Below are 57,671 nucleotides of genomic sequence, written 5' to 3'. Positions count from 1 at the left end.
CGCCATCATAAAATCACGCCCATTGCCGGTTTCGGCCCAATCGGCGGTATAGACACCGGGGGCGCCATCCAGCGCATCAATGGTGATGCCGCTGTCGTCGGACAGGGCAGGGAGGCCGGTAGCCTGTGCTGCCGCATGTGCCTTGATCCGGGCATTGCCGACAAAGGTGTCTTCGGTTTCTTCCGGTTCCGGCAGGTTCATCTCGGCTGCGCCGATAACCTTGACGCCAAAGGGCGCAAGGATCTCGGTGATCTCCTGCAGCTTGCCTGCGTTGTGAGTGGCGACCAGAATTTGGTCGCCTTCAAACTTGCGGCTCATGCGCAGGCTGCCTTTTGCAGGGCTGCCAGCTCGGAGGTGCCTTTTTCGGCCAGATCCATCAGCTGGTTCATCTGATCGCGGGAAAAGATTGAGCCCTCGGCAGACATCTGCACTTCGATCAGTTTACCAGAACCAGTCATGATAAAGTTGCCGTCAACGCCGGCCTCAGAATCTTCTGGGTAGTCCAGATCAAGCACCGGCTGGCCGGCATAGATTCCGCAGGAAATTGCCGAGACAGGATCCATCAGCGGATCAATTTTTACGTCACCGGCTTTCATCAGCTTATTTACCGCCAGACGCAGGGCGACCCAGCCACCGGTGATCGCGGCGCAGCGGGTGCCACCGTCGGCCTGCAAGACGTCGCAGTCGATGGTGATCTGGCGCTCACCCAGGGCCACCCGGTCAACGCCGGCGCGCAGGGCGCGGCCAATCAGGCGCTGGATTTCAACGGTGCGGCCACCCTGTTTGCCTGACGCGGCTTCGCGACGCATGCGGGTATTGGTGGCGCGAGGCAGCATGCCGTATTCCGCAGTGACCCAGCCCAGACCGGAGCCTTTGATGAAGGGTGGCACCCGTGGTTCCAGGCTGGCGGTGCACAGCACATGCGTATCACCCATCTTGATCAGGCAGGATCCTTCGGCATGTTTGGTAAAGCCGGTCTCGATCGACACGGCGCGCATTTCATTTAGGTCTCTCTTTGAGGGGCGCATGGGCTATCCTTCTTTTTGCTGCCCATCCGATAGCCGCCGGGAGTGCGGGGATGCAAGCATGATTGACCTTTTCCCTGATCGCTCTTTAATGCAAATTGGCAAACAGGGTGTTCTCCAGCCAGAAATGATCGAAAAATTACAGATGACAGATGCCAAAGAGATACTGAGTGACATGAATGATCGCTCCCGGGAGGTATTCCGGGTGGTTGTTGAAAGCTATCTTGAAAGTGGCGAACCGGTTGGCAGCCGTACCTTGACGCGATCTCTCAATGAGAAGGTCAGCGCGGCGACGGTGCGCAACGTGATGCAGGATCTGGAGTATCTTGGATTGCTGGACAGCCCCCATGTCAGCGCCGGCCGCATTCCCACTCAACGCGGGCTGCGGATGTTTGTCGATGGCTTGCTGGAGGTCGAGGATCTGAAGGCCCATGACCGGGAAAAGATTGATGCCACTTTAGGCAAGAACGCCGGAGATGTTGGTGGCATGTTGGATCGGGTGGGCGCGGCCCTGTCCGGGGTGACTCAGGGTGCGTCCCTGGTGCTGACGCCGAAACAGGAAAGTGAAATCCGCCATATCGAATTTGTGTCGCTGGCACAGGATCGAGCGCTGGTGGTTTTGGTGTTCTCCGACGGTCATGTGGAAAACCGCCTGTTCACCCCACCACCGGGTCAAACCCCCAGTTCAATGCGCGAGGCGGCAAATTTTCTCAACGCGCTGATTGAAGGGCGCACCCTGAGCGGTGTGCGGCGCGACATGCAGAAAGAGATTGATGCGCGGCGGCAGGAAATTGATGTTCTGGCGCAGGACATGATCGAAAGCGGGCTGGCCGCCTGGGAAGACGACGGCAATGAACAGGCCCGTTTGATCGTGCGGGGACGGGCGAATCTATTGGGCGAGGGTGGTGGAGTGCCAAAGGAGCTCGATCTTATTCGCAGCCTGTTTGATGACCTGGAGCGCAAGCAAGATATTGCTGAATTTCTTGAACTGACCGAGGACGGTGAAGGTGTGCGCATTTTTATCGGTTCAGAGAACAAACTTTTTTCACTTTCGGGTTCCTCTTTGGTGGTCTCTCCCTATATGAACTCGGATCGAAAGATCATTGGCGCGGTTGGGGTGATTGGCCCGACTCGCCTGAATTACGGACGGATTGTGCCGATTGTGGATTACACGGCGCAACTGGTTGGGAAATTGCTTTCTGACCGGAGCTAGAGGTTGAAAAAATGGCAGAGCCCAGAAACGACGATTTTTTGGACGACATCGAAAATGTCGAAGCGGAAGAGCTGGCGGCGGAAATGGCTGAAATGGACGATGCTGCAATTGAGTTGGATGAGCTGCGGGCAGAACGGGACGAGTATAAAGACCGGTTTATGCGTGCGCTGGCGGATGCCGAAAACTCCCGCAAACGCGGTGACAAGGCCCGTCGCGAAGCGGAGCAATATGGCGGCTCAAAACTGTCGCGTGATATGCTGCCGGTGTTTGACAACCTGAAGCGCGCGGTTGAATCCGCCACGGATGAGCAGAAAGAAGTTTCTGCGGCGCTTATCGAGGGTGTTGAGCTGACCATGCGCGCGCTTGTTGGTGTGTTTGAAAAACACGGGGTGCGGGTTGTGTCACCCCAGGTTGGCGATCGTTTTGACCCGCAGGTGCATGAAGCGATGTTTGAGGCTCCGGTGCCTGGCACCAAGGCTGGCGATATCATTCAGGTCTCGGCTGAGGGCTTTATGCTGCATGACCGGTTGTTGCGGCCGGCCCAGGTTGGTGTGTCCTCCACTCCGGCCTGATGCTGGCAGCTGTAGCGGAACGGGTCCGTGGGGACCCGTGCCTGCGGCGCAGGTATTTTTGGTAAGATGAAAGAGCGGCGCCCAATCGGCAGCCGCTCTTTTCATTTTCTGGTTATTTGCTTGCTTCTTTTAGGCGGTAAAGCGCCTCGAGGGCTTCACGTGGGGAAAGCTCATCCGGGTGAATGTCGCTGAGCAGCTGGTCAACAGGGGAGGGACCAGCGGCAGGTTTTGGTTGTGGAGGCGGGGCAGCGGCAAAGAGGGGCAGATCATCGATCTTTATCTTTGCTCCTGCGCCTTCGCGGCTGCCTTGTTCCAACAGGTCCAGCACATCGCGGGCGCGGGCCACCACGCTGGGTGGCAGGCCGGCCAGTTGCGCCACCTGCACCCCGTAGGAGCGATCTGCGGCGCCCTTTTTGACCTCGTGCAGGAAGATTACCTCGCCTTCCCATTCCTTGACCGAGACCGTGGCATTTTCGACGCCGGACAGCGTGGTCGAGAGCTGGGTCAATTCGTGGTAATGGGTGGCAAAGAGGGCACGGGATTGGTTCACCGCGTGGAGGTGTTCCAGCGTCGCCCAGGCGATGGAGAGCCCGTCATAGGTGGCGGTGCCGCGGCCGATTTCGTCGAGGATGACCAGAGCACGGTCGTCCGCCTGGTTGAGGATGGCGGCGGTTTCTACCATTTCCACCATAAAGGTAGAGCGGCCCCGCGCCAGATCATCTGAGGCTCCAACCCGACTGAACAGCTGGCTGACCAGACCGATATGGGCGGTTTCCGCTGGTACGTAGCTGCCCATCTGAGCCAGGAGAGCAATCAGTGCGTTTTGCCGCAGGAAGGTCGATTTGCCCGCCATATTGGGACCGGTCAAAAGCCAGACAGCGGCGCCGTTGGAGGCCGAGAGATCACAATCATTGGCCACAAAGGTATCGCCGCCCTGTTGTCGCAGGGCGCGTTCCACAACCGGGTGACGCCCGCCGGTGATGGCAAAGGCACGGGAGGCGTCGACGCGGGGCCGCGCCCAGTTTTCGCCGCGCGCCAGATCCGCCAGAGCGGTCAGCAGATCGAGCTCTGCCAGGCCGCGCGCGGCACCGTTCAGGCGCGCAGCCTGGTCCATGATGGCAGTCGAAAGTGCGGAATAGAGCCGCTTTTCGATCTCTAACGCGCGGTTTCCTGAGTTCAGGATCCGGGTCTCAATCTCGCTGAGTTCAACCGTGGTGAACCGCACCTGATTGGCGGTGGTTTGGCGGTGGATGTATTTTTCCGACAGCGGCGCAGAGAGCATTTTTTCCGCATGGGTGGCTGTGGTTTCAATGAAATAGCCCAGCACATTGTTGTGTTTGATTTTCAGCGAGGTGATGCCGGTATGGGCGGCATATTCCTGCTGCATGCCAGCAATAATCGAGCGACCCTCGTCGCGCAGGGTGCGGGCCTCATCCAGGTCTTCATCATAGCCGGCGGCGATAAAGCCGCCGTCGCGGGCCAAAAGCGGTGGCTCAGCCACCAGGGCGGCCTCCAGCAGATCCAACAGAGCCTCAAATCCGGTGAGATCCGTCGTGGCGGCGCTGACCAGCGGTGGCAGGTCTTCGCTGGCGTTTCTGTCAGCGATGGCGTTGGCCTGGGCCAGGCCGTTGCGGATGGCAGCGAGATCCCGCGGGCCGCCACGTTCCAGGGCCAGCCGCGACAGGGCGCGGTCCAGGTCCGGGGTTTTGCGCAGGGCATCGCGCAGGTCTTCGCAAAGCTGATCGTGGTCTACCGCAAAGTCGAGCGCCGCAAGCCGGGCATTGATCACGTCCAGGTTTCGCGAGGGGCTGGAAAGGCGCTGTTCCAGCAGCCGGGCGCCGCCGGGGGTAACAGTGCGATCCACAACCGAGAGCAGAGAGCCGGCCCGGGCGCCAGAGAGCGACCGTGTCAGTTCCAGGCTGGCGCGGGTGGAGGCGTCAATCTGCACTACACGGTCTTCGGCTTCCTGCACCGGCTGTTGCAGCAGTGGCAGTTTGCCTTTTTGGGTGATCTCCAGATAGTCGATCAGGGCTCCCATGGCCGAGATTTCAGCGCGGTTGAAGCTACCAAACCCATCAAGCGCGCTGACGCCGAACAGGCTGCAGATCCTCTTTTCCGCTGCGGTGCTGTCAAAGCTTGCCTTTCCCAGCGGAGTCACGGGGATTTTGTATTCCTCGGCCAGGGGTGCGGTTGCTTCATAAGTGGGACCATCTGCCACAATCAGCTCTGAGGGCGCCAAACGGGCCAGTTCAGGCGAAAGGCGCACTTGGCTGATGGGCATGACGTGAAAGGCACCGGTTGAAATATCGGCCCAGGCCAGGGCGGATTCATCCCGCAGTTCGGAATAGGAGACGAGAAAGTTATGGCGGCGGGCCTCGAGCAGCGAGTCCTCTGTCAGGGTGCCGGGGGTGACAAGCCGCACCACGTCGCGTTTGACCACCGATTTGCCACCGCGTTTTTTGGCTTCGGCTGGTGTTTCCAGCTGTTCACCCACAGCAACGCGAAAGCCCTTGCGGATCAGGGTGAGCAGATACCCCTCGGCGGCGTGGAAAGGCACCCCACACATGGGGATGTCTTCGCCATCGTGCTTGCCCCGTTTGGTCAGCGCGATATCCAGGGCTTCAGCGGCGTTGACCGCATCGTCAAAGAACATCTCGTAGAAGTCGCCCATCCGGTAAAACAGCAGCGCATCTGGATACTGTGCCTTGATGTCGAGGTATTGTGCCATCATGGGCGTAACTGACATTCCTGCTCTCCCGGTGGTGAATGCAGGATGTCTACAGTGGGGGCCGGGGAAGGAAAACCAAAATCAGAACGAGATGTCCCGGCGGTGAGAAGAGACACGCCGGGACAAGGCCGCTGGAGGAGTTGTGCTAGGTCTGAAACGGATCAGGAGATCGCCAGCAGGGTCTGGGGCGAGGCATTGGCGATGGCAAGCGAGGTTTGGCCCAGCTGGACCGCGACGCTTGCAGATTTTAGCCTGGCGGCGGCATCTTCGATGTTTGCATCCCGAAGTGCACTGGTGCCGGCTCGCGTGGCATCCGCCAGTTTACCAATGAATTCATTCTGACTGGTTATACGACTGGTGGCGGCCCCCATCCTGGCAGCGCCTTCGCTGGCAAAGTTGAAGAACCCCTCGATCTCACCCAGAGCGGTCAGGGCCGAAGCACTGTCGGTGATCGCGGTACGGCTGTTGATATCGAAATCGGCGCTGCCTTCAAAATCGAGACTGTCGACAGAAAAGCTGGCCAACCCGGCGAGCGCTGAGGATCCGTCGCGTGACACGGCCTCTGGAACCGTCAAAGATGTATTGCCGGTGCCGTCAATATCCGTCTTCAGCAGATTGACGCCGTTGAACTGGGTGGAAGAGATCACATTGTTCAACTGTTCTGTCTTTTGGACCATTTGCTCTTCTAGTTTGGCAAAATCCACCAGACCAGAGGTTCCAAGGATCGCCAGTTCTTTCATTTCTGTCAGAATCTCGGTGGCTTGCTCCGCACCTAAGGCGGCAACAGATGTGGTCGCTTCGTTCAAGGACAGTGTGTCAGAGACTGCGGCATAGGCGCTTGTATCGCTTTCCATCACTTGAGTAATCGCCCAGAGCGCAGCCTGGTCCTTTGCTGAATTGATTTTCTTACCGGTAGAGACTTCTTCCTGGGCTTGCTCTTTTTCCTGAACCGCGCCGCCCAAAAGCTGCAGCGCCGTCGAGGAGCCAGAGTTAAACTGAATACTCGTCATATACTTTTCCTTTTACACTAAACGCTTAGCCAAGAAATTTGCCCCTGAAACCACGGGGGGCTATAGGTCATTCTGACGTGAGTTGCTTGGCGCAAACTGAGGAAGCCGCTTTAAGCTTGGGTTTACCTGTTAAGATCTTGGTTAGGAATTGGAGCGCTGAGCTGGCAAAAATGTGGCAGAAATGTGGCGAATACCTCCACATTTTATCGGCATTTTAGGTGAAACCGCCGCAGGAAAATATTGCTGCGGCGGATTGAGGGGGGCGAAAGGCTGAGCTATGACTGGGCGCGACTAGGAGAGGACGCTGAAACCCCATGCCCAAAGCAAAGATCACCGACGAAGAGGCTCTGGCCTTTCACTTGGATCCAACCCCCGGCAAATGGGAGATCAACGCCACCGTCCCGATGACGACACAGCGCGATCTGTCGCTTGCCTATTCACCCGGTGTTGCGGTCCCCTGCGAAGCCATCGCTGCCAACCCCGAAACCGCTTATGATTATACCAACAAGGGCAACCTTGTGGCGGTTATCTCTAACGGGACGGCGGTCCTGGGTCTGGGCAATCTTGGTGCATTAGGATCTAAACCGGTGATGGAAGGGAAATCCGTTCTCTTCAAACGCTTTGCCGATGTGAACTCGATTGATATCGAGCTGGACACCGAAGATCCGGACAAGTTCATCGAAGCAGTGCGTCTGATGGGGCCGACCTTTGGTGGCATCAACCTGGAGGACATCAAGGCGCCGGAGTGTTTCATCATTGAGCAAAAGCTCAAGGAAGAGATGGATATCCCGGTTTTCCACGATGACCAGCACGGCACCGCCGTGATCTGCGCCGCGGGTCTGATCAATGCCTTGCATATTTCGGGGAAAAAGATCGAAGACGTACGCATCGTGCTGAATGGCGCAGGGGCGGCGGGCATTGCCTGTATCGAACTGCTGAAACGCATGGGCGCGCGGCACGAAAACTGCATCGTCTGCGATACCAAAGGTGTGATCTATCAGGGCCGGACCGAAGGCATGAACCAGTGGAAATCGGCCCATGCCGTCACTACTGAACTGCGCTCGCTGGAACAGGCGATGGAGGGTGCAGATGTGTTCCTTGGTGTTTCGGTCAAGGGGGCTGTGACCCAGGACATGGTGAAATCCATGGCCGACAATCCGGTGATTTTTGCCATGGCAAACCCCGATCCGGAAATCACCCCGGAAGAGGCCCATGAGGTGCGCGTTGACGCAATCGTCGCGACGGGACGTTCGGATTACCCCAACCAGGTCAATAACGTGCTTGGCTTTCCTTATCTCTTCCGTGGCGCGCTGGACATCCATGCCCGCGCCATCAACGACGAGATGAAAATTGCCTGCGCCCATGCTCTGGCGGCCCTGGCGCGCGAAGACGTGCCGGACGAGGTGGCGCTGGCCTATGGCAAATCGCTGACCTTTGGTCGCGATTACATCATTCCCACCCCATTTGACCCGCGCTTGATTCACCGTATCCCCCCTGCCGTTGCCAAGGCCGGCATGGATACCGGTGCCGCGCGCCGTCCCATCATTGATATGGAAGCCTATGAGATTGGTCTCAAAGGTCGTATGGATCCAACCGCCTCGATCCTGCGCGGGTTGAATGCGCGGGCACGGTCAGCGCAAAGCCGGATGATCTTTGCCGAGGGCGATGACCCACGGGTCCTGCGCGCTGCTGTCAACTACCAGCGCTCTGGCTTTGGCAAGGCACTGGTCGTGGGGCGCTCGGAGGACGTGAAACAAAAGCTGGAAGTTGCAGGGCTCGCCGATGCCGTGCGTGAGCTTGAAATCGTCAATGCTGCCAATACCACGCATTTTGATGTCTATAAGGACTTTCTCTACAAACGCCTGCAGCGCAAAGGTTTTGACCGCAAGGACGTGCATCGCCTGGTGGGGCGTGATCGCCATGTCTTCTCGGCCCTGATGCTGGCCCATGGTCATGGCGATGGTTTGGTGACTGGGGCGACCCGCAAATCGGCGCATATTTTGGACCAGATCAACCATGTGTTTGATGCCGATAATGCCCATGGCGCCGCTGGCGTAACTGCGCTGTTGCACAAGGGGCGCATCGTGTTGATTGGCGATACCTTGGTGCATGAATGGCCGGATGAAAACGATCTCGCCAATATTGCCGAGCGCGCTGCTGGCGTTGCCCGCCACATGGGGCTTGATCCTCGGGTGGCCTTTGTCAGCTTCTCTACCTTTGGCTATCCGGTCTCGGAGCGGGCAGAGAAAATGCACCTCGCGCCGGCCGTACTGGACAAACGCGGCGTGGATTTTGAGTATGAAGGCGAAATGACCGTCGATGTGGCGCTTAATGCCGCCGCACAAGAGGCCTACCCCTTCCAGCGTCTGACTGGACCGGCGAATATTCTTATCGTACCAGCGCGGCACTCGGCTTCGATCTCGGTCAAGCTGATGCAGGAAATGGGGGGCGCAACGGTTGTGGGGCCAATCCTGTCTGGGGTCGATAAATCAATCCAGATCTGTTCCACCACCTCCACCGCCAATGACGTGCTGAACATGGCGGTCCTGGCTGCCTGCAACATCGGGTAAAGCCATGGCAATCTGGAATCTGGGCTCAATCAATGCGGATATGGTTTACACCATGTCGCATCTGCCAGTCGCCGGTGAAACCCTGGCGGCAAGTGGATTGGACCAGTTCCTGGGCGGCAAGGGGGCCAATATGTCGGTCGCTGCCGCCCGCGCCGGCTCAGTCGTGCATCACATCGGCGCTGTTGGCCCCGAAGGGGATTGGGCGGTGGCGCGTCTGATGGAATATGGCGTTGATACCCGCTCGATTGCGACGCTGGATTTGCCCACAGGCCACGCCATCATCGCGGTGGATCAGGCCGGTGAGAATCAGATCATTCTTTATCCCGGTGCCAATCGGGCCATTTCAGAAGATCAGATTGGTCAGGCACTTAGCACCGCCAATGCCGGCGATATCCTGGTGCTGCAAAACGAAACCAATATGCAGGCGGAAGCCGCAAAAATGGCCCGGGAATTGGGGCTCAGGGTGGCCTATGCCGCCGCGCCTTTTGACGCCCAGGCCGTGCGCCAGGTTCTGCCCTACCTGGATCTGTTGTTTCTGAACCAGGTTGAGGCCGAGCAATTGCAACAGGTGACGGGCCAGTCTGCGGATGCGTTGGGCGTTACTGACGTTATTGTCACCCTTGGCGCCCAGGGTGCGCGCCATTACAGTGCCAGTTCTGGTCAGGCTTTGGATGTGGCGGCTTTGCCGGTTACACCGGTCGATACTACAGGGGCCGGTGATACCTTTACGGGCTATGTGCTGTCGGCCTTGGACCGGGGCTTGCCGATGCCACAAGCAATGTCCCTTGCGGCGCGGGCAGCGGCGCTGATGGTCACACGGCACGGCACTGCAGATGTCATTCCTGATCTCAAAGAGGTGCAAAGCGCCCGCTTTTAATTATCTGCTGGGGTTCATTTGGGCAAAAATCTCCCAGGGGTGAATTACGTAAAGCGCAAGAGGGGGCTGCCCGCGTTCTGTGTCCCGAGTTTCGTTTCCTTAGTGATCTTGCGCAAAGGGCGCGGCGTTCCCCCACAGTTGCAGCACACGTGCGTCGCGGCCACAGGCCTGACGGTAGCGTTTATACGCTGCAGCCTGACGTTTGGGCCCAAACCGGGTAAAGATCAACTTGCTGCCCTTGTAGTAATCTTGGTGGTAGTCTTCGGCGCGGTAAAAGGTGTCGGCATTCAGAATTGGCGTGACAATCTTTTGTCCCAGCTCCGCCTCAGCCTTGGCCAGTGCTTTTTCAGCAAGGGCCTTTTCGCCTGGGTTAGAGACAAAAACAGCGGTACGGTAGGTCTCTCCACGATCACAAAACTGGCCGCCTGCATCGGTGGGATCAATGGAGCGGAAAAACATATCCAGAAGATCAGCACGGCTGACACGGCTGGGGTCAAACCGAATTTCAACCGCCTCAAAATGGCCCGTGTTTCCCTTACCAACCTCGCTGTAGGTCGGGTTCACTGTGTGCCCCCCGGTGTAGCCTGAAATGGCGTCAACCACCCCTGGCACTGATTCAAAATCGCTTTCCACACACCAGAAACACCCCCCAGCAAGGGTGAGCGTCTCTTGGGTTTGGGCCTCGGCCTCTTGGCCGCGCAACACGAGGGCGAGAAGCATAAATACAGTAAGGGCGACGGGTTTAAGGGTTTTGAAAATCTGCATGTTGACCTCCGTTTTGACCAAACTGCCGAGGCTTTGGGTTTGGCTCAACCCTGTGTCATCAAATGTCACGGGGAGGTGAGCGCAAGTTACCGCTTGGAAATTGGATCCAATCCTTCTAGCGTGCCGGAAAAGGAGCCCCCCAATGCAAGACATCCCGAACAAATCAGAGAAGATGAGCACTCATCAGGCGACAGAAGACCAGCGTAATGAAGAGATCCTGATCTATCTGAACGGCAAAATTGTGCCCAAGGCGCAGGCCACGGTGAGTGTCTATGACAGTGGCTTTATGCTGGGGGATGGCGTCTGGGAAGGGCTGCGCCTGTATAATGGAACCTGGGCCTTTATCGACGAACATCTCGATCGGTTGTTCGAGGCGGCAAAGGCAATTGATCTGGATATTGGTCTGGACCGAGATGGCGTCAAACAGGCCGTGTTAGACACGCAAAAGGCCAATGAAATGACCACGGATGCCCATGCGCGTCTGATGATCACCCGCGGGGTAAAAACCCGCCCCTTCCAGCATCCATCGCTGTCGCAGCAGGGGCCAACCATGGTGATCATTATGGAGCACTCCAAGCCCAATCTGCCGCGTCCCATTCGACTGGCCACGGTACCGCATCTGCGGGGGCTGCCGATGACCCAGGATCCAAAACTCAACTCTCATTCCAAACTGAACTGCATCCTCGCCTGTATCGCCGCCGAAAAGGCTGGCGCTGACGAGGGGTTGATGCTGGATGTGAATGGCTTTGTGAACACTACCAACGCCTGTAACTTTTTCATCGTGCGCAGGGGCGCGGTTTGGACTTCGACTGGCGATTACTGCATGAATGGCATCACCCGGCAAAAGGTCATCGACCTGTGCCGCGCCAATGACATCCCGGTGTTTGAGCGAAACTATTCCTTGGTGGATACCTATGGGGCCGATGAGGCCTTTCTAACGGGGACCTTTGGCGCTCAGACACCAGTTGGAGATATTGACGGGCGCCAGATTGGCAGTGGTGAAATGGGGCCGGTCACCGAACGTATTCGGGGGCTTTATAAAGCGATGATCGAAGCGGAGTGCGCCTGATGCGAATTGCCATGTGGTCTGGCCCGCGCAACCTGTCTACGGCAATGATGTATGCCTTTGGCAATCGCGGCGATTGTGCGGTGGTGGATGAACCCTTTTATGCGGCCTATCTGGCCCTGACGGGTTTGCAGCATCCCATGCGGGAAGAGATCCTGGAGAGCCAATCACAAGAGGCCATCGAGGTTGCACAGGCGCTGGTAGGGCCGGTGCCGGCCGCAAAGCCCTATTTTTATCAAAAACACATGACCCAGCACATGATTGACGGGGTGCCGCGTGACTGGATGCGGCAGGTGACCAATGTGTTCCTGATCCGTCATCCGGCGCGGGTGATTGCCTCATATGCGGCGAAACGGGAAAACCCGACGCTGGATGATATTGGTTTCCGCCAGCAGGCAGAGCTGTTTGAACTGTGCCGAAGCTGGGGCCAGGACCCGGTGGTCGTCGACAGCCACGATATCCGCGACGACCCAGAGACCAAGTTGGAACAGCTTTGCGACAGGCTTGGTCTGCCGTTTTCGTCCAAAATGCTGCGTTGGCCCCCGGGCGGACATCCCAACGATGGCGTATGGGCGCCGGTTTGGTATGGTGCGGTGTGGAACTCATCCGGGTTTGCCGGGCGGGAAGGCCCTTTGCCAGAGGTGCCGGAGCATTTACGTCCGGTGTTGGAGGCGGCCATGCCCTATTATGAGGCAATGAAAGCGCAAAAGATCTGACCAGGGCAGGAGTGGGGGGCTTTGCCCCCCGCGCCAAAGGCGCTCCCCCCAAGGTATTTAGGGTAAGATGAAAGCTCAGCCGATCAGCTTACCCAGCTTCATCGCCGTGGCCATATCGCCGGAGATTTTGAGCTTACCCATCATCACACCGGTCATTGGGTTTAATTTTCCGGTCAGCAGTTTTACCAGATTGTCCTGAGAGAGTTTAATGGTGCAATCCGTGTCACGGTCGGTGGTTGATGCGGTGCCATCTGCCAGAATAATCACGCCGTCGCTGCCACAATCAAACTTCAAGGAGCCTGCAAAACTTTTGCCCTGAAGCTCTTTGGATATACCTTGTGCAATGTCGTGTAGCGCCATCGGATTACCTCATGAGACTGTCACCAAAGGGCTAAGCGAGCGCAGCTTCGCCCGCAACCTTGACGATGGGGAAAGCAACCGGTGAAGTGGCAGGACGCGCAAATTAGAGCATGTTTAGGCGATCGCTTCGAGGGTCACGTCGCAGGGGGTGGCTGCAAAGAATGTGGCGAGGACCTCGGCGAAGACATCGGGTGCGCCAGGGGTGGCGGCAAAAAGCGTCATGCTGGAACGTAGTTTTTTGGCGTCTGTGGTGCCCAGAATTGCTGCAGGGTCCTGACCCTGATGTGTGAGCATCAGCTCGGAAACTTCGATCAGTCGGGCACGCAGGACGTCATGGCCTAGAAAAGCAGTGGCTTCTGACAGGTCTTCGATGCCGTAAAGTTGCGCCATATGGGACTGGCCAAGTTCCGCCAGCTGCGGAAAGACGAACCACATCCAATGGCCGGTTTTCTTGCCGGATTTCAGCTCTGCCAAGACATCTGCCCAGACAGTGTCCTGGGCTTCGACAAACATCTCCAGCTCTTCCGCGAAATCATCTTCAAAGAGGTCATCCTCTTGATCAGTCATCCCAAACTCCGTCTGCGCCGATATTTTCCAGACCCTAGCGGATGCAGAACTACTGCGCCAGACGCTCTTTGAAACTATCAATATTTCGGATGCGGTCGCGGCTTAGGGGGTGGGTGGACAGCCAATCACGGCTGCCATCATGGGCATTGCTGATCTTGCCATATAATTGTTGTAAGAAAGGGCCACACCAATTGGTGCGGCCCCTTCAAAAGCTCAGTGTGTAAAGCCACTTACTTTTTCAAGCGACGATCGCGGGCGGCCAGTAGTTTAAGACGTAGTGCATTGAGCTGGATAAAGCCCGCTGCATCGGTCTGATCATAGGCGCCGGCATCTTCTTCAAAGGTCACATGGGCTTCGGAGTAGAGCGTGTGGTCCGACCAGCGGCCAACGCAGGTGGCGGAGCCTTTGTAGAGTTTGAGACGCACAGTGCCGGTGACATGGGTCTGGCTGGCGTCGATGGCGGCTTGCAGCATCTCACGCTCGGGGCTGTACCAGAAGCCGTTGTAGATCAGCTCGGCGTATTTTGGCATCAGCTCGTCTTTGAGGTGCATGGCGCCACGGTCCATGGTGATGCTCTCGATGCCGCGGTGCGCCTCCAGCAGCAGGGTGCCGCCGGGGGTTTCATAGATGCCGCGCGACTTCATGCCAACAAAGCGACCCTCAACCAGGTCGAGACGGCCGCAGCCGTGCTTGCCGCCGTATTCATTCAGCTTGGTCAGGATGGTGGCGGGCGACATGGCCTCACCATTGATCGAGACAGCATCGCCCTTTTCAAAGCCGACTTCGATGAACTCGGGCTCATTTGGCGCATCTTCGGGGTGAACGGTGCGCTGGTAGACGTAGTCGGGCGCCATGACGGCGGGATCTTCCAGAACTTTGCCCTCAGAAGAGGTGTGCAGCAGGTTGGCGTCAACCGAGAAAGGCGCTTCACCGCGCTTGTCCTTGGCGACGGGGATCTGGTTTTGCTCAGCGAACTCCAGCAGGCGGGTGCGCGAGGTCAGATCCCATTCACGCCAGGGTGCTATCACCTTGATGTCGGGGTTCAGCGCATAGGCGGCCAGCTCAAAACGCACCTGGTCGTTGCCCTTGCCGGTGGCGCCATGGGCCACGGCATCAGCGCCGGTGGCTTCGGCGATCTCAACCAGACGTTTGGAGATCAGCGGACGCGCGATTGAGGTGCCCAGCAGATAGAGACCCTCATAGACGGCATTGGCGCGGAACATCGGGAAGACAAAATCGCGCACGAACTCTTCGCGGACGTCCTCAATGTAGATGTTTTCCGGCTTGATGCCGAGCAGCTCAGCCTTTTGGCGGGCGGGCTCCAGCTCTTCACCCTGGCCGAGATCGGCGGTGAAGGTAACAACTTCGCAGCCATATTCGGTCTGCAGCCATTTCAGGATGATTGAGGTATCAAGGCCACCGGAATAGGCCAGCACAACTTTCTTGGGCGCGGACATAGAATTTCCTCTCAGTCAGATCGACTGGGCGATAGCGGGTTTCGAACGTGAGGGCAAGGTTTACTGGCCTTTTCCTGTATTGCGCACTCGCATAGCGTGCGACATAAAGCGCAGTATTGTGATGGAGAGAATTTAGATGAAGTCTTGGTCGATTTTTGCCCATTCCTTTGGGATGGTGTTTCGCAACCTGAAACAAGCCCTGCAGATTGGGCTGGTGCCTGTGGTGATTGCTTTTGTCGGTGTCTTTGCCGCGCTTTCATATATCGGAGTGTCTGTTTCTGTCCTTCAGGATGAGCAGGCTTTGGGGCTGTTGATTGCCAATAGTTGGATGGTTTTCTTCGCCACCTGGGTGTTTGTGATGATCATGATGTTGTGGATCGTGACCTCCTGGCACCGCTTTGTGCTGCTGGAAGAATACCCGCAGGGATGGGTTCCGCCGTTTCGGTTTGATCGCATTCTCTCTTACATCGGGCATGCTCTAATGCTCGGGATCTTGATGATGATCGCGATGATACCTGCGGCGATTGTGATGTTTGGCTTAAGTGCGATGTCACCAGTTCTAGCAGGTGTCTTTGCCATTATTCTGGTGCTTTCTGCTGTGGTTGGGCTGTACCGCCTGTTGCCGGTGCTTCCTGCTGCGGCCATTGGTAAGTCCCTGAAGATCAAAGAAGCATGGGAGGCAACCACGGGCGAAACCTGGACCATTGTTGGGCTTATTCTTATTGGTTTATTGTTTCAACTGTTGCTGAACATCATGGCGGCTCTGTTTGTGTTGGTGCCAATCATTGGGCCGATTGTTCTCTATGCAGTGTTGTTGGTCATGTCTTTGGTCAATGTCAGCATCCTCACCACACTTTATGGTCACTACATCGAAGGCCGCCCGATCTGACAAAGCCCGGATTGGTATTCTTCGGTATGCTTTGATCCTGCCCCCTTGCCTTGGGGGCGGGGTTGCGCCAATCAAGAGATATGACCGATTTTATGACCCAGGCCCGTGCGGCCGAGGCGGCGATGCGCGATGTGTTTCCGCCCACGCCGCTGCAAAAGAATGTCCACCTGTCCGAGCGCTTCGGGGCGGAAATTTACCTCAAGCGTGAGGATCTGAGCCCGGTCCGGTCTTACAAAATCCGCGGTGCCTTTAATGCCATGCGCAAGCAACCTGGCAAGGAGCTGTTTGTCTGTGCTTCAGCCGGCAATCACGCACAGGGCGTCGCCTTCATGTGCAAACACATGGCCGTCAAAGGCGTGATCTTTATGCCGGTGACCACACCGCAGCAAAAGATCCAGAAAACCCGGATGTTTGGTGGTGACAATGTCGAGATCCATTTGGTCGGTGACTATTTTGACGACACCTTGACGGCAGCGCAGCAGTGGTGCGCCCGTGAAGGCGGGCATTTCTTGTCGCCCTTTGACGATCCAGATGTGATCGAAGGCCAAAGCTCCATCGCAGTAGAGATGGAGGCGCAGTTGGGCGGGGTGCCTGATCATGTGATTTTGCCGGTGGGCGGCGGCGGTATGTCCGCCGGGGTGACCAGCTGGTTTGGCGACCGGGTTCATAGTCTTTTTGTGGAACCTGCGGGCGGTGCCTGCCTGCGCGCGGCGCTGACAGCTGGACGGCCGGTGTCCTTGGACAAGGTGGATACCTTTGTTGATGGCGCAGCGGTGGGGCGGCTGGGCGAGCGCCCTTTTGAGGTGCTGAAACATGTGGCTTTGCCAGATGTGATCGCGCTGCCTGAAGACCGGGTTTGCACCACCATGGTCGAAATGCTGAACGTCGAGGGAATCGTCTTGGAACCAGCCGGAGCCTTGGCCATCGAAGCACTGGGCGATCTGCGGACCTGGATTCGGGGCAAGACGGTTGTTTGCGTTACCTCTGGCGGGAATTTTGATTTTGAGCGCCTGCCCGAGGTCAAAGAACGGGCGCAGCGTTACTCTGGCGTGAAAAAATACTTTTTACTGCGGTTGCCACAGCGACCCGGCGCATTAAAAGAGTTTCTGGGCATTCTGGGGCCTGAGGATGATATTGCCCGATTTGAATATTTGAAAAAGTCGGCCCGCAATTTTGGCTCGGTCCTGATTGGGATCGAAACCAAACGACCAGAAAACTTTACGGACTTTTTAGCACGGCTGGATGACGCGGGTATGTCCTACACAGATATCACCAATGATGAGACTCTGGCTCAGTTTCTGATTTGAAGGATGGCGCTGAGGGGGAGGCTTGGTGATGCCGGTCGACAGGGCGTCGTCTGGTCGCCACAACCGGGGCCGCCAGCAGGGCGGCAGGCTGGCCGCAAGAGGCCAACCCAAGTCACAGTCCGCAGATCAAAGAAAGGGCGTTAGATTTTTGTAAAATTTGATGAAATTAAAGTGACAAACGTCAAACACCGGAGTGATGTAAACTAGCCTTGATTGGGAAGTTCCGTGAGAAAGCTGTGTTTTGAAGCTTCAAACATATCAAGAATCGCCGGCAGATCGACTTCGCTGGCCTGACCTTCAGCAGCCTGACGTTCACCTTGCAGGCAGAGCTTTGAAAAGCTGTCAAACCCGAGATTTAGGGCGCAGCCCTTGAGAAAATGCAGGTCCTGTTCAAGCTGGCTGCGATCATCGTCACGAAGTTTTTTGATAATTTCTTCGACTTCTTCCAGAAAAAGTTCCACAACTTCGCCGAAATCATCTTGACCGATCTCGTCTTTCAGCTCGTTTACCCGAGGCCAATCTATCATTGCGTGTTCCTATTTGCCTTCAGTTTGAGAGAGACAGCTAGTTTGTATGTAGTAAATTTAAGGTGAAAAAGGGGGCGAGAGACAATTTTCAATATTCATATCCTATTAAAGGTCTGCCCTGATAGTGACAGCAGATAGAAGACCGCGATCATTTTGTAAGAGGTACCGAGGGTGCTGCCGGACAGTTCACTGGACAACGAGGAACACGCTATGAGCGGGTCTATCAACCGTGTGTTGGTGGTCGACGACAGCCGTTTGCAGCGCCGCATTCTGGTTGCCTCTTTGCAGAAATGGGGATTCGATGTTGTTGAGGCCGAAAGCGGAGCCGCAGCAATGGAGATTTGCCGACAAGATCCGCCTGATTTGATTCTCAGCGATTGGATGATGCCGGGGATGAATGGCCTAGAATTTTGCCAGGCCTTTCGCGAACAATCCAAAGACAACTATGCCTATTTCATTCTGCTGACCTCCAAAAGTGAAAAGAATGAGGTGGCCGAAGGTCTGGATGCCGGGGCAGATGATTTCCTGACCAAGCCGGTGAGCTCGGATGAGCTGCGGGCGCGGATTTCGGCAGGGGAACGTATCCTGAAAATGCAGCGAGAGCTGTCAGAAAAGAACCGAATCGTTTCTGACACTCTGGATGAGCTGCAGAGCGTCTACGATGCCATCGACCAAGATCTCATTCAGGCCCGCAAGATACAGGAATCTCTGGTGCCCGAACTCTCAAAGGAGTTTGGGTCTTCTACCGTGAGCCTTTTGCTCAAACCCTGTGGCCATATCGGTGGCGATTTGGTTGGCATGTTCTGCCCAGGGGTGAATCGGATCGGCTTCTATTCGATTGATGTGTCCGGCCACGGGATTACCTCGGCGATGATGACAGCCCGTCTGGGGGGCTATCTGTCTTCGACCTATTTTGATCAGAATGTCGGTATGGAGCAGCGGTTCAAACGGTTCTACGCGTTGCGTCAACCGGATGAGGTTGCCCGCTTGCTGAACGCACGCCTGATTGCGGATACCGGCATCGAAGAATACTTCACCATGGCCTATTGTATCGTAGATCTGCGCAGCGGTGTGCTGAAGATGGTGCAGGCGGGGCATCCGCATCCCTTGCTGTTACGACGGGATGGCAGCACCGAATTTTTGGGCAAAGGTGGCGTTCCAATCGGTTTGGTGCCGGATATCAGTTATAGCCAGGAAGAAGTGGTTCTGGAAAAGGGTGACCGGTTGTTGCTCTATTCTGATGGCTTTACCGAAGCGCGGCTGGAGAACGGCGAGATGCTCGAGGTTGAAGGCCTGCTGGACCTGATCAGCAAATGCGATTCGCGTCAGAGCGGCAAGGAATTCCTGGATGATCTGTACTGGAACCTCACTCAGATCCTGTCGCAGGAATACGGGCTAGAGGACGATGTGTCCGCAACCCTGTTTGAATATGAGGGCCCCTGAGGTCTTCAGATCAGCGGTATTCCTCTGTTCAAGCCCAGGGGGAGCTCCCGCCAATCGTCAGATTATCAAAGATAATCCGCTCTTGTTGGGCCCGGCAGACCGCTAAAGCGGTCTGCGGTGGCGCGTCGGTTTGAGCTTTTGAAGACAGGCAAACGTGAAAACAGGAAAATGTGTCTTGCTCCCCTGAGAAAAGCTCGCCAACCGCAGCACGCTAAGGCGTGCTGCCCGGCCCAACCCTGTTGATTGGCGTTAGCCCTTCAAAAAGGGGCGGGAGCATTTGGGCTGTGTTTTGGCTTGGCTGCGGTTGCGGAACAGAGTGGCAAAATGGCGATCACCGTCATTTCCCAGGCGTTGAATCGCCTCCTCTGGCGACATCCAAACCGCCTCATGCTGGGATTCTGTCGGCGGCCCCAGTTTGCGCAGAGGGCGCGCCAGGTAGATGTGGCACAGTTTTTCTGCCCAGAGATCGTATTCCGGCATGAAAGTGTAGCGCCGAAATGCTCCGAGCCTTTGAGGTGCAGCAATGGACCAGCCGGTTTCTTCATAGACTTCGCGGTGCAGAGCGGGCAGGGGTGACTCTCCAGGATCGATACCGCCGCCGGGCAGCTGGATGTCGGGATGCGGGTCCATCTGGCAGGTCAGCAAAAACCGCCCATTTCGCGGCAATATTGCATAGGCTCCGGGGCGCATCTGATACCGCTGATTATGCCGTGGCACCGCGCCAAACCGTCTGATCATCTGCGCCCCCTTCACTCTATCGTGGAAAACCCTATATAGGCTCGATATGCCAATCATCGGCTCCTAATGAAACCCCCATGACCGTTGGATCAAACATGACTCTTGGATCAAAAATCGCATGGGACGATACCGTCCTGCCTTTTCAGCTTGATGCATCTGATATGCGGGGCCGTGTGGTGCGGCTTGATTCCGCGCTTGATGGCATTTTGAAACAACATAACTATCCGCCCCAAGTCGAGGCCCTGGTGGCTGAAATGGCACTGCTGACCGCGATGATCGGGCAAACGATCAAGCTGCGCTGGAAACTGTCGCTGCAGATTCAGTCCAAGGGCCCGGTGCGGATGATCGCCACCGATTATTACGCCCCGGCGAGCGAAGGCGAACCGGCCCGCATTCGTGCCTATGCCAGCTTTGATGCAGAGCGTCTGACCGATTCCGCGCCGTTTGATCAGGTGGGAGAAGGCTATTTTGCCGTGATGATCAACCAGGGCGAAGATACCAAACCCTACCAGGGGATTGCCGCGCTGGATGGCGAATCGCTGGCTGCCTGTGCTGGAGCCTATTTTGCTCAGTCCGAGCAGCTGCCGACGACCTTTACCCTCACCTATGGGAAATCCTCCAGCCCCGGTGTTGCCGAACATTGGCGCGCCGGTGGCGTGATGATGCAGCATATGCCAAAGGCTTCGCCTTTTGTGGCCGCCGATGCAGAGGGCAGCGGAGCCACGCTCCGGGCTGCGGATCTGGTCGAAGGCGAGGCTGAGGAAAACTGGAATCGCGTCAACACCCTGCTGAACACCGTCGAAGAGCTGGAGCTGATTGGCCCCTCAGTGACCCCAACCGAGCTGCTTTTGCGCCTGTTCCACGAGGAAGAACCACGGGTCTATGATGCGCAGGCGGTCCATTTTGGCTGCACCTGTTCCGAGGATCGCGTCCGTCAAAGCCTGTCGATCTACTCGGCCAAGGATATTGCCACCATGACCACGGATGACGGCCGGGTAACAGCCGACTGTCAGTTCTGCAGTGCGCATTATGATCTGGACCCAAAAACGGTTGGCTTTGAAGCGGAAACTGCTACCGATGAGTGAGCTGCGGCGCAGTCTGAAAGCCGTGCTGGCGGATCAGGGGGCGGGATCTTCGGATTTTGATCTCAACCCTGATCTCGCCCTTCCACCAGAACGCAGGCTGCGCCCAGCCGGGGTTCTGGTGGCGATCTCGCTGGTGGAAGACGCGCCACGGGTTATCCTGACAAAACGATCCTCGGCGTTGAAACACCACCCTGGCCAGATCGCCTTTCCCGGTGGGAAGGTGGATGAGGGTGATGTCGATGTCACTGCCGCCGCCCTGCGCGAGGCCTGGGAGGAGATTGGTCTACCCAAAGACCTGCCGGAGGTCATCGGCCTTTTGCCCAGCCACGAGACCGTCACCAGCTTTCAGGTGACCCCCGTGGTGGCATTGCTGCATGAGCCCTTTGATATTCGCCCCGAAGCCGGGGAAGTGGCCGAGGTCTTTTCCGTGCCACTCAGCCATGTGCTGGACCCGCACAATTATATCGTGACCTCACGCAGTTGGCGGGGCACCCGACGGCATTATTACACGGTGCCCTTTGGCCCCTATTATATCTGGGGCGCCACAGCGCGGATGCTGCGTAATCTTGCCGGGGCATTGCAGCAATGACCCTATTGGGGGGGCAGCCTTGGCTGACGGATCCAGCAACCCAAGCTGTTTGTGCGGCTTTGACCGCAGAGGGGACCGAACGGGGGGCGGCAGCCCTATTTGTTGGTGGCTGTGTGCGCAATGCCCTGATGGGCGTGCCGGTTTCCGACATTGATATTGCCACTGATGCCACCCCAGATGAGGTCGTGGCCCTGGCCAAAGCCGCAGGAATCAAGGCGATTCCAACCGGGATTGACCATGGCACGGTGACGCTGGTGCAAAACCAGATCCCCCACGAGGTGACGACGTTTCGCAAAGATGTTGCAACGGATGGCCGTCGCGCTGTGGTGGCCTTTTCCAAAGAGATCGCCGAGGATGCCGCGCGCCGCGATTTCACCATGAATGCGATCTATGCGCGCCCCGATGGCACAGTTGTCGATCCGCTGGGGGGTATGGCAGATCTGAAAGCGCGCCGGGTGCGGTTTATTGGCACCGCTGAACACCGCATTCGCGAAGACTACCTGCGCACCCTGCGCTATTTCAGGTTTCACGCCTGGTATGGCGACACCCACGCCGGGTTTGACCCGGATGCTCTGGCCGCGATTGCTGCCAATCTTGAGGGGCTGTCGCAGCTATCGCTGGAACGTGTCACGGCTGAGCTGTTGAAACTTCTCGGTGCGCCCGACCCAGCCCCGGCGATTGCAGTGATGCGCCAGATCGGTGTGTTGGGGCAAATTCTGCCGGGCGCAGATGACCGGGCGCTGGCACCGCTCATTCATTTGGAGGCCGGTGCACAGGTTGATCCGGTGCGGCGCCTGGCAGCGCTGGGCGGCGCTGAGATGCAGGGGCATTTGCGATTGAGCAAGGCAGAGGCCCGCCAGCTGGTGCAGCTGCGCGATGCCGTCAGCGCCTCTGCCACGGCGACCGAGCTGAGCTACCGGCTGGGGCGGGATCTGGCCCACAGTGCCTGCCTGTTGCGGGCAGCACTGTTGGAACAGCCCATTTTGCCTGAATTAGAGACTGATTTGGCGCGTGGTGCCGAAGCGATCTTTCCGATTGTCGCAGCTGATCTGATGCCTGATCTTTCGGGTGCGGCGCTGGGCACAGCCCTGAAACAGCTCGAGCAAGCCTGGATCGCGTCGGGCTTTGCTTTGGACCGTGCAGAGCTGCTGCAACAGTTGAAATAACGCCACAGACACCGGGCTTTGCCATGCGGGCCAAAAATCTGAGGGTGACAGACGATGGAATTTATGACTATTTCTGCCTTAGCCAAAACAATCATGCCGGGAGGAATGCGAATGTACTACGGGATCTGGTTTAGCTAACGCCGTACCACCCGTTTGAAGGGGGGCACGGTCACGCCTCTTGTCTGCATTTTTGCATTCCCTATTTGCTCAAGTAACTGGAGCACACTGTCATGTTTCGTTTTTTTGAAAACCTTATCGACCCCTATTGCGACTATCCGGAAACGGATCAACCGCCGACCCGGCTTTGGCCCTTTCTGAAGGCCTATTCGCAGCCGTTCAAAGCTGTGTTTATCCTGACTGCCTGCATGTCGGTGGTGGTGGCCGCAATCGAAATTGGTCTGATCTACTACATGGGGCGGGTGGTTGATCTGCTGTCCAACCCACCAGAGCAGGTCTGGCAGAGCTATGGCAGCGAGCTCATCCTGGTGGCGCTGTTCATCCTGGTGTTGCGCCCGTTGCTGCAGCTGGCGGATGTCTTGCTGCTCAACAACGCCATTTTGCCGAACTTTGGCACCTTGATCCGTTGGCGGGCCCATAAACATGTGCTGCGCCAGTCGGTGTCCTGGTTTGAGAATGATTTTGCCGGCCGGATTGCCAACCGCATCATGCAAACGCCGCCTGCAGCGGGCGAGGTGGTGTTTCAGGTCTTTGACGCGATTACCTTTTCGCTGGCCTATCTGGTGGGCGCGGCAATCATGCTGACGGTGGCAGACCCGCGACTGATGCTGCCGTTGCTGATCTGGTTTGTGCTTTATGGGGTTCTGGTGCGCTGGACGATTCAGCGGGTGGGACCGGCCAGCCAGGCGGCCTCGGATGCGCGGTCCACCGTGACGGGCCGGGTGGTGGACAGCTATTCGAATATCCATTCGGTCAAGATGTTCGCCCATGATGACCGGGAACTTTCCTATGCCAAAGACGCGATTGAAAAGACCCGCGAGACCTTTCAGCAGGAAATGCGCATCTTCACCGTGATGGACGGGGTTCTGGTGGGCTTGAACGGGTTGCTGATTGTTGGGGTTGTCGGCTGGGCGCTGCATCTGTGGATGATCGGGTCTGCCTCTGCCGGGGTGGTGGCGGCTGCAACGGCGCTGACCCTGCGGCTGAACGCCATGACCGGCTGGATCATGTGGGCGCTGACTTCGTTCTTTCGGCAGCTTGGTGTGGTGGCCGAGGGCATGGAGACAATCGCCCAGCCCATTGATCTGGTGGATGTCGCCAATGCCGCACCCCTGCGTCTGAGCCAGGGCGAGGTGGCGCTAAAAGATCTGTCGCATCACTATGGCCGCGAGGCTGGCGGGTTGGATCAGTTGAACCTGACCATCAAGCCGGGTGAAAAAATTGGTCTGGTGGGGCGTTCGGGGGCCGGAAAATCGACCTTGGTCAAGCTGCTGTTGCGGTTTTACGATCCGGATGCAGGGCAGATCCTGATTGATGGTCAGGATATCGCCAGCATCACCCAGGACAGTCTGCGCAGCAATATCGGTATGGTGCAGCAAGACAGCGCCCTGCTGCATCGCTCGGTGCGCGATAACCTGCTCTATGGGCGCCCGGATGCCAGGGAGGAGCAGATCCTGTCAGCAGCCAAACAGGCGCAGGCACATGAGTTTATTCTGGATCTGGAGGACCCGCAGGGGCGGCGTGGCTATGAGGCCCATGTGGGCGAGCGCGGCGTCAAGCTTTCTGGTGGCCAGCGTCAACGGATCACTCTGGCGCGGGTGATCCTGAAGGATGCGCCGATCCTGCTGCTGGATGAGGCCACCTCGGCGCTGGATTCCGAGGTCGAAGCCGCCATCCAAGAGACTCTTTATGGGATGATGGAGGGCAAGACGGTGATTGCCATTGCACATCGGCTGTCCACCATCGCACAGATGGACCGCATTCTGGTACTGGATGACGGGAAGATCGCAGAGCAAGGTTGCCACGAGGAGCTGTTGCAGGCTCAAGGGCTTTATGCCCAGTTCTGGGCGCGTCAGTCCGGCGGATTTTTGAATATCGAGGCAGCTGAATGAAACTAGGCAATCTGATCGACGCCTTCCAACCGGCCAAGGGACCACCGCCACAACAACTGGGGGGGTTCCTGCGCTGGGTGCTGGCCGGAGCCTGGCCGATGCTTTTTCTGGCGGCGGCGATTTCTGCCTTTGCCGGCGCCATGGAGGCGGGAACCGCCTTTTTCCTGGGACTGGTGATCGACACCGCCCTGGCCAGCGGGCCGGATGCGTTTTTCAGCAGCGGCAATATCCTGGTGATCCTGGGGGCGCTGGGCTTTTTCATGCTGGTGCGGCCAGTGCTTTTTGGGCTTTCTGCGGCGTCTAATGCCATCATTGTACAGCCGAATGTGAACCCGTTGGTGTTGTCGCGGCTTAACCGCTGGACACTGGGCCAGTCGGTGCGGTTCTTTGACGATGATTTTGCGGGACGCATTGCGCAAAAGCAGATGCAAACGGCTTCGGCGGTGACCTCGGTTGCGACCGAGATGATCAATGTGGTGGCCTTTGCCCTGGCTTCATTGCTGGGCTCGCTGGCGCTGCTTGGGGCGATTGATAGCCGCATAACCCTGTTGTTTTTGCTCTGGCTGGTGGGATATTTTGCCCTGATCCGCTGGTTCCTGCCGCGGGTGCGCCAGCGGTCGGGCAAACGCGCAGGGGCGCGGGCGATGGTGTCTGGGCAGGTGGTAGACAGCATTACCAATATCAAGACGGTTAAGCTGTTCGCCCATGCCACCCATGAGGAACGCAGCGCCCAGGATGCGATGGCGAAATTCCGCGATACCGCACTGGACTTTGGCTATCTAGCCGCCAGTTTCCGGTTTTGCTTGATGACCCTTGCGGGGCTTTTGCCGGTGCTTTTGATCGGCGCCACCCTGCTGTTGTGGCGCAACGGTATGGCCAGCGAGGGCGATATTGTCGCCGCCGGAGCTGTCTCGATCCGTATCGCCCAGATGACCGGCTGGGTCAGTTTCACCCTGATGGCGATCTACTCGAATGTGGGGGAGATCGAAAACGGCATGAAGACCCTGTCCCGCCCTGATCGGGTCGAAGATATAGAAACTGCAGAGCCGTTGCTGGTCAGCGAAGGGGCGATCAGCTTTGATGATGTCGCCTTTGCCTATGGCCGCGATATGGGCGGCATCCGCAATATCTCGCTGGCCATCAAACCGGGTGAAAAACTGGGCATTGTTGGCGCCTCGGGGGCGGGGAAGTCTACCCTCGTGTCTCTGCTGTTGCGGCTCTATGACGGGGAAGGTGGCAAGATTCTGATCGACGGGCAGGATATTGCCGGGGTGACGCAGGATTCCCTGCGCGGTCAGATTGGCATGGTCACTCAGGAAACCGCGATGTTCAATCGGTCGGCGCGGGATAACATCCTGTATGGTCGGCCCGATGCCAGCGAGGCAGAACTGATCGCAGCGGCAAAACAGGCCGAGGCGCATGAGTTCATTCTCGATCTCGAAGACGGGCAGGGACGTCAGGGTTATGATGCCTTTCTTGGCGAACGGGGGGTCAAACTGTCAGGCGGGCAGCGGCAGCGGATTGCTCTGGCGCGGGCGATTCTGAAGGACGCTCCGATTCTGATCATGGATGAGGCCACCTCGGCGCTGGATTCCGAGGTAGAGGCGCTGATCCAGGCCGCATTGGAACGGGTGATGCAGGGCAAGACGGTGCTGGCCATCGCGCATCGCCTGTCAACATTGAGCGAAATGGACCGGATCATCGTGATGGAACAGGGGCAGATTGCCGAGATTGGCAGCCATAGGGAATTGCTGGATTTGGGCGGGCTCTATGCGCAGTTTTGGGCGCGCCAGTCGGGTGGCTTTATCTGCACCGATGCGGAGGACAGCGCCGCCGCCGAGTGATTTTGCCAAAACTGCGGCCTGCACACATAAAACCCGGCTTTCTCTGCGATTGTCGGGTTTTGTCCTTTTTTCATTAGGCCGCAGTCGCTATCTAGCCTGAATGACAGATGTAGCCAGAACCACAGCAACCATCCTTCGACTCGGCCACCAAGGTGACGGAGTCGCCCATGGCCCGCTTTTTGCCCCCCGCACCCTGCCAGACGAGCAGGTGAGCGGCGTGCAAGAGGGGTCACAATTGACCGATATCCGTATCGAGACCCCGTCCGAGCACCGTATTCAGGCGCCCTGCCGCCACTACAAATCCTGCGGTGGCTGCCAGCTGCAGCACGCCAGCGATGGGTTTGTTGCCGATTGGAAGCTGGGAATTGTGGAAAAAGCACTGGCGGCCCAGGGGGTGGAGACAACATTGCGCCCCATCCATACCTCGCCCGCGCAGACGCGACGCCGCGCTACTCTGGCGGTGCGGCGTACCAAAAAGGGGGCCATGGCCGGGTTTCACGGGCGGGCCTCTGGGGTGATCACGCCGATCCCGGATTGCCAGTTGCTGGACCCGGATTTGATCGCTGCCATCCCCCTGGCCGAGGCCCTGGCGATGACTGGCGCCAGCCGCAAGACACCGCTTTCTGTGACGCTCACCACTTCTGAAACCGGGCTGGACGTATTGGTGCGGGATGGCAAACCATTGGACAGCACCCTGCGCAGCGCGCTTGCTGAACTGGCCGGGCAGCACGGGGTTGCGCGTCTGACTTGGGAGGATGAGCAGGTGGCGATGGAACAACCGCCCTTGCAAGCCTTTGGCACCGCGCGGGTCTGTCCGCCGCCGGGCTCCTTTCTGCAGGCGACCCGTGACGGCGAAGCCGCGTTGCTGGCTGGCGTTCTGGAGATCACCAAAGGCGCCAAGCGCATCGTTGATTTCTTTGCGGGCTGCGGCACCTTTTCGCTGCCCCTGGCGGCCCATGCCGAAGTTTTGGCGCTGGAAAGCGAGCCCGCGATGATCGAGGCGCTGAATTTGGGCTGGCGTCAGGGCAAGGGGTTGAAAAAGCTCACCGCCGAAGTGCGGGATCTGTTCCGCAATCCGCTGCTGCCCGAAGACCTGAAACCCTTTGGCGCCTTTTTTGAGGCGGCAGTGATTGACCCGCCCCGCGCCGGGGCCGAGGCCCAGGTGGCGCAGTTGGCCGAATCGCGGATACCGGTGATCGCCTATGTTTCCTGCAACCCGGTGACCTTTGCCCGTGATGCCAAGACCCTGGTGGCAGCCGGCTATAAGCTCAACTGGGTGCAGGTTGTTGACCAGTTCAGATGGTCAGCCCATACCGAAGTTGTTGCCAGCTTTACGCTGGATGATTGATGCAATTTTACCCTGATGAGCAGAGCCGGATAGATTCTGATGACTGTGATTGATCGCCTGAACGGACTTTTGGAAGACACCCGATTTACCCGCTTCATCATGGCGGTGATCATGGTCAATGCGGTGACCCTGGGGTTGGAAACCTCGCAAGTGGCGATGGCGCGGGCCGGTGAACTGATCCATCTGATCGACAAGATTTGCCTGGGTGTCTTTATCGTCGAAATCCTGCTCAAGCTGATCGTGCGGCGCTTCAAATTTTTCCTGAGCGGCTGGAGCCTGTTTGATTTTGTGATTGTTGGTGTTGCCCTGGTTCCTGGTGCACAGGGGTTTTCAGTGCTGCGCGCCCTGCGAATCCTGCGGGTGTTGCGGGTGATTTCTGTCGCCCCCAGCCTGCGCCGGGTGGTTGAGGGGTTTGTCACCGCCCTACCGGGCATGGGCTCGGTTTTTCTGCTGATGGCGATCATCTTCTACATTGGCTCGGTTATGGCGACCAAACTGTTTGGCGCCAGCTTTCCGCAGTGGTTTGGTACCCTGGGGCAATCGGGATATTCGCTGTTTCAGATCATGACGCTGGAAAGCTGGTCCATGGGGATCGTGCGGCCGGTGATGGAGGTCTATCCCCATGCCTGGGCGTTCTTTGTGCCCTTTATCATGGTGACAACATTTGCGGTGGTGAACCTGCTGGTTGGTCTGATTGTGAACTCGATGCAGGATGCGCACTCAGCCGAAGAAGGGGAGCGGACAGATGCCTACCGTGACGAAGTCCTGGAACGCCTGAAGGCAATCGAGGGGCAGCTTGCGGCGGTGAAATCCGCCGAAACCGTGCCTGGCGAGCAACCAGACAGCAAGTTGTGATTTTGATATTTTGCCGATTCGGAGTATGGCGCTAAAAAGACGAGCAGGCGGTACAGGAAAAACACATGGACAGACGCGCATTTGGATTAAGTGCAGTTGCCAGCCTGGCAGTGGCGGGCTGCGGCAGAAGCAATTACGTGAGCCGTTTCAAGACCTATCACGGGCCAGAGGTGACCAGCGTTGTGGTCAACAAGGGCGCCCGCAAGGTCTATTTGTTGAACGGCGAAGGAATCCTGCGGGAATATAAGATGGACCTCGGGTTTGCGCCGCTTGGTCACAAGCAAGTCGAAGGCGATGGCAAAACCCCCGAAGGACTGTATCGCATTGACCGGCGCAACCCCAACAGCGCGTTCCATCTGTCGCTTGGTATCTCTTATCCAAACGCAGCCGATCGCGCCTATGCTCAGTCGCTGGGCAAACGCCCCGGTGGTGAGATCTTTATTCACGGTGAGCCCAACAGCGAAAAAGAGCGCAAGCGGGCCGCGCGGGTGTCTGACTGGACAGCAGGCTGTATCGCAGTGCGCAACCAAGAAATCGAAGAGATCTATGCCATGGTCCGAGACGGCACACCTATCGCGTTGCGGGCATAGTTCCGCGCAGAACACCTGTATTCATCCAAAAAAGAAGGGGCCCTGGTGGCCCCTTTTTGCTGTTCTGTTGTGGTGATTCCTGGCCTAGTTGGCCGTCACCAGCGTCCACCAGATCTTGCCATTGGATTCCTGGAACCAGGAAAAGCCCATCTGGGTTGCCTTGGGGTCCAAAATGACCGCGCGGGTGCTTGCCTCTTCCATCCAGGCGGTGAGCGTCTGAAGCTCATTTTCATAGGTTTCAGAGATGTTTTCACCCAGAACTGAGCCAGTATATCCAGTCCGCGCAACCCGGTCCAAGGGGGAGGATCCATCCGAGCCAAAGTGCCAGGGTCGGTTTTGCACCGACATGTCACGCGAATGGGTTGCAGCAGCAGCATTGAGCTGCGCGTTAAGCTGTATCGCTGGTGCGGCCGCAGCCTGGCGTAGCGCATTGACCGAATCCAGCATCCGCAGCTGAACCTTGTCGGCGTTTCGGATGCGGTAAGCCTTGCCGCCGCTTCCGTTTTCAGTCGTCGGCGTGCAGGCCGCTGCCAGCGCCAGAGTGGCGGCCATCAGAAATAAAAATACACGCTTCATCACAAGTCTCGCTCTATCATTCGTCCAAGCACTTAGCCTATCAAGCAGTCGCTGCGCAAACAGGCCTGCACCAATCTGCCCAGATATTTCATGGTTTGATTTGCGACTGCGGCTTTCAGGCCATACTATGGTGGGCAGCCTGGATTATAATGAGCAGGAAATTTCAGATGACACGATCCTTTTTCAATGGCGGTTCCCGTCGGCAGTTCCTTGCTGGAACTGCAGCCATGATAGCCTCACCTGCCTTGTCCCAAGTGGCGCCAGAACCTGAGGAAGAACAAGCCTTTGACCCATTGCGCCCGCCGCCCGAACCAGAACCGCCGGTAAAGCGAAATATCTCTGCTTTTCGGGCAAAACGCTGGCAGCCGTACTTTGATCATCTGCGCAAGGGAGCGATTCTTGTGGATATCGACAGCCGCGCTTTGCACTACTGGTCTGAAGATGGGAATAACTACAGACTTTTCCCCTCATCTGTCCCGCTGTCGAACGATCTGACCCGTCGGGGGCGAACGTCAATCACCCGTAAAGTAGACGGGCCCGGCTGGGCGCCGACACCGAATATGCGTAAGCGCAATCCGGAGTGGCCCGCCTACATTCCCCCCGGTCCTGATAACCCATTGGGAACACATGCTTTATACCTGGGTTGGAAGTACTATCGGATCCACGGAACCCACGACACGCGCAAGATTGGCCGCAGATCTTCCAATGGCTGTATCGGGCTCTATAACGAGCATATCGCCGAGCTGTTTGAGATGGCGAAAGTGGGTACGCAAGTGTTGCTTATTTGACGACATGCAGCGTTTCGAAAGCTGGAAAACACCAACAAGCAATTGCAATCTTGGGGCTTTACTGGTTAGAAAAAATCACGAGGTAAGTCTTGGGTGCGTAGGCCATTTTTGGGTCTGCGCTAATTCTGGAGGTTAACATGAACAAACTTGTACTCGCAGCCGCACTGACCGCCGCTGCATCCACCGCTTCTGCTGGCAACCTGGCTGAGCCAATCGTTGAGCCCGTAGTAATCGAAGAAGCTGCAACCAGCTCTTCCAGCGGCATCCTGCTGCCACTGCTGCTGCTCGTCCTGGTTGGCGCTGCTGTTGCAAGCAGCTAATTGCTGTGCATACGACTTTAAAAAGGCGGTGATTTATCACCGCCTTTTTTATTGTGCGCTTGCTGTCTGGGCGTGCTGAGGCTGCCCGTGCCGAACAGCACGGAAACAGCCCCAAGTCCGGTTTCTAGGACTGCGCGACCTCGGACAAAATGCTGTCCAAAGCGGCCAGAATCATCTCGACCCCTTCACTATCAATGGTCAAAGGCGGGCGGATCTTGAGGATGTTGTCCTTTGGCCCTTCGCTGCCGATCAGAATACGATGGTCCCGCATGCGGTTTTTCACATAGGAACAGATCTGCGTCGCCTCAGACCCATCCTCTGTGATCAGCTCTACCCCCAGAAACAGCCCCATGCCGCGCACATCACCAATGCTGGCGTGTTTGTCCTGCAATGCCGTGAGGCCCGTGATCAGTCCTGCGCCCATCATGCGGGCGTTCTGCTGCAGGGCTTCGTCATCCACGATGTCCAGAACCTCTTTGCCCATGCGACAGGACAGTGTTGAGCCGCCAAAGGTCGAAAAGAACTCAGGCCCCTTGGCAAAGCTGTCGGCGATGGCGCGGGTGGTGACCAGCACGCCAATGGGATGGCCATTGCCAATGGGTTTGCCCATGACCACGATATCAGGGCTGGCGCCCTGGTGTTCAAAGCCAAAATAATACTCTCCCAGACGGCCCAATCCGGTCTGAACCTCATCAGCGATACAAATGCCCCCCGCGGCGCGGATCTTGTCATAGACCGCTGGCAGGTAGCCCTTGGGGGGGATGATCTGGCCCCCAACCGAGGGAAAGGTCTCAGCGATAAAGCCGGCGATTCCATTGCCGCGCTGTTGCAACGCGGCAATGGCGGGATCTACCAGATCGGCAAACTTCTGCGCCCGGTTAGGATCATCGCGGCGATAGCTGCCACGATAGTCATCCGCAACTTCGACAAGCTCGACCCAATCAGATTTGCCAATGCCGCCCTTGGCGTTGAATTTATAGGCAGAGACGTCAATCGCCCCGGTGGTGTTGCCGTGATAGCCGTGATCTGGCGTGACCATGCCTTTGGCACCAGTATGGGCGCGGGCCAATCGCAGAGCCAGCTCGTTGGCTTCACTGCCGGAATTGACAAAAAAGCACACCTCCAAATGGTCCGGAAGCTTGGACAGGATCTTATCGGCAAAGGCGGTTTGCGCCGGGTGCAGGTAGCGGGTGTTGGAGTTCATCCGTTTCAGCTGGTCCGCCGCTATGGCCTGAATGCGGGGATGGGCGTGGCCGACGTGGGGTACGTTGTTATAGGCGTCCAGGTAGGGGCGCCCCCATTCATCAAAAAGATGGTGTTTCCAGCCGCGCACCAGCATCACCGGATCAGCATAGGTGAGGCTGAGATTGCCGCCAAAATGATCCTTGCGACCCTGTTGAATCGCCTCCTTGCTGGTGGGTTCATAGCGACACTTGTCATCTGGCAGGTTCAGTAGCGCCGCCGGATTGGGGCAGAGGGCCCGCCACAGATACATCTCGTCCGGGTCACCAACGCCGGGCCAGTCGGCCTCGATCCCTTGGGTGGTCAGCGCCAGCTGGAAATGCACATGTGGCGCCCAGCCACCATTCATGCTGGCATCGCCCAGGCGGCAGAACGCGGCGCCTTGCTCAATTTGGTCGCCAACCTTGAGCCGGGAGCAGCATTCGGGGTTGAGATGGCCGTAAAGCGTGTAAAACGGATCTCCCGCCGGGGTCACATGGCGCAGGATGATCACCCCGCCATAATCAAGATGCCCGGTGCGGTTTTCCACCACAAAGACCTCGCCGGCCAGGGGCGCAAACATAGGCGTGCCAGCCGGGGCAAAGGCGTCCACTGCCAGATGTACAGTGCGCCGGTTGCTGGCCTTGTAGGGCCCTTTGCGAAAGGCGGGTTCGGCGTAGATCAGCCGTGGCTCGTGGTAATACCCCAGCCAGATCTTGCCGCCATCTTCGAATTCTTCCCCAACCCGCGCGGCCTCTGTCAGGGGCATGTGGAATGGGTTCTGCGGCCAGGTGGAGTTTTCCACCGAGAGCGAGCCCATGGGGGCATCAGACAGGTCTTCGCCCATGATGTTGGCAAAATTGCCGCGCTCAGACTTGATCCATTGCATGACACGATCGGCACCATCCACGACTGGCATGTCGCAGGCGGCCCGCAGCCGCGCCGACAGCAATCCGGGGTGGATGCCCACCCCTTCGAGAAAGCGCCAGGCGGGGGCCTGGGAAATGGTCACATAGGGGTCATCGGGGTTTTCCGCCGCCATCAGGGTCGAATTCACCACGCTGACTGCCAGTCGCATCCGCAGCAACGGATAGACCAGATCAACTTCCTGCGGGGTCAGCGGATAGGCGCTGTGATAGCCTGCCACCAATGCGGCCAGCGCCGCCTCGGGATCTGCGTGATCCAGCACGATATAGGCGGCGGCAATCGCCAGGTCACAGACACGCGGCGCGGCGCATATATCGCCCAGATCAATCAGGCCTGAAACCTGGCGTGGCGCGGTCAGCTCACCGGTGACCATGATGTTGTAATCATTGGCATCATTGTGGATGGCCTGCTTGGGGAGGGTCGCCAAAACAGGCTCTAACTTGGCAAACTCAGTGTCGATCTCCCGAATAAGGCTCTGTCTGGCGGGCTCCGCAATGGAGTCGATTTCAGAGCCTACCCAGCCGGCGCGCATCAGGTCCCATTTGAAATCGCGCTGCAATCCGAGGTGCTGGAAATCGGCCAGAGCCTTGCCTGCGCCGCCCAGCACCGCGCCGACCTCATGGATCAACGACAGGGTTTTGGGGGCGGCATTGGCGTAGCATTTGCCGGGCAGGCATTCGAGCACCCAGCACAACCGCGCAGCGCCCTCTGCGTCCGGCAGCGACAACATGGCAGCACCGTCAGCGGCAGGGATAACCCGTGGGCAGGGCAGATCCGGGCTGCGGGTGGCGATATGTTGAAAGGCCTGCACCTGCATCTCGACCAGCCAGGCCTCGCAGCCGGGGCGCATGGCCTTGAGAATATAGCCGGTGCCCTCTGTGTCTGTAGCCATGAAGTTGAGATCATATTCGCCGTCCAAGCGGCGCAGATCTGCGGTGATGCCCCAATGGGAATTCAGGGCATCAGCCCAGTGCTGTAGGTTCATTATAATCGTCTCCCCGTCTGCCGAAAACTGGCAGTCCAATATTGGATCCTATTTGGACCAGGGAGGGGAGATTAGTCCAGCCAACCTTTGAGATTATTCTCGATGACGCCGGCGAGCGCCGCGATATGGTCGTCATCATCGTTGAGGCAGGGGATATAGAGGAAGTCCTCGCCGCCGGCCTCTTCAAAGCTCTCTTTGATCTCTTCGTTGATTTCTTCCAGGGTCTCGATGCAGTCGGCGGAAAAGGCCGGGGCCATTACCGCGATGTTTTTCTTGCCTTCTTTGGCCAGGGTAGCAACGTGATCGACGGTATAGGGTTTCAGCCATTCCTCTGGGCCAAAGACCGATTGAAACGTGGTGGTGATCTGCGTGTCGTCCCATCCGAGCCGCTCGCGCAGCAGTCGCGTGGTTTTCTGACACTGACAGTGGTAGGGATCCCCCTGCATCAGATAGCGTTTTGGCATGCCATGGTAGGAGACCACCAGAATGTCGGGACGTTTGTCGGCCTTACCATAGGCCTCTTCCACCGAGCGGGCCAGGGCCTCAATATAGGAGGGTTGGTCAAAATAGGGTTGAATCGTGCGCGCAGCCGGTTGCCAGGTTTCCTCCATCAGGGCGCGAAAGAACTGGTCATTGGCAGTGCCGGATGTGGCGCCGGCATAATGCGGGTAGAGCGGCACAAACAGGATCTTTTGGCAGCCGGCCTCAACCATGGCGCGGACTTTGGATTTCGTCGACGGGTTGCCATAGCGCATGCAGTAATCGACCATGACCTGATCGCCATACCGCTGGGACATCACCCCAGACATCTTGGCTGTCTGGTCTTTGGTGATGGTCATCAGCGGGCTTTCGCCCTTGTCGTGATTCCAGATCGATTTATAAGCCGCGCCCGAGGAAAATGGCCGTTTGGTCAGGATGATCAATTGCAACAGCGGCTGCCATTTCCAGGATGGGTAGTCGATCACACGCTTGTCTGACAGGAATTCGCCCAGATAGCGGCGCATCGGCCAATAGCTGTAATCATCCGGAGTGCCGAGGTTTGCCAGCAGGATGCCGACCTTTTCGCCTTTGATCTTTGGATGATCTGCTGGCGCGTGGGCGGGGCAGGTGGCGGGAGCGGAAGAATCCAACATAGGGGTGGTGGTCCTGTATTTGCGGCAAAGCGTTGCTTGTGGAAACCATGGCGTGGGTCACACTTGGCCATAATCTATGACGTTACGGTGCCAAAGGCCAATTGGATCATATTGGCGCAGTGATTTGTTTTTCTTATTGGCGCGGTTGCGGGCCTATTTGGGCAATTTTGTCTCTGGCACTTTCAGCGCCTCTGATAGGCGCATTTTGGCAGAGCCGGGGCGCAGGGGTTTCTGCTGGGTCTCAGACGGCGACCAGCCGGTAAGGCAGACCAGCTCGAATGTGGCGGGCAGCTTGCCGTTGTCCAGGGCGAAATGCTCCCGGTAGATCGCCTCGGTCTCGGCGAACAGAGCGCGGGGGCTGGGGTGTTTCAGGCGCTGGTTCAATGCATTGGCCTCACCCATGGCGCGCAGCTCTTGCATCAGGTGCAGACTGTCACGGTATTGCGCTGTCAGGGGAACGACATCTGCAACCGGCAAGGAAAATCCGGCCCGTTGCAGCAGGCCGCCGAGATCACGAACCTCCCCCATGGGGGCAATACGCGGCGACAGCCCGCCGGTCACACGGGTTTCAGCCTCGGCCAGGGCGCTACGCAGCTCGTGTAGGGTGCGCCCACCCAGCATCACAGCTAGCAGCAGCCCATCCTCGGCAAGGGCACGCCTACATTGAATCAGCTGCCCAACCGGATCATTGGCCCAATGCAGGCTCATCGCGTGAATCACCAGATCATGGGCGCCGGGAGTAAGGTCCAGCACCTCCTCATCGGGCACAATCCGGGCCTCTGGGAAGCTATTTCGCCAAATATTAGCAAAAGGTGAAACAATCGCAGGTTTTGTAAAGGTCCTGTTAACCAATGTTAAGCGATCTTCAACCTCATCCCGTGCCAGCTCGTGAAGGAACAATGCCTCAGGCTGGTGGCGGGTGCGATGGATTGCCAATGCTTGGCGGTCAAACAGCTCTGGCTGTGATTTGGGTGCTTGCGTCATGGGGGCTATTTAGATGTTGCGCGCGCAGTTTCAAACCGCTGTTTCGCTTGTTTATCCCCCAAAATGTCTGGGTTGTGATGAATTGGTTGAGCAGGACTTTGGCCTGTGTGGCACCTGTTGGGGGGAGGCTCACTTCATCAGTGGCACGGTCTGCGAGGGCTGCGGTGTGCCATTGCCGGGTGATGAGGACGGGCACCGCCTGGACTGCGATGAATGTATGTCGATGGCCCGCCCCTGGAGCCAGGGCCGGGCGGCGATGCTGTATAAGGACAAGGCGCGCAATCTGGTAATGGCCTTGAAACATGGCGATCGCACCGATCTTGCTGCGCCAGCCGCGAGCTGGATCGAACGGGCCGCGGCGCCCTTGCTACGCGACAATCCTTTGGTGTGTCCGGTGCCGCTGCATTGGTCACGGCTGTTGAAACGGCGGTATAATCAGTCTGCCCTTTTGGCTGAACACCTGTCGCGCCAGGCGCGGCTGGATCACTGGCCGGATATGTTAAAGCGGGTAAAAGTGACCCCCAGCCTGGAGGGCAAAACCCGGGCGCAGCGGTTTTCGGCGCTGAGCCAGGCCATTGTGGCGCATCCTCGGCATCGCACTTTGATGCAGGGGCGGGTGGTTTTACTGGTGGACGATGTCATGACCTCGGGCGCCACCCTGACGGCCTGCGCCGATGCCTGCCGTGCTGCCGGGGCGGCAGATGTGCGGGTTGCGGTGCTGGCGCGGGTCACACGGGCGTGATCCGGGCGTGCTGTGACTGGCAATGATTGCAATGCGGGCCCATATGGCTCAGAACCAAGACAACCTGACAAATGGAGACCCGCATGAAATCGGTCGAAATCTACACCTCGCCACTTTGTGGTTTTTGCCACGCGGCCAAACGCCTGCTGAACCAGAAAGGCGTGGAATTTTCCGAGGTCAACGTGTTGACCAACCCGAGCCGTAAGCAGGAGATGATCCAGCGCGCCAATGGCGGCTATACCGTGCCGCAGATCTTTATTGGCGATACCCATGTGGGCGGCTGTGATGAGCTCTATGCGCTGGAGCAAGCAGGCAAGCTGGATCCACTGCTCGCCGCCTGAACCCTAGATAATAGTACCGGAAGGGACCCCTGATGCGCGCCGCCCTGTTGCAGATCACATCGAGCGACTCTCCCAGTGAAAACCTTGACCTGCTTCAGCGTCTGATCGCTGAGGCGGTTGAAAACGGCGCCGGGTTTGTTCTCACCCCAGAGGTGAGCAATTGCGTTTCCCTAAGCCGGGCGCATCAGCAAGAGGTTCTGTGTCTTGAAGAAGACGACCCGACGCTTGCTGCCCTGTGTGCCAGTGCCGCTGACCATAACATCTGGCTGTCGCTGGGCTCATTTGGGGTCAAAACCCATGACGGCGATGGCCGCTTTGCCAATCGGCAGTTTTTGATTTCCCCACAGGGGGAGATCACCGCGCGCTATGACAAGATCCATATGTTTGATGTCGAGGTCACCCCGGAAGAGACCTTTCGGGAATCCGATGGCTACCGGCCAGGCAACCGCGCTGTTGTGGCCAAGACCCCCTTTGGTAGTTTGGGGCTGACCATCTGTTATGATCTGCGCTTTCCACATCTGCACCGGGCCCTGGCCCAGGCAGGAGCTGAAATTCTAATCGCCCCGGCGGCCTTTTCGCCGGTTACAGGTGCGGCCCATTGGCACGCATTGCTGCAGGCCCGCGCGATTGAGACCGGGTGTTACGTGCTGGCCGCAGCGCAGACGGGGACCCATAAAACCAGCAGGGGCGCAGTGCGAAAAACCTACGGCCATTCCTTAGTGGTTGCCCCCTGGGGTGAAATTCTGTCGGATGCGGGCAGGGCTGCGGGGATAAGTTACGTTGATCTTGATATGGGAAAAGTGGCAGAAGCACGCAGGCGTGTCCCTGCGCTGACCCATGATCGAGAGTTTAACGGACCCTGATGGAAGAATCCCATTCCCTGGCGGTCTCGCTGTTTAGCGAGATCTTGATGGCGGACCAGCTGGCGCGTTCGCGTCTTAGCAAAGCCTTACCCAAGGGAATGGAACTGTCGCATTTCTCTGTTCTCAATCACCTGACTCGCACCGGGGTCGAACGTTCTCCGGCGCAATTGGCCAAGGCCTTTCACGTCACGCGCGGCGCCATGACCAATACGCTGAACAAGCTGGAAGTGGCGGGCTATATCCATATCCGCCCGGATTGGGATGATGCCCGGCGCAAGATGGTGGCGATCAGCCCAGCAGGGCGACAGGCTCGTGACGCAGCCCTGGCCAGCATTGTGCCGCTGATTTCCGAGGTGGTGAATGATCTTGGTGGCGACCGTGTCCGCGCGACGCTGCCGATTCTGCGTGAGCTGCGGGCAAAACTGGAATCCACAGCCTAATTCTTTTCCGACAATTTGGACTGCAAATTGAAAAAGGGATGCCAGTGCCAAACTATGTCAGTTTGGGTCAGGCATCCCTTTGTGTCCAACTGAACCCACTGTCGAGATGTGAGTGGTGGCAGAACCAAAGCAATAATGCGCTTTGGCATATGGGTTCAACTGGGCGCTTCGGTCTGGTGGCCATATGCTGGCCAGACTGAGCGCTGTGAAACGGACTTTGAAACGGGCCATAAAAGAACAAGCCCTAAAAGGTAAGTCATAATTACCTTATTTGTTTTGAGCCGATTTCCAAAGGTGGCAAAAGATTACGACTCACCTATCCAAAAGGATAGGTGGGTCGCATCATCAAGGTGTCCCGGGGGAGGGGTTCTGCGCCTTAGCGCTCTTTTATGCTGGCGGTAACATAGTTGACCGACAGGTCCCGATCCGAGATCGACCATTTCCAGCTTATCGGATTAAACACAAATCCCTGCGGTCTACCGGTGTCAGCCCGGCCTTTTGCAGCAGCTCCACCAGCTCGTCCGGGGTGATGAATTTATGCCATTCATGGGTGCCACGCGGCAGCCAACGCATCACCACCTCAGCGCCAAAAATGGCCATGGCATAGCTTTTGGGATTGCGGTTGATGGTTGAACAGATCTCCAACCCGCCGGGTTTCAGCAGCTGACGGGTGGCGGTGAGATAGCTCAGAGGGTCTGCCACATGCTCGACCACCTCCATGTTCAAAACCACATCAAACTGTTCCCCTGCGGCGGCCATGTCTTCGGCGGTGGTATGGCGATAGTCGATGGTGAGGCCGGTCTGTTCCGCATGCAGTCGCGCCACCGGCAGATTGCCCGCTGCCGCATCGGCGCCGGTGACCTCGGCGCCAAGACGCGCCATGGGTTCACACAGCAGGCCGCCGCCGCAGCCAATATCCAGCAGGCGCAGCCCTTTGAACGGTTCTGGCTGAGTCAGATCGCGGTCAAATTCTCCGGCAATCTGGCTGGTGATATAGTCCAGACGGCAGGGGTTCAGCATGTGCAACGGCTTGAATTTGCCATTGGGATCCCACCATTCGGCTGCCATCGCCTCAAACTTTGCGATTTCTGCCGGGTCGACCGTGGATTGAGGCGCTTGCATTCCTGTCTCCGTATGTTCTTTTGTACGCTATGATGTCATCTAGGTCAGTAATGGACAAATTCTCGGATCAAAAGCGCGCAGTGCATTATCTTTATCCTCCGGTTGATACTTTTGACCAGCGGATGCTGGAGGTAGGACAGGGCCACAAAGTGTATGTGGAGCAATCGGGGAACCCGCGGGGGATCCCGGTGGTGGTCTGCCATGGCGGCCCTGGTGGTGGCAGCAGCCCAGCGATGCGGCGCTATTTTGATCCCATGGTCTACCGGATTATCCTGTTCGATCAGCGCGGCTGTGGACGGTCGCAGCCCCATGCCTCCTGCGAGGATAACACCACCTGGCATTTGGTTTCCGACATGGAGGAGATCCGCAGGCAGCTGCAGATTGAAACCTGGCTGGTCTTTGGCGGTAGCTGGGGTGCCACCTTGTCGCTGATCTATGCACAAACCCACCCGGAACGGGTGATGCAGATCATACTGCGCGGGGTGTTTTTGATGACCGCTGCCGAGCTGGACTGGTTTTACGGCGGCGGCGCTGGGCGGTTTTGGCCAGAGCCCTGGGCCAAATTTGTCGCCCCTATCCCCGAGGCTGAGCGCGGTGATTTGATCGCGGCCTATAACAAACGGCTGTTTTCAGGCAACCGCAGCGAAGAGGTCCGGCTTGGCCGCAGCTGGTCGGCCTGGGAAAATGCGCTGGCGTCGATCCATTCCAACGGCACCTCGATTGAGGGCCCCGGCGACTATGCCCGTGCCTTTGCCCGGCTGGAGAATCATTATTTCACCCATCGCGGTTTTCTCGATTTTGATGGGCAAATCCTGGCCAATATGGGCCGCATTTCACATATTCCCGGCACCATTGTGCAGGGGCGCTATGATATGATCTGCCCGCCTGTGTCGGCCTGGAAACTGAATGAGCTGTGGCCAAATGCGGAATTGATCATGGTGCGCAATGCAGGGCATGCTTTGTCAGAGCCGGGAATCAGCGCAGAGCTGGTGCTGGCCATGGACCGCATTGCCGAGGAACTGCTGCCTTGACCCGTATCGACCGCCGCGCCCTTTTTACCTCTGGTGCCGCTGCCGCTTTGCTGGCGGCGACTGGCACCTCGCTTGCGGCCTCACCGCGGGCAGGCGGCGCATTACGTCTGGCCTTGCCGCGGGAAAGCGGCCTGCTGGATCTGGTGGCCCGTGGGGCGGTGCTGGATTGTTTGACCGAGATTGCCCCGGATGGGCTGCTGCGGGCGGAACTGGCCTCCGCCTGGGAAAGCCGTGACGCCGCACAGGTCTGGCGGTTTGATCTGCGCCAGGATGTGTCGTTTCACGATGGCACGCCGCTGCAGGCTGCAGATGTTGTGGCTTCGCTGCAGGGGCGTTCTGTAGCGGGGGCTGACCAGATGGTTGACCAGATGTCGGTGACCGCGCTGGATCTGTACCGGGTTGAAATTCAACTGGCCCAGCCCAATCCGCATCTGCCCTATCTGTTGGCAGGCCCGGACCATGTGATCGCGCCACAGGGGGCGGTCGATGTGCCCCTGGCACAATTGGTGGGCAGCGGCTGTTACCAGGTTGAACGCGCCCAGGACGGGCGGCATTTTCGCGCCACCAAGGTGGCGGGGCACTACAAGGACGGTCAGGCCGGTTGGGTTGATAGCCTGGAGGTGATTGTCATTCCCGACGCCGCTGTCCGGGCTGAGGCCCTGCGCGATGGCTTTGTCGATGTGGCAGCCCTGCCGCAGCCAGCCGAATTGTTGAAACGCGGTGGCTTTCTCTATCACCCTTCGGCTGAGGACATGGCCTTGGCGACCCGATCAGATGTGGGCATTCCCCGCGTGGTGGGGCAGCAATCCGCGCTGGACGATGGCCGTATCGCCGAACGCTGGTGGCGGCTGTGACCTGAGCTGCCGTTGCGCTTGGCAGGGCCGCTGAAAGAGGCCTGGTTTTGGGCTGACCCGCTGCAACCCTGGCCTTGGCAACAGAAGGCTTGCAGATTCGTAACAAGGGGCGTATATGGCTTTTCAACAGCGGCGTGTTGAGCTCTGGTTCAAGACACCTCCGGATTAGTTCAACGGGCCGCGCGCCCGTTTTTTTGTGTCCTTCGGGATGCTGAATCCACCGCCCAACCTGATTGTGGCCAACCCGATTGTGGGAAGCTTAATGACCAACGACCTGATTGCCAAAGCCGCGATTGACCGCCGCCTGGCCGAAATCCTTGTCCCTGTGATCGAGGATCTCGGCTACGAGCTGGTGCGCATTCGCCTGATGTCCGGCAAAACCACGACGCTGCAAATCATGGCTGACAAGCCTGAAGGCGGCATCGAGGTGGATGACTGTGCTATCGTTTCCAGCGCGGTGAGCGCCACGCTGGATGTTGAGGATCCGATCCTTGATACCTATACGCTGGAGGTCTCCAGCCCCGGCATCGATCGGCCGCTGACCCGGCTGAAAGACTTTGATATGTTTGAAGGCTACGAGGCCAAGCTGGAAACCGATGAGCTGGTTGGTGGGCGCCGCCGCTTTAAGGGTGAGCTGGCGGGCACCGAAGGGGATGAGGTCCTGATCAACATCGAAGATCAGGGCAAGACTGTTACCATTGGTCTGAAATTTGATTGGCTCTCGGATGCCAAACTGGTTCTGACCGATGATCTGATCACGGAAATGCTGCGTCAGCGCAAAGCTGCCGGCACATTAAACGAAGACGCATTCGACGAGATCGAGGCCGAAGGGTCCGAAGAGGAGAACAAGTAATGGCTATCACCTCTGCAAACCAGCTAGAGCTGTTGCAAACTGCCGAAGCTGTGGCACGCGAAAAGATGATCGACCCCGGTTTGGTGGTTGACGCGATGGAAGAGAGCCTCGCCCGTGCCGCCAAGAGCCGCTACGGCAGCGAGATGGATATCCGCGTGTCGATCGACCGCAAGACCGGCAAGGCGACCTTTACCCGTGTGCGCTCGGTTGTTGAGGATGAGGCGCTGGAAAACTACCAGGCTGAATTCACCGTCGAGCAGGCCAAACAGTATATGGAAGATCCCAAAGTCGGGGATACCTTCGTAGAAGAAGTTCCCCCAGTGGAAATGGGCCGCATCGCGGCGCAATCGGCCAAGCAGGTTATTCTGCAGCGGGTGCGCGAAGCAGAGCGGGACCGCCAGTTCGAAGAATTCCAGGATCGTGCCGGCACCATTATCAATGCGCTGGTCAAACGCGAAGAATACGGCAATGTTATCGTCGATGTGGGCGCGGGCGAAGGCATCCTGCGTCGCAACGAGAAAATTGGCCGCGAGAGCTATCGCCCCAATGACCGTATCCGCTGCTACATTAAGGACGTGCGCCGCGAGCCCCGTGGCCCGCAGATCTTCCTGAGCCGGACCGCGCCAGAATTCATGGCCGAATTGTTTAAGATGGAAGTTCCGGAAATCTATGACGGCATTATCCAGATCAAAGCTGTAGCCCGGGATCCCGGTTCGCGCGCAAAAATCGCTGTGATCTCTAACGATGGTTCGATTGATCCGGTTGGTGCCTGTGTGGGTATGCGCGGCAGCCGGGTTCAGGCTGTTGTCAACGAACTGCAGGGTGAGAAGATCGACATCATTCCATGGAATGATGATCAGCCCACCTTCCTGGTGAACGCGCTGCAGCCTGCCGAGGTCTCCAAGGTTGTTCTGGACGAAGAAGCCGGCAAGATCGAAGTTGTGGTGCCCGAAGAGCAGCTGAGCCTGGCGATCGGTCGCCGGGGTCAGAACGTGCGTCTGGCTTCGCAGCTGACCGGGCTTGATATCGACATCATGACCGAAGAAGAAGAATCGGCCCGCCGCCAGAAGGAATTCGAAGCGCGCACTGGCCTGTTCATGGAAACGCTGGATCTGGACGAATTCTTTGCTCAGCTGCTGGTTTCCGAAGGGTTCACCAACCTGGAAGAAGTTGCCTATGTTGAGCTCGACGAGCTGACGGTTATTGACGGTGTTGACGAAGGCACCGCCGAGGAATTGCAGGCCCGTGCCCGCGACTACTTGGAAGCCAAGGCAAAAGCAGCAATTGATGCGGCCCGCGCGCTGGGCGCCGAGGACAGCCTGATCCAGTTTGATGGTCTGACCCCGGTCATGATCGAAGCCCTGGCCAAGGACGACATCAAGACGCTGGAAGATTTTGCAACCTGTGCCGATTGGGAACTTGCCGGTGGCTGGACCAACGACAACGGTGAGCGGATCAAGGATGACGGCATTCTGGAGCCCTTTGGCATGAGCCTGGAAGAGGCACAGGACCTGGTCATGACCGCGCGTGTCATGCTGGGCTGGGTGGATCCTGATGATCTGATCGGTGCCGAGGATGGTGCAGAAGATCTCGTCGAAGGTGACGAAGAGGAAGCCGAGGCGTAAGCCTCGGGTTTCCGGATAGGAGAGAGACAGCATGGGTCGCGCAGGCGCCAGTAAAAATCACGACGATGGTCCGGAACGCAAATGTATTGCGACCGGTGAGACTCAGCCAAAGCAGGGTCTGATTCGGTTTGTGATGGGGCCTGAGTCTCAGGTGGTGCCCGATGTCTTTGGCAAGCTGCCGGGACGTGGGGTTTATGTGACAGCCAGTCGCGAAGCGCTGGATCTGGCGGTAAAGAAGAAACTCTTTGCTCGTGGATTCAAGGCTCCGGTGACGCTGCCGGATAGTCTGGCAGATGAGGTGGAGCGCCAGACGCTACGCCGGTTGGTTGATCTGCTGAGCCTGGCGCGTAAATCTGGCCAGGCTGTTGGTGGATATGAAAAAGTCAAGGATTGGCTAGGTAAAGAGCATGCCACAGTTCTGATTCAGGCAAGTGATGGATCAGGGCGCGGCAAATCGAAATTGAGTACCCCGCATCGGGGAAGTTTCATTGGATGTCTCACTGCGGATGAGCTGGGGATGGCATTTGGGCGTCAAACTATGATACATGCGGCGCTCGCCTCTGGTGGACTCAGCAAACGTGTTGTAGACGAGGCGCAACGGTTGCAGGGTTTGCGTGAAATGGTGGGCGGCAGCGGCCGCACAGAAGGATAAAGAGCTTTATGAGCGATAGTGACGGCAAAAAGACCTTGGGTCTGCGTGGCGGCGGTTCCCGGCCTGGGAATGTAAAACAGAGCTTTAGCCACGGGCGGACCAAGAATGTCGTGGTGGAAACCAAACGCAAACGCGTTGTGGTGCCCAAGCCGGGTGGCAACAAGGGCGGCAATGCCGCGCCTGCAACCGACGGTTCGCGTCGGCCTGCCGGGATTACCGATGCAGAGATGAGCCGCCGCCTGAAGGCGTTGCAGGCTGCAAAGGCCCGCGAAGTTGAAGACGCGGCCAAGCGCGAAGCGGAAGAAAAAGCCCGCGAGGAAGAACGCGCCCGTCGCCGTGCCGAGGCTGAGGCCAAGGAACGCGAACAGCGCGAAGCGGAAGAAAAGGCCCGTCAAAAGGCCGAAGAAGAAGAGCGCAAAAAGCGCGAGGCTGCAGAAGCTGCAAAACGCTCTGCCGAGCCCGCAGCCAAGGCCGCAGCCCCTGCGGCTGGGGCTGGCGCCGCCGCGCCACGCAACAACCCTGCCTCAAAGCCAGCGCCTGCGCAGACACCGCGCAAATCTGATCGTGAACGTGAAGAGCGTGGACGCAGCGCCAAGGCGCGTACTGGCGACGACAACCGTCGTTCCGGCAAGCTGACACTGGGTCAGGCCACAGGGGGGGCGGGCAACCGTCACCGGTCCATGGCCTCGATGAAGCGTAAGCAAGAGCGCGCCCGTCAAAAAGCGATGGGTGGCACGGTCGAGCGCGAAAAGGTTTTGCGCGAAGTGCAGCTGCCCGAGGCGATCCTGGTTTCTGAGTTGGCAAACCGGATGTCAGAACGTGTTGGTGCGGTTGTGAAATCGCTGATGCAGATGGGTATGATGGTCACACAGAACCAGACCATCGACGCCGATACAGCGGAATTGATCATCGAAGAATTCGGCCACAAGGTTGTCCGCGTTTCGGCGTCTGACGTCGAAGATGTGATCAACGAAGTGAAAGATAAAGAAGAAGACCTGAAGTCGCGTCCTCCTGTGATCACCATCATGGGTCACGTTGACCACGGTAAAACCTCGATCCTAGACGCCATCCGCAACGCCCGCGTTGTGGCCGGTGAGGCCGGTGGCATCACCCAGCACATCGGTGCCTATCAGGTCACCACCGAAAGCGGCACCGTGCTGAGCTTCCTTGATACGCCGGGTCACGCTGCCTTTACCTCGATGCGGTCGCGCGGCGCGCAGGTTACGGATATCGTGGTTCTGGTTGTGGCTGCAGATGACGCGGTGATGCCGCAGACCATCGAAGCTATTGCGCATGCCAAGGCAGCCGAAGTACCGATGATTGTTGCGATCAACAAATGTGACAAGCCCGCTGCGGATCCGATGAAGGTGCGCACAGACTTGTTGCAGCACGAAGTCATCGTTGAAGCCATGTCCGGTGATGTTCAGGACGTTGAGGTGTCTGCCCATACGGGACAGGGCCTGGATCAACTTCTGGAAGCCATCGCGCTGCAGTCCGAAATTCTGGAACTGAAAGCCAACCCCGATCGTGCCGCCCAGGGTGCCGTGATCGAGGCTCAGCTGGACGTGGGCCGCGGCCCAGTCGCCACTGTTCTGGTTCAGAACGGTACTCTGCGCCAGGGTGATATCTTTGTTGTGGGTGAGCAATACGGTAAGGTCCGTGCTCTGATCAACGACAAGGGTGAGCGGGTGCAGGAAGCCGGTCCTTCGGTTCCTGTCGAGGTTCTGGGTCTCAATGGGACACCCGAAGCGGGTGACGTGTTGAACGTGACCGACACCGAGGCACAGGCCCGTGAGATCGCTGAATACCGCGCCCAGGCTGCCAAGGACCAGCGCGCTGCTGCTGGTGCTGCGACAACCCTGGAACAGTTGATGCAGAAGGCCAAGGACGACGAAACCGTCTCTGAGCTGCCCATTCTGGTCAAAGCTGACGTGCAGGGCTCTGCCGAAGCCATCGTTCAGGCGATGGACAAGATCGGCAACGAGGAAGTTCGCGTACGGGTTCTGCACTCTGGCGTTGGCGCCATCACCGAGACGGATATCGCCCTGGCCGAAGCCTCCGGCGCCCCTGTCATGGGCTTTAACGTTCGGGCCAATACCTCGGCGCGGAACACTGCCAACCAAAAAGGCGTTGAGATCCGCTATTATTCGGTGATCTACGATCTGGTCGACGACGTGAAAAAGGCCGCTTCTGGTCTGCTCAGCGCCGAGATCAAAGAGACCTTTATTGGTTACGCGCAGATCAAAGATGTCTTTAAGGTCTCCAACGTTGGCAAGGTCGCCGGCTGTCTGGTTACCGAAGGCGTTGCTCGCCGGTCTGCTGGTGTGCGTCTGCTGCGTGACAACGTGGTTATCCACGAAGGCACTCTGAAGACCCTGAAGCGTTTCAAGGACGAGGTTGCTGAAGTGCAGTCTGGTCAGGAATGCGGCATGGCCTTTGAGAACTACGAAGATATCCGCGCTGATGACGTTATCGAGATCTTTGAGCGTCAAGAAGTTGAGCGTAACCTCGACTAATCGCTTTGATTGATCCCTGATCAGTTAAGACACAGAAAGCCCTGGCAGTTCAGCCGGGGCTTTTTCTTTTGCAGACTGGTTTTTGTCTGCCTTCGTTTTTGTGGATGTCGGTGCGCCCGTGCAACCAGGTCAAAACGCAGATGGGGCAGCCAATGGCTGCCCCGGTTCTGTGAGTGAGTGGTGGTCTTTCGAGAGCAGCGCGATAAGTGATGATCCTTGAGGATCTTATAGCTGCACTGCACGATAGGTACTGCCTGTATGAACCTGCCGAGGATCTCTTGTTGGCGTCCTGGGGAGAACATAGAGCCGTTTTGAGATCCTCTGGTCGTCTGTGTTGACCTTGAATAAACGCTATTTTGAGTGGGTTTGTTAATGTTCTGCCCAATTTCTGACAAAATAGTTAACAAAAGGTTTCTGGTGATTCGCGGTGCGAATCATTTTTAGAAAACTTCAGGCATTTAACGGTTATTTTCTGGTCGCTTGGCATGAAGGCCCACATGATGGTCCTGTTTAGTGCAAAACAGGCTGCAGGGAGCGCATAAACAGGGCCGCACGCGATGATGCAGAGGCCCTGTTTGCTTTGGGTTCTAGCGCCAGTTTACAGCCAGTCGCGCAAAATGGGGATCAGCGGGATGTCTGCGGCAGGCATGGGGTAGCTGCGCAAATCCTGCGGACGGACCCATTTTAGGGTTTGCCCCTCGCGGGCCTGTGGAATGCCGTCCCACTTGCGACAGGCAAACAGCGGCATCAGCAGGTGAAAGGTCTCATAGCTGTGGCTGGCAAAGGTCAGCGGTGCCAGGCAGGAAGACCAGGTGTCGATGCCCAGTTCCTCCTGCAATTCGCGTATCAGGGCTGCTTCGGGTGTTTCGCCGGTTTCGATCTTGCCGCCGGGAAACTCCCACAGACCGGCCATGGATTTGCCCTCGGGGCGCTGTGCCAGCAGCACCCGCCCCTCAATATCAATCAGCGCGACAGCGGACACCAGAACGGTTTTCATGATCGGTAATCCGCATTGATGGTGATGTATTGATGGGTCAAATCGCAGGTCCAGACAGTGCAGGTTCCATCCCCCAGGCCCAGGTCCACCTTGATGGTGATCTCATCGCGGGTCATCTGGGCAGCGCCGTCTTCTTCGCGGTAATTGGGGGAAACCCAGCCCTTTTCGGCCACCAGAACATCACCAAAGGAGATCGACAGCAGGTCTCTGTCAGCTTCGGCCCCGGATTTGCCGATGGCCATCACCACCCGACCCCAATTGGGATCTTCGCCGGCAATTGCGGTTTTCACCAGCGGTGAGTTGGCAATGGAAAGCCCGTGGATCTTTGCTTCGGCATCCGACACCGCACCGGTGATCTGGATCTCGACAAATTTGGTCGCGCCTTCGCCGTCGCGCACCACCTGGTGCGACAGGTCCAGCATCACGGCTTCCAGCGCCTGGGAAAATTCAGCACTGTCAGAGACATCAACCCCGGAAGCACCGGTAGCACAGAGCATCAGACTGTCCGAGGTGGAGGTGTCACTGTCCACAGTGATGCAGTTGAAACTGCGGTCACAAAGACGGCTGAGCTCGGCCTGTAGGGTGGCTTGCGGCAGCTGTGCATCGGTGAAGATATAAACCAGCATGGTGGCCATATCCGGTGCGATCATACCGGAGCCTTTGGCGATACCGGCAATCGATACGGTTTCACCACCAATGGTCACCTCGGCCGAGGCCCCCTTTGCAAAGGTGTCGGTGGTCATGATCGCCTCTGCAGCGGCTTCCAGCGCCGTCGCGTCCAGGCCATCGTTCAGATCTTTGATCTGGGCGATGATGCGGTCATGGGGCAGGGGCTCGCCAATGACACCGGTGGAGGCGGTAAAGATACGCGCCTCGGGCAGGCCGGTGATGTCAGCCACTGCGGCACAGATCTCTGCCACCGAGGTTTGACCGTAATGGCCGGTAAAGGCGTTGGAATTGCCAGAATTTACCAGAATGGCAGCTCCGGCAGAACTGTCACCGCCAAGTTTTGCCTGACAATCGCGTACCGGCGCCGAACGGGTTTTGGAGCGGGTGAAGGTGCCGGCAACCGTGGTGCCGGGATCCATCACCGCCAGCATCACATCGTTGCGGCCCTGGTATTTCACCCCGGCGGCCCCAGCGCAAAGACGCAGGCCTTTAATCACGGGCAGTTGCGGAAAGGAAGAGGGCGCCAAAGGCGAACGGGGGAGGCTATCGCCCATAACTAGTTCCTTACCAGGCTCAGATCGCGCAAAATCGCGGGGTCGAGATCGTCAATTTCAGGACGTTCTATGATTGCTGCAGCGGTCAGATCGCTGACGCGGGCCTCGACAGCGGCACTCTGCAGTTCCTGTTGAAGCGCTTCGCGGACCTCTTCAAAGGCGGGGGCAGCGGTCTTGCGCCGCTCTTTGAGCAGGATCAGGTGCCAGCCAAACTGGGTCTCTACGGGATCAGAGATTTCCCCGGCCCGCAGCTCCAGCACGGCCTGTTCGAATTCGGGCACCATGCGTCCCTTGGTAAACCAGCCCAGATCGCCGCCATTGGGGCCGGAGGGTCCGGTCGAGCGTTCTTTCGCCATGATGGAAAAATCGGCTCCGGTATCCAGCTCGGATTTGATCTCTAGCGCGTCTTCCTGGGTTTCAACCAGAATATGCGCGGCGTTGAATTCGTCACCGCCGTCGCCATCCGAGTATCTATCCTCATAGGCCTGACGCAGAGCCTCTTCATTGCTCGCGGAGTTCATCACGGTTTCGATGACATTGGCGGCCAGCAGGGCGCGTTGTTCGTTTTCAACCGCCAGTTGTACATACTGGGGCACACCGCCGTGCAGCTCCTGCTTTAGCGCGGTTTGCTGCACCAGCTGATCAAGGATGGCATTATACAGCACATCATCCGGCAATTGCTTGTACTGCTCTGGCAGACTGTCGCGGGCCATGATCATGTGACCCAGCGTGATCTCTTCGCCGTTGACGGTTGCAATCACGGTATTGGCATGTGGCGCGGCCAATGCAGGCAGGGGCAGGGCCATAAATAGAGCCACTGCTGTACCTTGCAAAAAAGTGAGACCTTTACGCATTGAATTCTTCCTATTCCCGGGCCGCAAAGGGGCGCGGCGTTGACACTTATTTTCCTGCCCCTTACATCCCAAAAGAGGCCCGGGGCCGGACCGTCGTTTCCACTATTGTTTATGGGTTGCGACCACGACGGGCAAGCCTGCCTGACATCAGGGCCACCAAGAGGATCGTTGGAGAACACATGCTGGGTATCGGAACACTCGCCAAAAAGGTTTTCGGGACACCGAATGACCGTAAAATCAAGGCGACACGGCCATTGGTTGCTCAAATCAATGCGCTGGAAGACACGTTCGAGAAACTCAGCGACGAGGGTCTCAAAGACAAAACCGTTGAGCTGCGCAAGCGGGCTCTGGAGGGCGAGTCACTGGATGCGCTGTTGCCCGAGGCCTTTGCCAATGCGCGCGAAGGTGCACGCCGGGCCCTGGGCTTGCGGGCCTTTGATACCCAGCTGATGGGCGGGATCTTCCTGCATCAGGGGAACATCTCCGAGATGAAGACCGGCGAGGGGAAAACCCTTGTGGCGACCCTCCCGGCCTATCTGAATGCGCTGACCGGACGTGGCGTGCATGTGGTGACGGTGAACGAATATCTGGCCAAACGTGACTCCGAATGGATGAGCAAGGTCTTTGATGCGCTTGGCATGACAACAGGTGTGATCTGGTCGGGGCAGCCTGATGAAGAAAAGATGGCGGCCTATGGTTGCGATGTCACCTATGCCACCAATAACGAACTTGGCTTTGACTATCTGCGCGACAACATGAAGCCCAGCCTGGATCAAGTTTTCCAAAAGCAGCACAACTTTGCCATCGTGGATGAGGTCGACTCGATCCTGATCGACGAAGCGCGGACACCGCTGATTATCTCTGGCCCGGCAGAAGATCGTTCGGAGCTCTATATTACCATCGACAAGATGATCCCTCTTTTGTCGGAAGAACACTACGAAATTGATGAAAAAACCCGTGGTGTAACCTTCACCGAGGAAGGCAATGACTTTCTCGAACAGACCCTGCGCGAGCACGGCCTGCTGGAGGCAGAGGCCTCATTGTATGACCCTGAAAGCACCACCGTGGTGCACCATGTGAATTCGGCTCTGCGGGCACATAAGTTGTTCCAGCGGGACAAGGATTACATCGTGCGCGATGGCGAGGTGGTGCTGATTGATGAATTCACCGGACGGATGATGGCGGGGCGCCGTCTTTCTGAGGGGCTGCATCAGGCGATCGAGGCCAAGGAAGAGGTCAATATCCAGCCGGAGAACACCACGCTGGCCTCTGTCACCTTCCAGAACTACTTCCGCCTTTATGACAAGCTGTCCGGCATGACCGGCACAGCCCTGACCGAAGCCGAGGAATTTGCCGAAATCTACGGTCTGGGCGTGGTTGAAGTGCCGACAAACAAACCCATCGCACGGGTGGACGAGGACGACCGGGTCTACCGCACGGCGGCTGAAAAGTTCCAGGCCATGGTGGATGAGACAAAGACCGCCCATGCCAAAGGCCAGCCGGTGTTGTTGGGGACCACCTCAATCGAGAAGTCCGAACTGCTGAGCATGATGCTGCAGAAAGAGGGCATCAAACATAACGTGCTGAACGCCCGTCACCACGAGCAGGAAGCCCAGATCGTTGCGGATGCGGGTCGGCTCAACGCGGTGACCATCGCCACCAATATGGCGGGCCGGGGGACTGATATTCAGCTGGGCGGCAATGTCGATATGATCGTGATGGCGGCGCTTGAGGCCAACCCGGATGCGGATCCTGTCGCTCTGCGGGCTGAGGAAGAAGCTAAGCACGCCGAAGAAAAGAAAAAGGTTCTGGAGGCGGGTGGCCTTTGTGTGATGGCCTCTGAACGTCACGAAAGCCGCCGGATCGACAATCAGCTGCGCGGCCGTTCTGGTCGCCAGGGGGATCCAGGGCGCACCTGTTTCTATCTCAGTCTCGAAGACGATCTGATGCGGATCTTTGGCTCTGAGCGGCTGGATAAGGTTCTGTCGAGCCTTGGCATGAAGGAAGGTGAAGCGATCATTCACCCCTGGGTGAACAAATCGCTGGAACGCGCCCAGGCCAAGGTCGAGGGTCGTAACTTTGACATGCGTAAGAACGTGCTCAAATTTGACGATGTGATGAATGACCAGCGTAAGGTGATCTTTGGTCAGCGTCGTGAAATCATGGCAGCCGAAGACCTGTCTGAAATCGTCGGCGATATGCGCCATGAAGTGATCGAAGAGTTGATCGACACCTATATGCCGCCCAAAACCTATGCCGAGCAGTGGGACATTGAGGGCCTGCATGCTGCTGTTTTGGAAAAGCTGAGCATGGATGCGCCGGTAGCTGACTGGGCCGCCGAAGAGGGCGTCGACGATGAGCAGATGTCGGAACGCCTGGCCGAAGCCGCTGACCAGATGATGCAGGAAAAGACCACAGCCTTTGGTCCGGAAAGCATGCGCAACATCGAAAAACAGGTGCTGCTGCAGACCATTGATGCCAAATGGCGTGAACATCTGTTGACGCTGGAACATTTGCGCTCGGTCGTGAGCTTCCGCGGCTACGCACAGCGTGATCCGCTGAACGAGTATAAAAACGAGAGCTTCCAGCTGTTTGAAACCATGCTCGATTCCCTGCGCGAAGATGTGACCCAGCAGCTGAGCCGGGTGCGTCCAATGACCGATGAAGAGCAGCAGAAGATGTTGGCTGAAATGGCCGCACGTCAGGCTGCCATGCAGCAAATGGCGTTGGGTGGGGCTGCTGCAACGCCAGAAGCCAACCCAGAGGATGCGGCGCCCGGATTTGTTGAGGATGATCCCTCAACCTGGGGCAACCCGTCGCGCAATGACAAATGTCCCTGCGGATCGGGTAAAAAGTTCAAACATTGCCACGGACGTCTGACCTGACCCTGTCCTTATAAACGTGCCGCAGTACGGCCCGTTGTGATACATCATAAACTAATCATAAATAGCCCCGGCCTTTGGTCGGGGTTAATTCTTTTTGGCTAGCTCTAATCCCGAGTTCACCAAAACGGCGTGGCAGATCGCTGCGCCCTATTTGGTCAAACTGAGGGTAAATGCCCAAATCATATCAACGGGTGGCCATAAACCGGCCTCCTTTTGCGGGTCAGATCTAAAGGCCCGAATTAGGTTTATTGATCGGGCGTTGGAGAGTTGAAATGCTGAACAAACGCATACTTCTGATCAGCGCGGCCACGGCGGCCTGTGCCTTGGGGATTGGCTTCTTTATGCAGCCTTCCACCGTTGCGCCTGCGGGTTCGGGCGGCGATTCTGATCTGGCTGGACAGCAGTTGCCGCAGGAACCGGCGTTGGCCAAACCGATTTCCATCGAAAAAATTACCCTGACATCTGCGAACCCTGATCTTGCGGATGAAGATGAAACCACTGCTTCGGATCAACCCACTAGGGGCCGTCAGTTGCCGGTTGCAGCCTGCGGTGTGACGGCAGGTGCTACCGCTCTTCCTGGCGCCTTGGTGGCGCTGAAAATCGCCGCGCCTTGCCGGGGAAATGAACGGATTACCCTGCACCATCAGGGCATGATGGTCACAGAAACACTTGGACCGGACGGGCAGCTGGATCTGGTGATCCCAGCGCTGTCCAGCATGGCCACTTTTATTGTTGAGCCTGCCAGTCTTACGACGGATGCAGACCCGGCGACTGTGGGTGCGGTTGTGCAGGTGGCGGTGCCGGATATGGCAGAGGTCGACCGGGTTGTGGTGCAATGGAGCGGCAACAGCGGGTTCGAAATACATGCCCGCGAGTTCGGGGCGCAATACGGCGAAAACGGTCACGTCTGGCATGGGGCTGATCCAAATCAGGCCTCCGCTGGCAAGATGGTTCAGCTAGGCGATGCCGCTCAACTGGTGCCGCGCCTGGCAGAGATTTATAGCTTTCAAAGAGATACGGGCGCGCCCGCCGCACAAGCGGGTGTCATCGAAATCAGTATCGAGGCAGAGATCACCGAAATAAATTGTGGCCGCGAAATCGCAGCGCAGAGCCTGCGGGTTGTCGCCGGACGGGTTCAAACGCGGGATCTGGTTCTCAACATGCCAGATTGCACGGCAACTGGTGATTTTCTGGTGTTGAATAATCTGGTAGAAAACCTGAAAATCGCTGCAAGATAATCTGCAGCTAATTCAGGACTTCACATGGTCAATTTTCGTGCGGCGGTTTGCGCCGCACTTCTCCTTTTTGTCACTGCGCACAGTGGACGGGCGCAGGATGTCACCCTGTCGTCCCCCGATGGCGTGGTTGAGATCAGCGGCAATCTTTTGGGATTCGATGGAGAATTCTATCGGGTCGAAACCAAGTTTGGAGAGTTGACGCTTGATGGATCAGGGGTCAGTTGCGAAGGGCCAGGCTGTCCCAGCCTGTCGGATTTTGTCGCCGAGGTTACCCTGTCCGGTTCAGCGCAGATGGCAGAGGTTCTTTTGCCGGCCTTGATCGAAGGTTTTGCCCTGCGCAATGGCTATAAAACCCAACGCGAATCCCTGCCTGACGGCAATTTCGAATATCTTTTGGTCCAGCGTGCGGGGCGTCCTGTGGCGCGGTTTTCCTTTCTGGTCAGCACCACCGATGTGGGCTTTGCCGATTTGATCGCACAACAGGCCGATATCGTGATGGCCCTGCGTGAAATGCGCCCCACGGAACAAACACTGGCCCGTGCCGCTGGGCTGGGGGATATGACGGTGGCTCAACGCAGCCGGATTGTGGCGCTGGATGCCATGGTACCGGTGGTCTCGCCCGAGAACCCGGTCACGCGGATATCGATCCCGGATCTGGCGGCAGTGTTTTCCGGTGCAATTACCAATTGGCAGACGCTGGGTGGACCGGATGCGCCGATTTCCGTGCATATGCCCCTGGCGAACTCTGGATTGACCCAGGGCTTTGCAGATCGGGTTTTGGCCGCGTCAGGGGTGCAGCTGACGCAGGATCTGCGGTATCACGAGCGCGGCGCGGCCCTGGTGCGGAGGGTTGCGACCGATCCCTTTGCAATTGGCATCAGCAGTTTTTCCAACGTCGGCTCCACCCGGATGTTGACCCTGACAGGGGGCTGCGGGTTTTCGCTTCGGGCCAATCGGCGCGGGATCAAAACCGAAGACTACCCGCTGACGGCGCCGATGTTTTTATATCTGCCGCAACGCCGTCTGGCCAAGGTCGCGCGGGACTTTCTTGCCTATGTGCGTGGCCCAGGAGCGCAGATCGTGATCAGACGGGCCGGATTTGTCGATCAGGCGCCTGAGCATATTTCGATGAACGCCCAAGGGGATCGGTTGAGCAATGCGATCTTGGCGGCCGGACCCGAGGTAGAACTGGCAGAATTGCAACGGCTGGTGCGCAGATTGACCGGGTTTCGCCGTCTGACCACCTCTTTTCGCTTCGAAGCAGGCTCTGCCCGCCCGGATGCGCAGTCTCGCAGCAACGTGGAACAATTGGCCCGGGCGCTGGAAACCGGGCTTTACGACGGTAAGGTGCTTAATTTTGTAGGGTTCTCCGATGGGGACGGAGCGGCGGCCGGCAACCGGAGTATTGCGTTGAAGCGGGCGGAGAGCGTGCGTGATGCGGTGCTGGCCACGGCGGAGCCAGGCAGCGTCGCGCGGGTGTCGGTGCAGGTGGATGCCTTTGGTGAGGCGCTGCCCATGGCCTGCGATGACAGTGGCTGGGGCCGCCAGGTCAACCGCCGGGTCGAGGTCTGGGTGCAATAACCCAAGGCCCGCTTGCCCTGTTGCCAAGCCGCTGTGTTGCGCCGCCAAAGGGGGGCTCTCCCGCAGCTTTTGGCCTCATCACGATGAGACAAAGCGCTTTGGGCCCGGCGCCGCTGACGCGGCGCAGTTGGCGCCCCTGGCCACCGTGGCGGTTACAACAACAGACCTTCTGCACGGAAACTGAGTTCAGCATTACTGCCAATGATCAGATGGTCATGCAGGGTGATCCCCAGCGGAGTGAGCGCCTGATTGATTCGCTCGGTCATGTCGATGTCACTGGCAGAGGGCGTCGGATCGCCAGAAGGATGGTTGTGCACTAAAATGAGCGCGCTGGCGTTCAGGTCCAGCGCCCGCTTGGCCACCTCACGGGGGTAGACCGGCACATGATCAACGGTGCCGCGGGCCTGTTCCTCATCCGCGATCAGACAGTTTTTGCGATCCAGAAACAGCACTCGGAAATGTTCCGTACTGCGGTGAGCCATAGCGGTGTGGCAATAGTCCAGCAAAGCGTCCCAGCTGGAAATCACCTGCCGCTGCATCACCCGGGCGCGGGCCATACGCTGGGCAGCGGCCTCCAGCACCTTGAGGTCAGTGATCAGTGCCTCGCCGACACCTTTGACCTGGGCCAGCCGTTCCGGCCGGGCGCTGACAACGCGGGCAAAGTCGCCAAACTGTTTCAGCAGCTGATGCGCCATCGGTTTCACATCCTGGCGCGGCAGGGCGCGAAACAGAACCAGCTCCAGCAGCTCATAGTCCGGCATCGCAGCAGCCCCGCCTTCGCGGAACCGTTGCCGTAGGCGTATGCGGTGGTCCTTAATGTAAGAGGGCAGGCGCCCGGCCGTTAGTGGCGCTGGAGCCGGGGCCTCCTGCGTCGTCAGAGCCTCGTTTGCGAACAGCGGCAGGGTGCCAGTGCTGCCTGCCTTGCCATGTGCCATCTGGAGCCCTCTGCTGCTGGTCTGGAGCGGGTTCAAGGCTAGGCGGTGAAAGGCCGGCCGCAAAAGAAAAGCGCCCCCAAAGGAGCGCTTTTAATGGTGATGTTTTGGTTTTGAGGGGGTGAGCGAGGCTCACATCACCCTTTCATACCGTCCCAGAAGCCCTTGACCGAGGAAAAGAAGCTGCGGGATTCGGGGTTGGTGGTGTCTTCCGACAGGTCCTCGAATTCGCGCAGGATTTCCTTTTGGCGAGCGGTCAGGCTGACGGGTGTTTCCACCGCCAGTTCGATGAACATGTCGCCAACGCCGCCGCCACGCAGGGCGGGCATGCCCTTGCTGCGCAGACGCATCTGGCGGCCAGACTGGCTGCCCTCGGGGATCTGCACGCGGCCCCGGCCACCGTCGATGGTGGGCACCTCGATGGCGCCCCCAAGCGCGGCCTTGGCCATGGAGACGGGCACCCGGCAATAGAGATTGTTGCCGTCGCGCTCGAACAGATCATGGGCGGAGACCTCGACAAAGATGTAGAGATCACCCGGAGGACCACCACGCAAGCCAGCTTCGCCTTCGCCAGCCAGGCGAATGCGGGTGCCGGTTTCCACGCCTGCGGGG

Annotated in this window: 51 protein-coding genes and 1 pseudogene (2 of these 52 cut by a window edge); 32 read left to right on the top strand and 20 right to left on the bottom strand. The window is 58.0% G+C overall.

The genetic code is table 11. The annotated features are described in order from the left end of the window. Positions 1-318 carry the 5' portion of an RdgB/HAM1 family non-canonical purine NTP pyrophosphatase gene (rdgB, locus tag N1037_00825; protein UWS79591.1) on the bottom strand. Its footprint begins 297 nt before the window's first position, so the window shows 318 of its 615 coding nt (coding positions 1-318); it begins with the start codon at positions 316-318; its stop codon lies off the left edge, out of view. Next, positions 315-1,028, bottom strand: a complete 714-nt coding sequence (gene rph, locus N1037_00820; GenBank protein UWS79590.1) for a ribonuclease PH — start codon at positions 1,026-1,028, stop codon at positions 315-317. The genes rdgB and rph overlap by 4 nt, the downstream gene beginning before the upstream one ends. 142 nt (positions 1,029-1,170) lie before the next feature. Here rph and hrcA point away from each other — a divergent pair, with 142 nt between their 5' ends. Both hrcA and N1037_00810 read left to right on the top strand, forming a co-directional pair. Further along, positions 1,171-2,238 (top strand): heat-inducible transcriptional repressor HrcA, encoded by a 1,068-nt coding sequence (gene hrcA / locus N1037_00815; protein ID UWS81414.1) that lies wholly within the window; start codon positions 1,171-1,173, stop codon positions 2,236-2,238. A gap of 11 nt (positions 2,239-2,249) precedes the next feature. Continuing rightward, positions 2,250-2,810: a nucleotide exchange factor GrpE gene (locus N1037_00810; GenBank protein UWS79589.1), complete on the top strand. Its 561-nt coding sequence runs from the start codon at positions 2,250-2,252 to the stop codon at positions 2,808-2,810. A gap of 112 nt (positions 2,811-2,922) precedes the next feature. On the opposite strand, the gene mutS is transcribed toward N1037_00810, so the two are convergent. Then, positions 2,923-5,556: a DNA mismatch repair protein MutS gene (gene mutS / locus N1037_00805; GenBank protein ID UWS79588.1), complete on the bottom strand. Its 2,634-nt coding sequence runs from the start codon at positions 5,554-5,556 to the stop codon at positions 2,923-2,925. A gap of 143 nt (positions 5,557-5,699) precedes the next feature. Continuing rightward, on the bottom strand, positions 5,700-6,548 hold the full coding sequence (locus tag N1037_00800) for a flagellin (GenBank protein UWS79587.1): 849 nt from the start codon (positions 6,546-6,548) through the stop codon (positions 5,700-5,702). Positions 6,549-6,862: 314 nt separating this feature from the next. On the opposite strand from N1037_00800, the gene N1037_00795 reads away from it, so the two are divergent. Together N1037_00795 and N1037_00790 are read left to right on the top strand one after the other, a co-directional pair. Beyond that, positions 6,863-9,118, top strand: coding sequence for an NADP-dependent malic enzyme (locus N1037_00795; GenBank protein UWS79586.1), 2,256 nt, complete (start codon positions 6,863-6,865; stop codon positions 9,116-9,118). A gap of 4 nt (positions 9,119-9,122) precedes the next feature. Continuing rightward, positions 9,123-9,995, top strand: a complete 873-nt coding sequence (locus N1037_00790) for a ribokinase (protein UWS79585.1) — start codon at positions 9,123-9,125, stop codon at positions 9,993-9,995. A gap of 99 nt (positions 9,996-10,094) precedes the next feature. Here the strand turns inward: N1037_00790 and msrA are convergent, their stop codons facing one another. Then, the gene (gene msrA, locus N1037_00785) at positions 10,095-10,760 is read right to left on the bottom strand and encodes a peptide-methionine (S)-S-oxide reductase MsrA (protein UWS79584.1); all 666 of its coding nucleotides are present in this window, start codon (positions 10,758-10,760) and stop codon (positions 10,095-10,097) included. 142 nt (positions 10,761-10,902) lie between these two features. Between msrA and N1037_00780 the strand changes: the two genes are divergently transcribed. Both N1037_00780 and N1037_00775 read left to right on the top strand, forming a co-directional pair. Beyond that, positions 10,903-11,829, top strand: coding sequence for a D-amino acid aminotransferase (locus tag N1037_00780; protein ID UWS79583.1), 927 nt, complete (start codon positions 10,903-10,905; stop codon positions 11,827-11,829). Next, positions 11,829-12,542 carry a sulfotransferase gene (locus tag N1037_00775; GenBank protein ID UWS79582.1) on the top strand — a complete coding sequence of 238 codons (714 nt, stop codon included), beginning with the start codon at positions 11,829-11,831 and terminating at the stop codon, positions 12,540-12,542. The genes N1037_00780 and N1037_00775 overlap by 1 nt, the downstream gene beginning before the upstream one ends. A 75-nt stretch (positions 12,543-12,617) precedes the next feature. On the opposite strand, the gene N1037_00770 is transcribed toward N1037_00775, so the two are convergent. From N1037_00770 to N1037_00760, 3 genes are all read right to left on the bottom strand, one after another. Continuing rightward, positions 12,618-12,902: an SCP2 sterol-binding domain-containing protein gene (locus N1037_00770; GenBank protein UWS79581.1), complete on the bottom strand. Its 285-nt coding sequence runs from the start codon at positions 12,900-12,902 to the stop codon at positions 12,618-12,620. A 114-nt stretch (positions 12,903-13,016) separates the two neighbouring features. After that, positions 13,017-13,469 carry a DUF1810 domain-containing protein gene (locus tag N1037_00765; protein UWS79580.1) on the bottom strand — a complete coding sequence of 151 codons (453 nt, stop codon included), beginning with the start codon at positions 13,467-13,469 and terminating at the stop codon, positions 13,017-13,019. Between the two features lie 230 nt (positions 13,470-13,699). Next, positions 13,700-14,926 (bottom strand): argininosuccinate synthase, encoded by a 1,227-nt coding sequence (locus tag N1037_00760; GenBank protein ID UWS79579.1) that lies wholly within the window; start codon positions 14,924-14,926, stop codon positions 13,700-13,702. Between the two features lie 136 nt (positions 14,927-15,062). On the opposite strand from N1037_00760, the gene N1037_00755 reads away from it, so the two are divergent. Further along, a complete protein-coding gene (locus tag N1037_00755) occupies positions 15,063-15,815 on the top strand; it encodes a hypothetical protein (protein ID UWS79578.1) in 753 nt (250 codons plus the stop codon). Between the two features lie 80 nt (positions 15,816-15,895). Beyond that, entirely contained in the window at positions 15,896-17,122 is a 1,227-nt protein-coding gene (ilvA, locus tag N1037_00750) for a threonine ammonia-lyase IlvA (GenBank protein UWS79577.1), read from the top strand. A 203-nt stretch (positions 17,123-17,325) separates the two neighbouring features. Here the strand turns inward: ilvA and N1037_00745 are convergent, their stop codons facing one another. Continuing rightward, positions 17,326-17,649 (bottom strand): Hpt domain-containing protein, encoded by a 324-nt coding sequence (locus N1037_00745; GenBank protein ID UWS79576.1) that lies wholly within the window; start codon positions 17,647-17,649, stop codon positions 17,326-17,328. 171 nt (positions 17,650-17,820) lie between these two features. Between N1037_00745 and N1037_00740 the strand changes: the two genes are divergently transcribed. Beyond that, on the top strand, positions 17,821-19,092 hold the full coding sequence (locus tag N1037_00740; GenBank protein UWS79575.1) for a SpoIIE family protein phosphatase: 1,272 nt from the start codon (positions 17,821-17,823) through the stop codon (positions 19,090-19,092). 249 nt (positions 19,093-19,341) lie between these two features. Here N1037_00740 and N1037_00735 read toward each other — a convergent pair whose 3' ends face one another. After that, entirely contained in the window at positions 19,342-19,830 is a 489-nt protein-coding gene (locus tag N1037_00735) for an NUDIX hydrolase (protein UWS79574.1), read from the bottom strand. A gap of 95 nt (positions 19,831-19,925) precedes the next feature. On the opposite strand from N1037_00735, the gene N1037_00730 reads away from it, so the two are divergent. The 8 genes from N1037_00730 to N1037_00695 all read left to right on the top strand — a co-directional run bounded on the left by N1037_00730 (position 19,926) and on the right by N1037_00695 (position 29,376). Further along, positions 19,926-20,915: an Hsp33 family molecular chaperone HslO gene (locus N1037_00730; GenBank protein ID UWS81413.1), complete on the top strand. Its 990-nt coding sequence runs from the start codon at positions 19,926-19,928 to the stop codon at positions 20,913-20,915. Further along, complete coding sequence (locus N1037_00725; protein ID UWS79573.1) at positions 20,908-21,504, top strand: CoA pyrophosphatase; 597 nt, start codon at positions 20,908-20,910, stop codon at positions 21,502-21,504. Before N1037_00730 ends, N1037_00725 begins: the two co-directional genes overlap by 8 nt. Then, positions 21,501-22,670 carry a CCA tRNA nucleotidyltransferase gene (locus N1037_00720; GenBank protein ID UWS79572.1) on the top strand — a complete coding sequence of 390 codons (1,170 nt, stop codon included), beginning with the start codon at positions 21,501-21,503 and terminating at the stop codon, positions 22,668-22,670. Before N1037_00725 ends, N1037_00720 begins: the two co-directional genes overlap by 4 nt. Before the next feature lie 230 nt (positions 22,671-22,900). Further along, complete coding sequence (locus tag N1037_00715; protein UWS79571.1) at positions 22,901-24,739, top strand: ABC transporter ATP-binding protein/permease; 1,839 nt, start codon at positions 22,901-22,903, stop codon at positions 24,737-24,739. After that, positions 24,736-26,583, top strand: coding sequence for an ABC transporter ATP-binding protein/permease (locus N1037_00710; protein ID UWS79570.1), 1,848 nt, complete (start codon positions 24,736-24,738; stop codon positions 26,581-26,583). Before N1037_00715 ends, N1037_00710 begins: the two co-directional genes overlap by 4 nt. A 100-nt stretch (positions 26,584-26,683) precedes the next feature. Then, positions 26,684-27,931 carry a class I SAM-dependent RNA methyltransferase gene (locus N1037_00705; protein ID UWS79569.1) on the top strand — a complete coding sequence of 416 codons (1,248 nt, stop codon included), beginning with the start codon at positions 26,684-26,686 and terminating at the stop codon, positions 27,929-27,931. Between the two features lie 39 nt (positions 27,932-27,970). Further along, positions 27,971-28,786 (top strand): ion transporter, encoded by an 816-nt coding sequence (locus N1037_00700; GenBank protein UWS79568.1) that lies wholly within the window; start codon positions 27,971-27,973, stop codon positions 28,784-28,786. A gap of 65 nt (positions 28,787-28,851) precedes the next feature. After that, a complete protein-coding gene (locus tag N1037_00695; protein ID UWS79567.1) occupies positions 28,852-29,376 on the top strand; it encodes a L,D-transpeptidase family protein in 525 nt (174 codons plus the stop codon). Between the two features lie 84 nt (positions 29,377-29,460). Here the strand turns inward: N1037_00695 and N1037_00690 are convergent, their stop codons facing one another. Then, on the bottom strand, positions 29,461-29,952 hold the full coding sequence (locus N1037_00690) for a CAP domain-containing protein (protein ID UWS79566.1): 492 nt from the start codon (positions 29,950-29,952) through the stop codon (positions 29,461-29,463). Between the two features lie 167 nt (positions 29,953-30,119). Between N1037_00690 and N1037_00685 the strand changes: the two genes are divergently transcribed. Continuing rightward, positions 30,120-30,740, top strand: a complete 621-nt coding sequence (locus N1037_00685; GenBank protein ID UWS79565.1) for a L,D-transpeptidase family protein — start codon at positions 30,120-30,122, stop codon at positions 30,738-30,740. A gap of 137 nt (positions 30,741-30,877) precedes the next feature. Then, positions 30,878-31,060, top strand: coding sequence for a hypothetical protein (locus N1037_00680; GenBank protein ID UWS79564.1), 183 nt, complete (start codon positions 30,878-30,880; stop codon positions 31,058-31,060). Between the two features lie 124 nt (positions 31,061-31,184). On the opposite strand, the gene N1037_00675 is transcribed toward N1037_00680, so the two are convergent. The 3 genes from N1037_00675 to N1037_00665 all read right to left on the bottom strand — a co-directional run bounded on the left by N1037_00675 (position 31,185) and on the right by N1037_00665 (position 36,310). Beyond that, on the bottom strand, positions 31,185-34,193 hold the full coding sequence (locus N1037_00675; protein UWS79563.1) for an aminotransferase class III-fold pyridoxal phosphate-dependent enzyme: 3,009 nt from the start codon (positions 34,191-34,193) through the stop codon (positions 31,185-31,187). A gap of 71 nt (positions 34,194-34,264) precedes the next feature. Further along, positions 34,265-35,326 carry a ferrochelatase gene (hemH, locus tag N1037_00670; protein ID UWS79562.1) on the bottom strand — a complete coding sequence of 354 codons (1,062 nt, stop codon included), beginning with the start codon at positions 35,324-35,326 and terminating at the stop codon, positions 34,265-34,267. A 153-nt stretch (positions 35,327-35,479) separates the two neighbouring features. Further along, positions 35,480-36,310 carry an SAM-dependent methyltransferase gene (locus N1037_00665; GenBank protein UWS79561.1) on the bottom strand — a complete coding sequence of 277 codons (831 nt, stop codon included), beginning with the start codon at positions 36,308-36,310 and terminating at the stop codon, positions 35,480-35,482. Between the two features lie 13 nt (positions 36,311-36,323). On the opposite strand from N1037_00665, the gene N1037_00660 reads away from it, so the two are divergent. From N1037_00660 to N1037_00645, 4 genes are all read left to right on the top strand, one after another. Beyond that, complete coding sequence (locus N1037_00660) at positions 36,324-37,052, top strand: double zinc ribbon domain-containing protein (GenBank protein ID UWS79560.1); 729 nt, start codon at positions 36,324-36,326, stop codon at positions 37,050-37,052. Positions 37,053-37,135: 83 nt separating this feature from the next. After that, the gene (gene grxC, locus N1037_00655) at positions 37,136-37,393 is read left to right on the top strand and encodes a glutaredoxin 3 (protein UWS79559.1); all 258 of its coding nucleotides are present in this window, start codon (positions 37,136-37,138) and stop codon (positions 37,391-37,393) included. Positions 37,394-37,425: 32 nt separating this feature from the next. Next, complete coding sequence (locus N1037_00650) at positions 37,426-38,256, top strand: carbon-nitrogen hydrolase family protein (protein UWS79558.1); 831 nt, start codon at positions 37,426-37,428, stop codon at positions 38,254-38,256. Next, on the top strand, positions 38,256-38,696 hold the full coding sequence (locus N1037_00645; protein ID UWS79557.1) for a MarR family transcriptional regulator: 441 nt from the start codon (positions 38,256-38,258) through the stop codon (positions 38,694-38,696). The genes N1037_00650 and N1037_00645 overlap by 1 nt, the downstream gene beginning before the upstream one ends. A 376-nt stretch (positions 38,697-39,072) precedes the next feature. On the opposite strand, the pseudogene ubiG reads toward N1037_00645, so the two are convergent. Then, positions 39,073-39,818: pseudogene (ubiG, locus tag N1037_00640) on the bottom strand (bifunctional 2-polyprenyl-6-hydroxyphenol methylase/3-demethylubiquinol 3-O-methyltransferase UbiG). 50 nt (positions 39,819-39,868) lie between these two features. On the opposite strand from ubiG, the gene pip reads away from it, so the two are divergent. The 6 genes from pip (at position 39,869) to infB (ending at position 47,349) form a co-directional block, all read left to right on the top strand. Beyond that, entirely contained in the window at positions 39,869-40,849 is a 981-nt protein-coding gene (pip, locus tag N1037_00635) for a prolyl aminopeptidase (GenBank protein ID UWS79556.1), read from the top strand. Next, a complete protein-coding gene (locus tag N1037_00630; GenBank protein UWS79555.1) occupies positions 40,846-41,703 on the top strand; it encodes an ABC transporter substrate-binding protein in 858 nt (285 codons plus the stop codon). The genes pip and N1037_00630 overlap by 4 nt, the downstream gene beginning before the upstream one ends. A 262-nt stretch (positions 41,704-41,965) precedes the next feature. Continuing rightward, positions 41,966-42,556, top strand: coding sequence for a ribosome maturation factor RimP (gene rimP / locus N1037_00625; protein ID UWS79554.1), 591 nt, complete (start codon positions 41,966-41,968; stop codon positions 42,554-42,556). After that, positions 42,556-44,181: a transcription termination factor NusA gene (gene nusA, locus N1037_00620; GenBank protein UWS79553.1), complete on the top strand. Its 1,626-nt coding sequence runs from the start codon at positions 42,556-42,558 to the stop codon at positions 44,179-44,181. Before rimP ends, nusA begins: the two co-directional genes overlap by 1 nt. A 31-nt stretch (positions 44,182-44,212) precedes the next feature. Next, positions 44,213-44,833: an RNA-binding protein gene (locus tag N1037_00615; protein UWS79552.1), complete on the top strand. Its 621-nt coding sequence runs from the start codon at positions 44,213-44,215 to the stop codon at positions 44,831-44,833. Between the two features lie 8 nt (positions 44,834-44,841). Next, positions 44,842-47,349, top strand: coding sequence for a translation initiation factor IF-2 (gene infB / locus N1037_00610; GenBank protein ID UWS79551.1), 2,508 nt, complete (start codon positions 44,842-44,844; stop codon positions 47,347-47,349). Between the two features lie 598 nt (positions 47,350-47,947). On the opposite strand, the gene mutT is transcribed toward infB, so the two are convergent. From mutT to N1037_00595, 3 genes are read right to left on the bottom strand one after another with little or no spacing between them, the layout of a single operon-like run. Next, complete coding sequence (gene mutT / locus N1037_00605) at positions 47,948-48,346, bottom strand: 8-oxo-dGTP diphosphatase MutT (protein ID UWS79550.1); 399 nt, start codon at positions 48,344-48,346, stop codon at positions 47,948-47,950. Next, positions 48,343-49,569, bottom strand: coding sequence for a bifunctional glutamate N-acetyltransferase/amino-acid acetyltransferase ArgJ (gene argJ / locus N1037_00600; GenBank protein UWS79549.1), 1,227 nt, complete (start codon positions 49,567-49,569; stop codon positions 48,343-48,345). Before argJ ends, mutT begins: the two co-directional genes overlap by 4 nt. A gap of 2 nt (positions 49,570-49,571) precedes the next feature. Beyond that, entirely contained in the window at positions 49,572-50,423 is an 852-nt protein-coding gene (locus N1037_00595) for a peptidylprolyl isomerase (GenBank protein UWS79548.1), read from the bottom strand. 179 nt (positions 50,424-50,602) lie between these two features. Between N1037_00595 and secA the strand changes: the two genes are divergently transcribed. From secA to N1037_00580, 3 genes are all read left to right on the top strand, one after another. Then, positions 50,603-53,308, top strand: coding sequence for a preprotein translocase subunit SecA (secA, locus tag N1037_00590; GenBank protein ID UWS79547.1), 2,706 nt, complete (start codon positions 50,603-50,605; stop codon positions 53,306-53,308). Between the two features lie 272 nt (positions 53,309-53,580). After that, a complete protein-coding gene (locus N1037_00585) occupies positions 53,581-54,546 on the top strand; it encodes a hypothetical protein (protein ID UWS79546.1) in 966 nt (321 codons plus the stop codon). 24 nt (positions 54,547-54,570) lie between these two features. Continuing rightward, complete coding sequence (locus tag N1037_00580; GenBank protein UWS79545.1) at positions 54,571-56,127, top strand: phosphate ABC transporter substrate-binding/OmpA family protein; 1,557 nt, start codon at positions 54,571-54,573, stop codon at positions 56,125-56,127. Positions 56,128-56,279: 152 nt separating this feature from the next. On the opposite strand, the gene radC is transcribed toward N1037_00580, so the two are convergent. Beyond that, a complete protein-coding gene (radC, locus tag N1037_00575; protein ID UWS79544.1) occupies positions 56,280-57,062 on the bottom strand; it encodes a DNA repair protein RadC in 783 nt (260 codons plus the stop codon). A gap of 134 nt (positions 57,063-57,196) precedes the next feature. After that, positions 57,197-57,671, bottom strand: the end of a protein-coding gene (gene dnaJ, locus N1037_00570) for a molecular chaperone DnaJ (protein UWS79543.1). Its footprint extends 689 nt past the window's final position; only the last 475 of its 1,164 coding nucleotides appear in the window; its start codon lies beyond the right edge, outside the window; its stop codon occupies positions 57,197-57,199.

It is taken from the genome of Phaeobacter sp. G2 (assembly GCA_025163595.1).
Lineage (GTDB): Bacteria > Pseudomonadota > Alphaproteobacteria > Rhodobacterales > Rhodobacteraceae > Pseudophaeobacter.
This window is presented reverse-complemented; position numbering and strand designations above follow the sequence as displayed.

Bases quoted from the DNA above. Each gene is read 5' to 3' on its own strand.
- N1037_00665 (UWS79561.1), bottom strand. From the start codon at position 36,310: ATGACGCAAGCACCCAAATCACAGCCAGAGCTGTTTGACCGCCAAGCA.
- N1037_00780 (UWS79583.1), top strand. From the start codon at position 10,903: ATGCAAGACATCCCGAACAAATCAGAGAAGATGAGCACTCATCAGGCG.
- N1037_00650 (UWS79558.1), top strand. From the start codon at position 37,426: ATGCGCGCCGCCCTGTTGCAGATCACATCGAGCGACTCTCCCAGTGAA.
- mutS (UWS79588.1), bottom strand. From the start codon at position 5,556: ATGTCAGTTACGCCCATGATGGCACAATACCTCGACATCAAGGCACAG.
- radC (UWS79544.1), bottom strand. From the start codon at position 57,062: ATGGCACATGGCAAGGCAGGCAGCACTGGCACCCTGCCGCTGTTCGCA.
- N1037_00725 (UWS79573.1), top strand. From the start codon at position 20,908: ATGAGTGAGCTGCGGCGCAGTCTGAAAGCCGTGCTGGCGGATCAGGGG.
- N1037_00715 (UWS79571.1), top strand. From the start codon at position 22,901: ATGTTTCGTTTTTTTGAAAACCTTATCGACCCCTATTGCGACTATCCG.
- argJ (UWS79549.1), bottom strand. From the start codon at position 49,569: ATGGGCGATAGCCTCCCCCGTTCGCCTTTGGCGCCCTCTTCCTTTCCG.
- N1037_00645 (UWS79557.1), top strand. From the start codon at position 38,256: ATGGAAGAATCCCATTCCCTGGCGGTCTCGCTGTTTAGCGAGATCTTG.
- ilvA (UWS79577.1), top strand. From the start codon at position 15,896: ATGACCGATTTTATGACCCAGGCCCGTGCGGCCGAGGCGGCGATGCGC.
- N1037_00660 (UWS79560.1), top strand. From the start codon at position 36,324: ATGTTGCGCGCGCAGTTTCAAACCGCTGTTTCGCTTGTTTATCCCCCA.
- N1037_00700 (UWS79568.1), top strand. From the start codon at position 27,971: ATGACTGTGATTGATCGCCTGAACGGACTTTTGGAAGACACCCGATTT.
- N1037_00615 (UWS79552.1), top strand. From the start codon at position 44,213: ATGGGTCGCGCAGGCGCCAGTAAAAATCACGACGATGGTCCGGAACGC.
- pip (UWS79556.1), top strand. From the start codon at position 39,869: ATGGACAAATTCTCGGATCAAAAGCGCGCAGTGCATTATCTTTATCCT.
- grxC (UWS79559.1), top strand. From the start codon at position 37,136: ATGAAATCGGTCGAAATCTACACCTCGCCACTTTGTGGTTTTTGCCAC.
- N1037_00745 (UWS79576.1), bottom strand. From the start codon at position 17,649: ATGATAGATTGGCCTCGGGTAAACGAGCTGAAAGACGAGATCGGTCAA.
- N1037_00710 (UWS79570.1), top strand. From the start codon at position 24,736: ATGAAACTAGGCAATCTGATCGACGCCTTCCAACCGGCCAAGGGACCA.
- hrcA (UWS81414.1), top strand. From the start codon at position 1,171: ATGACAGATGCCAAAGAGATACTGAGTGACATGAATGATCGCTCCCGG.
- N1037_00770 (UWS79581.1), bottom strand. From the start codon at position 12,902: ATGGCGCTACACGACATTGCACAAGGTATATCCAAAGAGCTTCAGGGC.
- N1037_00775 (UWS79582.1), top strand. From the start codon at position 11,829: ATGCGAATTGCCATGTGGTCTGGCCCGCGCAACCTGTCTACGGCAATG.
- N1037_00595 (UWS79548.1), bottom strand. From the start codon at position 50,423: ATGCGTAAAGGTCTCACTTTTTTGCAAGGTACAGCAGTGGCTCTATTT.
- N1037_00800 (UWS79587.1), bottom strand. From the start codon at position 6,548: ATGACGAGTATTCAGTTTAACTCTGGCTCCTCGACGGCGCTGCAGCTT.
- mutT (UWS79550.1), bottom strand. From the start codon at position 48,346: ATGAAAACCGTTCTGGTGTCCGCTGTCGCGCTGATTGATATTGAGGGG.
- hemH (UWS79562.1), bottom strand. From the start codon at position 35,326: ATGTTGGATTCTTCCGCTCCCGCCACCTGCCCCGCCCACGCGCCAGCA.
- N1037_00690 (UWS79566.1), bottom strand. From the start codon at position 29,952: ATGAAGCGTGTATTTTTATTTCTGATGGCCGCCACTCTGGCGCTGGCA.
- N1037_00760 (UWS79579.1), bottom strand. From the start codon at position 14,926: ATGTCCGCGCCCAAGAAAGTTGTGCTGGCCTATTCCGGTGGCCTTGAT.
- N1037_00765 (UWS79580.1), bottom strand. From the start codon at position 13,469: ATGACTGATCAAGAGGATGACCTCTTTGAAGATGATTTCGCGGAAGAG.
- N1037_00695 (UWS79567.1), top strand. From the start codon at position 28,852: ATGGACAGACGCGCATTTGGATTAAGTGCAGTTGCCAGCCTGGCAGTG.
- N1037_00680 (UWS79564.1), top strand. From the start codon at position 30,878: ATGAACAAACTTGTACTCGCAGCCGCACTGACCGCCGCTGCATCCACC.
- infB (UWS79551.1), top strand. From the start codon at position 44,842: ATGAGCGATAGTGACGGCAAAAAGACCTTGGGTCTGCGTGGCGGCGGT.
- msrA (UWS79584.1), bottom strand. From the start codon at position 10,760: ATGCAGATTTTCAAAACCCTTAAACCCGTCGCCCTTACTGTATTTATG.
- N1037_00810 (UWS79589.1), top strand. From the start codon at position 2,250: ATGGCAGAGCCCAGAAACGACGATTTTTTGGACGACATCGAAAATGTC.
- N1037_00720 (UWS79572.1), top strand. From the start codon at position 21,501: ATGACCCTATTGGGGGGGCAGCCTTGGCTGACGGATCCAGCAACCCAA.
- rimP (UWS79554.1), top strand. From the start codon at position 41,966: ATGACCAACGACCTGATTGCCAAAGCCGCGATTGACCGCCGCCTGGCC.
- N1037_00580 (UWS79545.1), top strand. From the start codon at position 54,571: ATGGTCAATTTTCGTGCGGCGGTTTGCGCCGCACTTCTCCTTTTTGTC.
- nusA (UWS79553.1), top strand. From the start codon at position 42,556: ATGGCTATCACCTCTGCAAACCAGCTAGAGCTGTTGCAAACTGCCGAA.
- N1037_00735 (UWS79574.1), bottom strand. From the start codon at position 19,830: ATGATCAGACGGTTTGGCGCGGTGCCACGGCATAATCAGCGGTATCAG.
- N1037_00755 (UWS79578.1), top strand. From the start codon at position 15,063: ATGAAGTCTTGGTCGATTTTTGCCCATTCCTTTGGGATGGTGTTTCGC.
- N1037_00705 (UWS79569.1), top strand. From the start codon at position 26,684: ATGACAGATGTAGCCAGAACCACAGCAACCATCCTTCGACTCGGCCAC.
- N1037_00790 (UWS79585.1), top strand. From the start codon at position 9,123: ATGGCAATCTGGAATCTGGGCTCAATCAATGCGGATATGGTTTACACC.
- N1037_00795 (UWS79586.1), top strand. From the start codon at position 6,863: ATGCCCAAAGCAAAGATCACCGACGAAGAGGCTCTGGCCTTTCACTTG.
- N1037_00675 (UWS79563.1), bottom strand. From the start codon at position 34,193: ATGAACCTACAGCACTGGGCTGATGCCCTGAATTCCCATTGGGGCATC.
- N1037_00585 (UWS79546.1), top strand. From the start codon at position 53,581: ATGCTGAACAAACGCATACTTCTGATCAGCGCGGCCACGGCGGCCTGT.
- N1037_00730 (UWS81413.1), top strand. From the start codon at position 19,926: ATGACTCTTGGATCAAAAATCGCATGGGACGATACCGTCCTGCCTTTT.
- rph (UWS79590.1), bottom strand. From the start codon at position 1,028: ATGCGCCCCTCAAAGAGAGACCTAAATGAAATGCGCGCCGTGTCGATC.
- N1037_00685 (UWS79565.1), top strand. From the start codon at position 30,120: ATGACACGATCCTTTTTCAATGGCGGTTCCCGTCGGCAGTTCCTTGCT.
- secA (UWS79547.1), top strand. From the start codon at position 50,603: ATGCTGGGTATCGGAACACTCGCCAAAAAGGTTTTCGGGACACCGAAT.